Annotated in this window: 54 protein-coding genes and 1 pseudogene (2 of these 55 cut by a window edge); 25 read left to right on the top strand and 30 right to left on the bottom strand. The window is 66.6% G+C overall.

What is annotated here, in order from left to right:
* The 4 genes from C1932_RS18385 to C1932_RS18370 form a co-directional block, all read left to right on the top strand.
* Window positions 1-557: the 3' portion of a LysR family transcriptional regulator gene (locus C1932_RS18385; protein ID WP_108763126.1), read on the top strand. It extends 355 nt beyond the left edge of the window; the window shows 557 of its 912 coding nt (coding positions 356-912); its start codon lies off the left edge, out of view; it ends in the stop codon at window positions 555-557.
* On the top strand, window positions 557-1420 hold the full coding sequence (locus tag C1932_RS18380) for a methylenetetrahydrofolate reductase (protein ID WP_108763125.1): 864 nt from the start codon (window positions 557-559) through the stop codon (window positions 1418-1420). Before C1932_RS18385 ends, C1932_RS18380 begins: the two co-directional genes overlap by 1 nt.
* Before the next feature lie 102 nt (window positions 1421-1522).
* Window positions 1523-2044 carry a DUF6622 family protein gene (locus tag C1932_RS18375; protein WP_108763124.1) on the top strand — a complete coding sequence of 174 codons (522 nt, stop codon included), beginning with the start codon at window positions 1523-1525 and terminating at the stop codon, window positions 2042-2044.
* Between the two features lie 43 nt (window positions 2045-2087).
* Window positions 2088-2807, top strand: coding sequence for a GNAT family N-acetyltransferase (locus tag C1932_RS18370; protein WP_159094565.1), 720 nt, complete (start codon window positions 2088-2090; stop codon window positions 2805-2807).
* Between the two features lie 25 nt (window positions 2808-2832).
* On the opposite strand, the gene C1932_RS18365 is transcribed toward C1932_RS18370, so the two are convergent.
* Both C1932_RS18365 and C1932_RS18360 read right to left on the bottom strand, forming a co-directional pair.
* On the bottom strand, window positions 2833-3858 hold the full coding sequence (locus C1932_RS18365) for an LLM class oxidoreductase (RefSeq protein WP_199911982.1): 1026 nt from the start codon (window positions 3856-3858) through the stop codon (window positions 2833-2835).
* 10 nt (window positions 3859-3868) lie between these two features.
* Window positions 3869-4504 (bottom strand): glutathione S-transferase N-terminal domain-containing protein, encoded by a 636-nt coding sequence (locus C1932_RS18360; RefSeq protein WP_108763122.1) that lies wholly within the window; start codon window positions 4502-4504, stop codon window positions 3869-3871.
* Between the two features lie 70 nt (window positions 4505-4574).
* Between C1932_RS18360 and C1932_RS18355 the strand changes: the two genes are divergently transcribed.
* On the top strand, window positions 4575-5654 hold the full coding sequence (locus tag C1932_RS18355) for a LysR substrate-binding domain-containing protein (protein ID WP_234412208.1): 1080 nt from the start codon (window positions 4575-4577) through the stop codon (window positions 5652-5654).
* A gap of 38 nt (window positions 5655-5692) precedes the next feature.
* Here the strand turns inward: C1932_RS18355 and C1932_RS18350 are convergent, their stop codons facing one another.
* A complete protein-coding gene (locus tag C1932_RS18350; protein ID WP_108763121.1) occupies window positions 5693-6355 on the bottom strand; it encodes a TetR/AcrR family transcriptional regulator in 663 nt (220 codons plus the stop codon).
* Between the two features lie 154 nt (window positions 6356-6509).
* Between C1932_RS18350 and C1932_RS18345 the strand changes: the two genes are divergently transcribed.
* A complete protein-coding gene (locus C1932_RS18345; RefSeq protein ID WP_234412206.1) occupies window positions 6510-8774 on the top strand; it encodes a TonB-dependent receptor in 2265 nt (754 codons plus the stop codon).
* Between the two features lie 17 nt (window positions 8775-8791).
* A complete protein-coding gene (locus C1932_RS18340) occupies window positions 8792-9688 on the top strand; it encodes a tyrosine-protein phosphatase (protein WP_108763119.1) in 897 nt (298 codons plus the stop codon).
* A 215-nt stretch (window positions 9689-9903) separates the two neighbouring features.
* Here the strand turns inward: C1932_RS18340 and C1932_RS19885 are convergent, their stop codons facing one another.
* Both C1932_RS19885 and C1932_RS18335 read right to left on the bottom strand, forming a co-directional pair.
* Window positions 9904-10716, bottom strand: a complete 813-nt coding sequence (locus C1932_RS19885) for a hypothetical protein (RefSeq protein WP_159094564.1) — start codon at window positions 10714-10716, stop codon at window positions 9904-9906.
* Between the two features lie 169 nt (window positions 10717-10885).
* On the bottom strand, window positions 10886-12427 hold the full coding sequence (locus tag C1932_RS18335) for a YifB family Mg chelatase-like AAA ATPase (RefSeq protein ID WP_108763118.1): 1542 nt from the start codon (window positions 12425-12427) through the stop codon (window positions 10886-10888).
* Between the two features lie 372 nt (window positions 12428-12799).
* Here C1932_RS18335 and C1932_RS18330 point away from each other — a divergent pair, with 372 nt between their 5' ends.
* Window positions 12800-13336, top strand: a complete 537-nt coding sequence (locus C1932_RS18330; RefSeq protein ID WP_108763117.1) for a hypothetical protein — start codon at window positions 12800-12802, stop codon at window positions 13334-13336.
* Between the two features lie 230 nt (window positions 13337-13566).
* On the opposite strand, the gene C1932_RS18325 is transcribed toward C1932_RS18330, so the two are convergent.
* The 4 genes from C1932_RS18325 to C1932_RS18310 all read right to left on the bottom strand — a co-directional run bounded on the left by C1932_RS18325 (window position 13567) and on the right by C1932_RS18310 (window position 15896).
* On the bottom strand, window positions 13567-13872 hold the full coding sequence (locus C1932_RS18325) for a hypothetical protein (RefSeq protein WP_108763116.1): 306 nt from the start codon (window positions 13870-13872) through the stop codon (window positions 13567-13569).
* Between the two features lie 426 nt (window positions 13873-14298).
* Window positions 14299-14793 carry a cold-shock protein gene (locus C1932_RS18320; protein WP_108763115.1) on the bottom strand — a complete coding sequence of 165 codons (495 nt, stop codon included), beginning with the start codon at window positions 14791-14793 and terminating at the stop codon, window positions 14299-14301.
* A 4-nt stretch (window positions 14794-14797) separates the two neighbouring features.
* Window positions 14798-15154, bottom strand: coding sequence for a hypothetical protein (locus C1932_RS18315; protein WP_108763114.1), 357 nt, complete (start codon window positions 15152-15154; stop codon window positions 14798-14800).
* A 490-nt stretch (window positions 15155-15644) separates the two neighbouring features.
* The gene (locus C1932_RS18310) at window positions 15645-15896 is read right to left on the bottom strand and encodes an accessory factor UbiK family protein (protein WP_108754433.1); all 252 of its coding nucleotides are present in this window, start codon (window positions 15894-15896) and stop codon (window positions 15645-15647) included.
* Window positions 15897-16032: 136 nt separating this feature from the next.
* On the opposite strand from C1932_RS18310, the gene C1932_RS18305 reads away from it, so the two are divergent.
* Complete coding sequence (locus tag C1932_RS18305) at window positions 16033-16371, top strand: P-II family nitrogen regulator (protein WP_108751139.1); 339 nt, start codon at window positions 16033-16035, stop codon at window positions 16369-16371.
* A gap of 128 nt (window positions 16372-16499) precedes the next feature.
* Here C1932_RS18305 and C1932_RS18300 read toward each other — a convergent pair whose 3' ends face one another.
* From C1932_RS18300 to C1932_RS20135, 5 genes and pseudogenes are all read right to left on the bottom strand, one after another.
* The gene (locus C1932_RS18300) at window positions 16500-17309 is read right to left on the bottom strand and encodes a trypsin-like serine protease (RefSeq protein WP_108763113.1); all 810 of its coding nucleotides are present in this window, start codon (window positions 17307-17309) and stop codon (window positions 16500-16502) included.
* Window positions 17310-17403: 94 nt separating this feature from the next.
* On the bottom strand, window positions 17404-17982 hold the full coding sequence (locus tag C1932_RS18295) for a hypothetical protein (protein ID WP_234412204.1): 579 nt from the start codon (window positions 17980-17982) through the stop codon (window positions 17404-17406).
* A gap of 440 nt (window positions 17983-18422) precedes the next feature.
* Window positions 18423-19082: an RIO1 family regulatory kinase/ATPase gene (locus C1932_RS18290; protein WP_108757406.1), complete on the bottom strand. Its 660-nt coding sequence runs from the start codon at window positions 19080-19082 to the stop codon at window positions 18423-18425.
* A 206-nt stretch (window positions 19083-19288) separates the two neighbouring features.
* Window positions 19289-19570 carry an alpha/beta hydrolase gene (locus tag C1932_RS20090; RefSeq protein WP_234412407.1) on the bottom strand — a complete coding sequence of 94 codons (282 nt, stop codon included), beginning with the start codon at window positions 19568-19570 and terminating at the stop codon, window positions 19289-19291.
* A 136-nt stretch (window positions 19571-19706) separates the two neighbouring features.
* A pseudogene (locus tag C1932_RS20135) lies at window positions 19707-20018 on the bottom strand (alpha/beta fold hydrolase); the annotation flags it as partial.
* Window positions 20019-20242: 224 nt separating this feature from the next.
* Here C1932_RS20135 and C1932_RS18280 point away from each other — a divergent pair.
* The gene (locus C1932_RS18280) at window positions 20243-21148 is read left to right on the top strand and encodes an aspartyl/asparaginyl beta-hydroxylase domain-containing protein (RefSeq protein ID WP_199911456.1); all 906 of its coding nucleotides are present in this window, start codon (window positions 20243-20245) and stop codon (window positions 21146-21148) included.
* A 147-nt stretch (window positions 21149-21295) separates the two neighbouring features.
* Here C1932_RS18280 and speE read toward each other — a convergent pair whose 3' ends face one another.
* Entirely contained in the window at window positions 21296-22150 is an 855-nt protein-coding gene (speE, locus tag C1932_RS18275) for a polyamine aminopropyltransferase (RefSeq protein ID WP_108751135.1), read from the bottom strand.
* A 179-nt stretch (window positions 22151-22329) separates the two neighbouring features.
* On the opposite strand from speE, the gene speA reads away from it, so the two are divergent.
* Window positions 22330-24219, top strand: coding sequence for an arginine decarboxylase (speA, locus tag C1932_RS18270; RefSeq protein ID WP_108763112.1), 1890 nt, complete (start codon window positions 22330-22332; stop codon window positions 24217-24219).
* 57 nt (window positions 24220-24276) lie between these two features.
* Window positions 24277-24597: a DUF6122 family protein gene (locus tag C1932_RS18265; RefSeq protein WP_065174355.1), complete on the top strand. Its 321-nt coding sequence runs from the start codon at window positions 24277-24279 to the stop codon at window positions 24595-24597.
* Window positions 24598-24724: 127 nt separating this feature from the next.
* Here C1932_RS18265 and C1932_RS18260 read toward each other — a convergent pair whose 3' ends face one another.
* The 3 genes from C1932_RS18260 to C1932_RS18250 are packed head-to-tail and all read right to left on the bottom strand — an operon-like array spanning window position 24725 to window position 26996.
* Entirely contained in the window at window positions 24725-26044 is a 1320-nt protein-coding gene (locus C1932_RS18260) for a sensor histidine kinase (protein WP_108763111.1), read from the bottom strand.
* The gene (locus C1932_RS18255) at window positions 26041-26700 is read right to left on the bottom strand and encodes a response regulator transcription factor (protein WP_108763110.1); all 660 of its coding nucleotides are present in this window, start codon (window positions 26698-26700) and stop codon (window positions 26041-26043) included. The genes C1932_RS18260 and C1932_RS18255 overlap by 4 nt, the downstream gene beginning before the upstream one ends.
* Complete coding sequence (locus tag C1932_RS18250; protein ID WP_234412201.1) at window positions 26700-26996, bottom strand: PepSY domain-containing protein; 297 nt, start codon at window positions 26994-26996, stop codon at window positions 26700-26702. The genes C1932_RS18255 and C1932_RS18250 overlap by 1 nt, the downstream gene beginning before the upstream one ends.
* A gap of 144 nt (window positions 26997-27140) precedes the next feature.
* Here C1932_RS18250 and C1932_RS18245 point away from each other — a divergent pair, with 144 nt between their 5' ends.
* On the top strand, window positions 27141-27575 hold the full coding sequence (locus C1932_RS18245) for a PepSY domain-containing protein (RefSeq protein WP_108763108.1): 435 nt from the start codon (window positions 27141-27143) through the stop codon (window positions 27573-27575).
* A gap of 73 nt (window positions 27576-27648) precedes the next feature.
* Here C1932_RS18245 and C1932_RS18240 read toward each other — a convergent pair whose 3' ends face one another.
* The 3 genes from C1932_RS18240 to C1932_RS18230 all read right to left on the bottom strand — a co-directional run bounded on the left by C1932_RS18240 (window position 27649) and on the right by C1932_RS18230 (window position 30057).
* Window positions 27649-28137: a hypothetical protein gene (locus C1932_RS18240; protein ID WP_108763107.1), complete on the bottom strand. Its 489-nt coding sequence runs from the start codon at window positions 28135-28137 to the stop codon at window positions 27649-27651.
* Window positions 28138-28338: 201 nt separating this feature from the next.
* A complete protein-coding gene (locus C1932_RS18235; RefSeq protein WP_108763106.1) occupies window positions 28339-29550 on the bottom strand; it encodes an FAD-dependent oxidoreductase in 1212 nt (403 codons plus the stop codon).
* Window positions 29551-29562: 12 nt separating this feature from the next.
* Entirely contained in the window at window positions 29563-30057 is a 495-nt protein-coding gene (locus C1932_RS18230) for a lipocalin family protein (RefSeq protein WP_108757809.1), read from the bottom strand.
* Between the two features lie 183 nt (window positions 30058-30240).
* On the opposite strand from C1932_RS18230, the gene C1932_RS18225 reads away from it, so the two are divergent.
* Entirely contained in the window at window positions 30241-30489 is a 249-nt protein-coding gene (locus C1932_RS18225) for a hypothetical protein (RefSeq protein ID WP_108751125.1), read from the top strand.
* A 237-nt stretch (window positions 30490-30726) separates the two neighbouring features.
* The gene (locus tag C1932_RS18220; RefSeq protein ID WP_199911981.1) at window positions 30727-33159 is read left to right on the top strand and encodes a DUF3772 domain-containing protein; all 2433 of its coding nucleotides are present in this window, start codon (window positions 30727-30729) and stop codon (window positions 33157-33159) included.
* A 379-nt stretch (window positions 33160-33538) separates the two neighbouring features.
* On the opposite strand, the gene C1932_RS18215 is transcribed toward C1932_RS18220, so the two are convergent.
* Both C1932_RS18215 and C1932_RS18210 read right to left on the bottom strand, forming a co-directional pair.
* The gene (locus C1932_RS18215) at window positions 33539-35644 is read right to left on the bottom strand and encodes a phosphoglycerol transferase I (protein ID WP_108763104.1); all 2106 of its coding nucleotides are present in this window, start codon (window positions 35642-35644) and stop codon (window positions 33539-33541) included.
* A gap of 231 nt (window positions 35645-35875) precedes the next feature.
* Window positions 35876-37519, bottom strand: a complete 1644-nt coding sequence (locus tag C1932_RS18210) for an AarF/UbiB family protein (RefSeq protein WP_234412399.1) — start codon at window positions 37517-37519, stop codon at window positions 35876-35878.
* 213 nt (window positions 37520-37732) lie between these two features.
* Here C1932_RS18210 and C1932_RS18205 point away from each other — a divergent pair, with 213 nt between their 5' ends.
* On the top strand, window positions 37733-38659 hold the full coding sequence (locus tag C1932_RS18205; protein ID WP_108763103.1) for a DUF808 domain-containing protein: 927 nt from the start codon (window positions 37733-37735) through the stop codon (window positions 38657-38659).
* A gap of 73 nt (window positions 38660-38732) precedes the next feature.
* On the opposite strand, the gene C1932_RS18200 is transcribed toward C1932_RS18205, so the two are convergent.
* Entirely contained in the window at window positions 38733-40271 is a 1539-nt protein-coding gene (locus tag C1932_RS18200; RefSeq protein ID WP_108751120.1) for a GGDEF domain-containing protein, read from the bottom strand.
* A 106-nt stretch (window positions 40272-40377) separates the two neighbouring features.
* Between C1932_RS18200 and C1932_RS18195 the strand changes: the two genes are divergently transcribed.
* Complete coding sequence (locus C1932_RS18195) at window positions 40378-41013, top strand: NAD(P)H-binding protein (protein WP_108763102.1); 636 nt, start codon at window positions 40378-40380, stop codon at window positions 41011-41013.
* Between the two features lie 311 nt (window positions 41014-41324).
* On the opposite strand, the gene C1932_RS18190 is transcribed toward C1932_RS18195, so the two are convergent.
* From C1932_RS18190 to pdhA, 4 genes are read right to left on the bottom strand one after another with little or no spacing between them, the layout of a single operon-like run.
* Window positions 41325-42713, bottom strand: a complete 1389-nt coding sequence (locus tag C1932_RS18190) for a dihydrolipoamide acetyltransferase family protein (protein ID WP_108763101.1) — start codon at window positions 42711-42713, stop codon at window positions 41325-41327.
* A complete protein-coding gene (locus C1932_RS18185; RefSeq protein ID WP_108751116.1) occupies window positions 42710-43063 on the bottom strand; it encodes an SH3 domain-containing protein in 354 nt (117 codons plus the stop codon). The genes C1932_RS18190 and C1932_RS18185 overlap by 4 nt, the downstream gene beginning before the upstream one ends.
* 1 nt (window position 43064) lies before the next feature.
* Window positions 43065-44132: an alpha-ketoacid dehydrogenase subunit beta gene (locus C1932_RS18180; RefSeq protein ID WP_108751115.1), complete on the bottom strand. Its 1068-nt coding sequence runs from the start codon at window positions 44130-44132 to the stop codon at window positions 43065-43067.
* The gene (pdhA, locus tag C1932_RS18175; RefSeq protein WP_108763100.1) at window positions 44125-45207 is read right to left on the bottom strand and encodes a pyruvate dehydrogenase (acetyl-transferring) E1 component subunit alpha; all 1083 of its coding nucleotides are present in this window, start codon (window positions 45205-45207) and stop codon (window positions 44125-44127) included. Before pdhA ends, C1932_RS18180 begins: the two co-directional genes overlap by 8 nt.
* Window positions 45208-45542: 335 nt before the next feature.
* Here pdhA and C1932_RS18170 point away from each other — a divergent pair, with 335 nt between their 5' ends.
* The 4 genes from C1932_RS18170 (at window position 45543) to C1932_RS18155 (ending at window position 50013) form a co-directional block, all read left to right on the top strand.
* Window positions 45543-46418 carry a tryptophan 2,3-dioxygenase family protein gene (locus tag C1932_RS18170; RefSeq protein ID WP_108754411.1) on the top strand — a complete coding sequence of 292 codons (876 nt, stop codon included), beginning with the start codon at window positions 45543-45545 and terminating at the stop codon, window positions 46416-46418.
* 180 nt (window positions 46419-46598) lie between these two features.
* Entirely contained in the window at window positions 46599-48098 is a 1500-nt protein-coding gene (locus C1932_RS18165) for an oligopeptide:H+ symporter (RefSeq protein WP_108757389.1), read from the top strand.
* A 17-nt stretch (window positions 48099-48115) separates the two neighbouring features.
* Window positions 48116-48727, top strand: coding sequence for a thioredoxin family protein (locus C1932_RS18160; RefSeq protein ID WP_108763099.1), 612 nt, complete (start codon window positions 48116-48118; stop codon window positions 48725-48727).
* Between the two features lie 146 nt (window positions 48728-48873).
* Complete coding sequence (locus tag C1932_RS18155; RefSeq protein WP_108763098.1) at window positions 48874-50013, top strand: hypothetical protein; 1140 nt, start codon at window positions 48874-48876, stop codon at window positions 50011-50013.
* Window positions 50014-50143: 130 nt separating this feature from the next.
* Here the strand turns inward: C1932_RS18155 and C1932_RS18150 are convergent, their stop codons facing one another.
* Window positions 50144-50638, bottom strand: coding sequence for a MarR family transcriptional regulator (locus C1932_RS18150; RefSeq protein WP_108754407.1), 495 nt, complete (start codon window positions 50636-50638; stop codon window positions 50144-50146).
* Between the two features lie 129 nt (window positions 50639-50767).
* On the opposite strand from C1932_RS18150, the gene hppD reads away from it, so the two are divergent.
* Together hppD and hmgA are read left to right on the top strand one after the other, a co-directional pair.
* A complete protein-coding gene (gene hppD / locus C1932_RS18145) occupies window positions 50768-51880 on the top strand; it encodes a 4-hydroxyphenylpyruvate dioxygenase (protein WP_199911980.1) in 1113 nt (370 codons plus the stop codon).
* A gap of 84 nt (window positions 51881-51964) precedes the next feature.
* On the top strand, window positions 51965-53269 hold the full coding sequence (hmgA, locus tag C1932_RS18140) for a homogentisate 1,2-dioxygenase (protein WP_108763097.1): 1305 nt from the start codon (window positions 51965-51967) through the stop codon (window positions 53267-53269).
* 108 nt (window positions 53270-53377) lie between these two features.
* Here the strand turns inward: hmgA and C1932_RS18135 are convergent, their stop codons facing one another.
* Window positions 53378-53896 carry a hypothetical protein gene (locus C1932_RS18135; RefSeq protein ID WP_108763096.1) on the bottom strand — a complete coding sequence of 173 codons (519 nt, stop codon included), beginning with the start codon at window positions 53894-53896 and terminating at the stop codon, window positions 53378-53380.
* Between the two features lie 122 nt (window positions 53897-54018).
* On the opposite strand from C1932_RS18135, the gene C1932_RS18130 reads away from it, so the two are divergent.
* The gene (locus C1932_RS18130; protein ID WP_108763095.1) at window positions 54019-54660 is read left to right on the top strand and encodes a hypothetical protein; all 642 of its coding nucleotides are present in this window, start codon (window positions 54019-54021) and stop codon (window positions 54658-54660) included.
* Between the two features lie 72 nt (window positions 54661-54732).
* A protein-coding gene (locus C1932_RS18125) for a sodium:calcium antiporter (protein WP_108763094.1) crosses the window boundary here: on the top strand, window positions 54733-55633 show its 5' portion. 56 nt of this gene lie beyond the right edge of the window; the window shows 901 of its 957 coding nt (coding positions 1-901); the start codon lies at window positions 54733-54735; its stop codon lies beyond the right edge, outside the window.

Raw genomic sequence — 55633 nt, 5'->3', positions numbered from 1 at the left:
CCGACGTGGACGTAGACGTGAAGCAGAAGTTCCAGTTCGGCGGCATCGGCGCCCTGTTCGGCTACGAGATCGATCTGCTGGTCACCCCCGACCCGCTGCTGAAGCCGGGCCTGACTTTCGTACCGGTGTTCGATTACGAGCAGGTGCTGGTGGTGGCCAGCAACCATCCGTTGGCCAAGGTGGACCATGTAAAGCCGCGCCAGCTGACCCAGGAAGTGCTGATCAGCTACCCGGTGCCATTCGAGCGGCTGGATATCTACAACCAGTTCCTGCTGCCGGCGGGGGTGACCCCGCGCCGCCACAAGGCGATTGAAACCACCGACATCATGATGCAGATGGTGGCCAGCGGCCGTGGCGTGGCGGCCATGCCGCGCTGGCTGGTGGAAGAGTACGCCGCGCGCATGGACGTGGTGCCGGTGCGCCTGGGCGCGAAGGGCATTCCCAAGCAGATCTACCTGGGTGCGCGCGAATCGGATACCGCCATCGACTATCTGCGGGCCTTCGTGGATCTGGCGCGCAGCAGTTCGGCGGTCGCGCGCGCGCACGGGGTTGGCTGATGTCCATGGAAAGCGGGGCGAGGGCGCGCGCCTTCCTGGATGCGTGTTCGTGGGAAGTGAGCGCCAAGGCCGTGCAGGCCCTGCGCGCCGAGGCCGCACGCATCGCGCCGGGCAGCACCATCTCCATTCCCTATCTGGCCAGCGAAGACGACGAGGCGCGGCTGGCGGCGGCACGGGCCATTCGCGAGCTGGGCTTCCAGCCGATGCCGCACCTGTCGGCACGCCGCATTGGCACGCAGACCGCGCTGCAACGTTTCATCCAGCGGGCAGTGGGCGAGGCCGGCGTGGAGCGCTGCCTGGTGATTGCCGGCGATCTGGCGGAGCCCGCCGGTCCGTTCGCCGACAGCACGGCGATCATCGAAACCGGTCTGCTGGAACGCGCCGGCATCAAGGTGGTGGCCGTGGGCGGGCACCCGGAAACCCACCCGGTCATGACCGCCGCGCAGCGCTGGCAGGTGCTGGAAAACAAGTGCCAGCGCATTGAAGCGCGCGGCATGGCGCCGTGGATCATCACCCAGTTCGCCTTCGATGCCGAAATAGTGCTGGACTGGTTGAAGGCCCTGCGCGCACGCGGCATTGCGCACCCGGTGCTGGTGGGCATTCCCGGGCCGGCCAGCGTGACGCGGCTGGTGCGCTATGCGGCCATGTGCGGGGTCGGCGCGAGCACGGCCATGCTGGCCCGCTACGGCATTTCCCTGGGCCGCCTGCTGGGCTCGGCAGGGCCGGACCGGTTTGTGGACAAACTGCTGGCCGGACTGGGCGATGAGCTTGGCCCGGTCAGCCCGCATCTGTTTCCCTTCGGCGGTATCGCGCCGTCGCTGGACTGGGTGCAGCAGTACCGGCGCAACGCCCGGTCAGGGTAAGCGGCTGACACCTGTCACTTGTGGCGGTTTCGTGCAGGACCATAATCGAGGCGTCAGATAACCGCAGCACGCCCTCAACCTGCCGACAAGGAATTCCCCGCAATGATCATGCAGATCCTCTCGCACACCCCGCTCTGGGTCTGGGCCCTGCTGGCCTTCCTGGTGTACCGCGGCATCGCCGCCATGAAGCCGGGTGAAAGTTCGCTGGTGCGGCTGGCGATCGTGCCGGCCCTGTTCCTTGTCTGGGGCGCATGGTCGATCAGCCATCGCTACGGTGGCTCGCTGCAGGCCTGGGGTGAATGGCTGGTCGGCATCGCTGCCGGCGCGGCCCTTGGCTGGCTGCTGCTGCGCCGCGCGACGCTGGCGCTGAACCCGGCTACCGGCAAGCTGCGCCGCAGCCCGGACTACAGCCTGCTGCCGCTGCTGCTGGTCACCTTCCTGGTGAAGTACGGGTTTGAAGTGGCCTTCGCGGTGTCGCCCGCGCTGGCGGGCCATGCCGGGTTCACTGCGGCTTACCTGCTGACCTCGGGTGGGTTTGCCGGCATTTTCCTGGGCAAGTTCTGCCGGTACGTGGTGGCGGTGCGGCGCGGTGCGGATGGTGGCGCGCTGGGTGTGGCCGGTTGATTCGAATACCGGACAACCCTTGCACAAGGATGTGAGACGCACGATGTCCAAACCGACCTGCAACGTGACCCAGTACTGGAATGGCCTGTTCGACGCGGGAATTCCCGTTCCGACGGGGGATGCATTCCGGCTGGCCATCAACCCGCAGCTTGCCGAGCAGCGGCGGGCCATGATCCTGGTGACCACCGACGGCGCTACGCGCGCTGCCGTATCCGAGCGCGTTGCCTCTGCGCTGCGGTTTGCACCCGGTGGGCCGGCGGTATCGTTGCAAGGGCTGCGCAAGGCGCTGCAGAGCGCTGGCATCGAGATGCATGCGCCGGATGTCATCTACCACGTTGGCGAACAGGGAATGCCGGGTGTGCGCAACAGCAGCCTGATCGAGGTGCGCCAGCTCGTACCTGACGATGCCGCGCTTTTTGAAGGATTCATGGCACAGACCCCGGTGGCTGACCAGGATGATGCGTCCGTCGAGCTGGGGCACTGGGCGACCTTCGGGGCGTTCATGGAAGCAGAGCTTCTGGCGGTCTCCAGTCTTTACCCCTGGGGTGGGGAGGAGATCGCTGACATGGGGGTGCTGACCATGCCCCGTGCACGCGGCAAGGGGCTGGCAGCCGCCCTGGTGCAGACCATGATCGAGTACGCCGGCACGCGTGGTTACGATGCGCAGTACCGCTGCCAGCATGACAACGTCGCCTCCAACCGGCTTGCGCAGTCGCTTGGCCTGAAAGCTTACGGGCAGTGGGAAGTGGCGTGCACGCCATAAGAGTCCACGCCCGCCACTGCACCTCTTACCAATCCATGGGTCCGGCAGGAACCTCGCCGAAAGCGGGGAACAGCGGAAGCACCTCCTCGGCAATCTCCTGAAGCACCTCCGCAGCCGGCCGACGCGAATGCTGGATCCCCAGTGCGGCGTGGTTGACGCCTGCGGCGCGCCACGCTTCCAGCAATGCGATCAGGCCCTTGCGACCGGTGCGCAGCACGTGTCCGCCCTGCAGGGGCACACGGGGGTGGTCGGCATCATCCACCAGATCCAGCCATTCATTGGTGATGTGCGGCCGGAAGCCTCCATCGGGAATCAAGGCACGCCACGCCCGGATCTTCGCCGCCAGCCGCGCGGGCCCCTGCGCATCATGCGTGGCGTCGGGGTAGGTCAGCCATCCATCTGCGTGTTCGGCAATCCATGGCAGGGGCTGTCGGGCACCGCCGGTCACGATCACCGGAATGCGCGCCGCAGGCGCCGGCAGCAGTTTCAGGCCGTGTTCTGCCCACGCGTGCTGCGCCTTGCCGCCGTTGGCGGGTTGCCACCATTGGCGCATGGCAGGCAGGGTCTCAGCGAAGCGTTCGCCCCGCGTGCTGTGCTCGATGCCGTAAGCGGGAAACTCCACCGCGCGGTCGCCCGATGCGGCGCCCAACACCAGGCGTCCGCCCGACAGTACGTCCAGGGAAGCCGCCGCCTTGGCCAGATCCACCGGGTTGCGCAGCGGCAGCACCACACTGCCGGTGGCCAGCGCCACGCGTTGCGTACGTGCGGCCAACCAGGCCAGGTAGGTGAACGGATCGAAGACCTGGCCGGCATCGCCGAACAGGGGGTCGAACAGCGGCACATCCCGCACCCATACCGCAGCGAAGCCGTAATGATCGATGGCTTCAACCAGGCGGCTCTGACCCTGCAGGGCCCGCATGTTGCCTTGGTAGAACCGCAGCGGCAGGAACACGCCCAGCGTCAGCGCGTCGGCGCGAAACATGCGCTGGTAGCCGGCATGGCCGGCGAAGGCCGGCGCCGATGCGCCCGTGAAAGAAGACGTCGAGATCATCGCGGGTTCCTCAAGGGCCGGTGGCCGGTTCGGGAATGCGTACGCCGCGCTGCACCGCCGGGCGAGCGCCCACCTGCTGGTACCACCGCCAGAGACTGGGATAACGGCGGAAATCCATGTCGATGATGTCTGCGATATGCAGCCACGCGAAGTGGGCGATATCGGCAATCGAATACTCCGTTCCAGCCAGATACTGGTGCTTGGCAAGGCGTGCATCCAGCACCGCGAACGCGTCGTCGGAAAGGCGCTGGTAGCGCTGCACGGCAGGCAGGTAGCGCTCATCCGCGAAGTGTTCGAAGTGCACGCGTTGGCCCAGGATGGGCCCCACGCTGGCGGCATGGAACATCAGCCAGGTGAGGGCATCCCAGCGTGCGGACGCATCGCGCGGAAGCAGGGCCTGTGCATGTTCGGCCAGGTACAGCAGGATCGCCGCCGATTCGAACACGACGCGGCCCTGTGCGCGATCCACCAGCACCGGGATGCGGCCATGCGGGTTGAGCGCGAGGAAATCGGCACTGCGGTGCTGGCCCTGGTCGATGCGGACGTGGTGCAGTTGATAGGGCAAGCCCAGCTCTTCAAGCGCGATGGTGGCCTTGAAGCCATTGGGCGAGCTGTCGGTATATAGATGAAGCGAGGGATCGTGCACGTGGATTCCCGGTATTGGCGGCAGGCGAAGAACAGCGGCGAAGCACAGCGATGTGCGACGCAATAGGGCGGTGCTGCAGCAACCGGATGCGCAGTCTATGAGGCGTGCGCGTGCGGTGGAAACGAGTTGTGTTGCCGCGGAAGTTGAGCTGAACTCAAGTCTTGCGGTGCGGCACCACAAGGCGGGCTGTGCCCGCTATGCTGCCGACGCACGGCCGGTGTTTGGCTTGATGAAGGAGAATTCTGTGGGCGCAGTACTGCCCTTGTTGGCCCTGCGGGCATTCGTGGAAACGGGCAGGCATGGCAGCCTGACAGCGGCGGCGCAGGCGATGGGCGTGACCCCCGGCGCGGTCAGTCTGCAGTTGAAGCAGCTGCAGGACCGGCTGGGGGTGAGCTTGTTCGATCGCACGCGCCACGGCGTGGTGTTGAGCGCTGCCGGCGCGCGCGTTCACCCCCAGTTGCTGCAGGCGTTCGACCAGATCAGCAGCAGCCTGCAGGTGCTGGAAAGCAGCCGTGCACGCGCGACCGTGCGCATCAGCGCCGCGCCCAGCTTCGCCGTACAGTGGCTGGCGCCGCGCCTTGCCGATTTCAGTGCCGCCCATCCCGCCATCGATGTGCTGCTGGACGCCAGTCCACAACTGAAGGACCTGCGCGGGGAAAACGTGGATGTGGCAATCCGCCATGGCCTGGGTGTCTATCCCGGGCTGCGCAGCGAGCATCTGTTGGCGCCGGTTCTGCTGCCTGTGGCCAGTCCCGCGTTGCTGGCAGCTACGCCGCCCATCGGTTCGCCAGAAGACTGCCTGCGCCTGCCGCTGCTGCAGGACAGCGAGCGCAGTGACTGGCGGCTCTGGTTCCAGGCCTTGGGCCTGCCTGCCGACGAGCGACTGGAACGCGGGCCTGCGTTTGATGACGATCTGCTGCTGGTGCGTGCGGCAGTGGCAGGGCAGGGCATCGCCCTGGTGCGGGATATCCATGCCGCTGATGAGCTGGCTGCCGGGCGCCTTCAGGTTGCGCTGCAGGCGCCGTGGCCCCAGCGCTTTGCGTACTACGCGGTGCTGCGTGAGGATGTACCTGCAGAACGGATGGAGGTCATCGCCACGTTCATGCAGTGGCTGCGGGATCAGCTTGGCGTGGTTCGAACTGACGCATGACGGAGCGTGCGGCGTAATCCCGTAGCCGCTCGCCCACATCAACCACGCGCATCGGCACCATCCCCCATCACCCGCGCAACGGCACGGCTCAACAGTGCATGCAGGGCGGCCGGCTGCAGATCCGGATCGCGCACGGCGCGCATCGCCAGGCCTTCCACCAGCAGACGCAACAGCAGCGTGCGCTGCTCGATCGCTTCTTCCTCAACCGCCACGCCGCGGGCGCGATCATGCTCGCGCAGCCAGGCATGGATGGCTGCGGTGGTCTGCTTGTCGTGCCGGCGCAGCACCTCGGCCACTACCGGGTCGCGGTGCGCTTCGGCGTTGATTTCCGCATACAGCGCAACGCTGGCGATGGCATTGGCGTGGGTGTCCAGCACCTTGCCGCGCGCCCAGTGCTGGTAGCAGGCCAGCAGGCCGTCGGCCAGGTCGGCCGAGGCGGGCATGTGCCGGATCGACACCTGGTCGTGGGCCAGTTGTCGCTCGATCAGGGCCAGGATCAGCGCACGCTTGTTGTCGAAATAGCGGTACATCAGCCCTTGGCTGATCTCCGCCGCGGCAGCGATTTCGCTGATCGAACCGGCGTGGAAACCGCGGGTGATGAAGCAGCGTTGCGCCGCATCCAGGATCTTCCGGCGCTGGGCGTCGGCATGGGCGGTGGCGGTGTCGTCAGCGCTGGCAAGCGGGGTGTCGGTCGGCGTCATTGCGTGATCTGAAGGCGTCCAATGGCTCGATCTTACGTTATCGAATGTGTGAATGAACGGTCATTCACCTGTCATTTCACGCACCCAGACTGCGGCCGCCTCCTCCCTTCCGCGACCGACATCGATGCGCTACCCCACGTTGCCCCGTCAGCTGTTGACCCTCGCTATTGCCGCCACACTCGCCGGCGTGGCCCAGGCCGAAGACCTTCCCACCACCGAAGCCAACGCGGCGGCCAGCGCCGGCGGCAACCACGATGTGGTGGCCCTGGACCAGGTGGTGGTGACCGCACAGAAGCGCGCTACCAACCTGCAGGAAACGCCCATCTCGGTTTCCGTGGTGGACGCCGAGGCGCTGAAGGATCGCAGCGCGATCTCGCTGGGCAGCCTGTCCGATGGCTCCATTCCCTCGCTGCGGGTCACCCCGTTTGCCACGCGCAGTTCGGCGCTGAACATCGGCATTCGTGGCATCGGCGCCTCGGGTGATGCGAACCAGCCGGCGCGCGATGCCGGCGTGGGTATCTACGTGGATGGCGTGTTCATGGGCCGCGCGCAGGGCCTGGGCAGCATGCTGTACGACGTGGAGCGCATCGAAGTACTGAAGGGCCCCCAGGGCACGCTGTTTGGCCGCAATACCGAAGGCGGTGCGGTCAGTATCGTGACCAAGGCGCCCACCGGCGAGTTCGGCGGCAGCGTCAGTGCGGGCGTGTCCAACTTCAGCGGCTATAACAGCGCGCTGCACTTGGACCTGCCCAAGGTGGGCGACGTCAGCTTCAAGATCGATGCGGTGCAGGCCCGCCGTGGTGGCACCACCGATAACCCGATGCGCGGTGAGCGCGATTTCAACAGCTACGACAAGCGCGGTGCGCGCCTGAGCGCGCTGTGGCAGCCCAGCGATGATTTCTCCGCGCTGTATGCCTTCGACCGTTCCTACGACGCCACCACGCCGTACCACACCCAGGTGCTGGTGCCGGGCGCGTACCTCAGCCCGCTGCAGATTGCCGGTGCCAGCCAGGACCGGCGTGACAGCGCGATCCTGGGCGGACCACAGGAAGACAACGTGGGCCGTACCAGCGGCCATCTGCTCAACCTGTCGTGGACGCTGAGCGATGCGCTGGAACTGAAGTCGATCAGTTCATACCGCGAACTGACCCAGGGCCAGTTCGACATGGGTCTGGTTGATGCGATTTCCGCATACGGCGGTGCCGGCACGGCCTTCGGTCGCTACAGCCTGGCGCAGGTCTACCAGCACCAGTACAGCCAGGAATTCCAGCTGATCGGCAACACCTCGCAGGTGCAGTTCCTGGGCGGCGCGTTCTATTACCACGAGACCGCCGGTGACAACGCGCAGACCCCGAACATGCTGGTCTGGGGCCCGGGTGGCAACAGCTACGCAGTGAACCCGGCCACCAATCCGCTGGACCTCTCCAAGGTGCGCATCGACCGCGCCAGCAAAGCGTGGACCGACAGCCTGGGTGTGTTCGGCCAGGCCACCTGGACGCCCGCTGCGCTGGAGCGCCTGCACCTGACCGCCGGTGGCCGCTACACGCGCGACGACAAGAAGGGCAGCCTCTACATCGTCAATGGCGCCGCCACCCAGCTGGCATTCGATGATTCCTGGAGTCGCTTCGACCCGATGGTCAACATCGCCTATGACATCGGCGAGCAGGCCATGGTCTATGCCAAGTACAGCACCGGCTTCAAGGCAGGCGGCGCGAACTCGCGGTCCACCACCTACACCGCCTTCGCGCCGGAAGAAGTGACTGCCTACGAACTGGGTTTCAAATCGCAGTTCTGGGATAACCGCGCACGCCTGAACCTGGCGCTGTTCGATTCGAAGATCGCCCACAAGCAGATGGATTTCTCGCTGCCGTTCGACCCCAACAGCGGCGAAACCCGCACCACCATGGTGACCACCAACGCGCTGAGCGATGGCAAGTCACGCGGCGCCGAGCTGGAATTCAGCGTAATGCCGATCGAGAACCTGACCGTCGGCTTGAACTACGCCTACACGAAGATCGATGCGCAGACGGCGGTCGACCCGTTCGGCGCCGGCGTGGCAGTGACCGTGCAGCCGCTGCTGGCGCCGGAGAATGCCGGCAGCCTGTCGCTGGATTATCTGGTGCCGTTCGCCAACTTCGCCGCACTGAAGTTCCATCTGGACGGCAACTGGTCCGACGGTTTCTACACCAGCGAATACGACCAGATGCTGACCGACAGTTCGTTCGTGGTGAACGCGCGCGTGGCACTGGTCGATGTGCCGCTGAACGACACCGGCATGACCATGTCGTTCTCGCTGTGGGCGCGCAACCTGCTGGATGAAGAGCACCTGTTCTACAAGCTCAACAGCCCCGCGCTGGGCCAGACCGGCATCTTCAACGATCCGCGCACCTTCGGCCTGGACGTGGCCGTCAACTTCTGAATTCACTGGAGACCGACATGAACCGCAGCACCGAACTGACCCTTGCCCTGATGCTGGCCCTGCCGCTGGCCGCGCCTGCCTTCGCCGCCGATGCCTCGCGCCCCGTGACCGCCAGCGCCGCGGCAGCCACCGCCAATGTGGCGCCCACCGCCGACGACGCGCAGCGCGTCATTCCGCTGCAGGGCGCATGGAACGTACGCAGCTTTGCCGGTCTGCAGGGCCGCAACGGCCCGATTCCGGCCACGGCCTTCGTGCGCACCGCCGATCTGGGCCGCCTGACGGCCGCTGACCGCGACGCACTGGCCGCCGCCGGGGTGACGCTGGACATCGACCTGCGTACCGCCGACGAGCAGAGCCAGTCGCCGGACCTGCTGGCCGATGACGCGCGCTTCGCCTACCAGCGCATTTCGCTGATGGGCACCGAGAAGATGGATCTGCAGAAGATGATGGCCACCTTCCCCGATTCGCTGGGCGAAGCCTATGTGCAGTGGCTGGGCCACAGCCAGCCGCAGTTCAAGCAGGTGTTCCAGCGCATTGCCGCCCAGCAGGACGGCACCGTGCTGTTCCACTGCACGGCGGGCAAGGATCGTACCGGCATCATCGCCGGCCTGCTGCTGGACCTGGCCGGTGTGCCGAAGGCGCAGATCGTGCACAACTACGCCATTTCCGCGCACTACCTGGAAGGGCAGCCGAAGGACAGCGCGATGAACGCGCAGATCAAGGCGATGTTGGAGCAGCACCCGGAGATCGCACGCAAGATGGCTGGCATGTCCGGCACCGCGCCGCAGAACATGGAACAGTTCCTGGCCGCGCTGCACAGCCAGTACGGCGGCGCCGAGGGCTACCTGAAGTCCATTGGCGTGAGCGCGCAGGAAATCCAGCAGTTGAAGGTGCGCTTGGGGCAGGCGGGCTGAATGAGGTGCGCGCGGTTGGCCTGAGCCGGTGCCGGTCACACTGGCAATGGGCGCCAGATCGTCGCTGATGTGGCGCCCAGTTCCGATGCTGCGGTGGACTTCACGGATGGCCCGTCCCGCGAGGAGGGGGCCTTCCGATCCATGGGCAATGCGCTCCCGGTAGTAGAAGTAGACCTGTGCCGTCCCGCGCGCTGTACCAAAGCAAGCGCAGTCCGTTAGGCGCAATACCTCGTGTCGGTGGCATCGTTGAACCAATGGCCCGCAGTCAGAACGCCCTTGACGCCTGAGATGCCGTCCTTCACTGCAAAGCCTGCCGTGCAGAACTGTCCGGCTCCGCCAGATAGCTGCCTCCCACCACCAACGTTTGGCAGCGCCTGCTTTGCCTGCTCAGCCGGAAGGGCAGGTCTTGCATTCGCTGGCGGAGTGCCTAGATCGGTGGGACGGGGCGAGAGCCGGAACTCTACCGGGAATCCAATTGCCTTTTCGATGGCTCTACGCTCCGCATCGAAAGATCGCGTTGACGCTTCAGGAGCGGCAACATCCAGCACGATCGTGCCAGTGGTTTCATCAACCCATGCACCGCTGAGCTCAGGAATGGCCTTACGAAGTTTGGGGCCGGCGGCTTGCAGGCTGGCCTCCAGCGCGGCTGCGGTAAATGCTGCGCCTGTGACAAACGTGACCGGCACAACGCCAGCATCCGTTTGAATGTTCCGGTCCGCGACCTGGCGATTGCCAGTGAGTCGAACAACAATACGCTGGGTGGGCGAACGCGCCCAGAAAAGCCCGGCGAGTCGATCTGCAAACTCGGTCCTCAACTCACTGATCCGAGACGCGGCCAGTTCCTCCCTCGCCAATGCCAGGCGAGCCTCTTCAAGCCCGATCCCTGCTTCGCGTGCATAGGTCTTCACTAGTGCTGAATCGATCGCATTCTCCGATTCAAGATATTCAGATCTGCGCTCCTGACTGGATGCTGCCGCAGTTGCCAATGAAAGTGAAACGCATAGCAGTAGGCACGAACCGAATCTCATTACTCATCCTTGTAGCCTTGGACTTTCCGTTCAATCGACGGCCGGTCAGTCGCCGAAATTCCAATGGCGTGCGCCTTTCAGCGCAGCACGACTCCGCACGTGTCGATGCCATCATGATCATGTAGTTCAAACTGATGAAGGTCGAGTGCCGCCAAGGTGATGGAAGTCACTATTTTGGGGATTCTGATTCGTGCCGTGATCCCGGGTAAGTCGACGTGCAGCCTCGATCCAACTGCCGATACCCAATCGCTTCCGCAAGATGGGCCGTTCCAATCTCCACGCGCCCGTCCAGATCCGCAATCGTCCTGGCGACGCGCAGAATGCGGTGCATCGCCCGCGCTGATAGCTGCAGCCGTTCGATGGCTTGTTCCAGCAGATCCTGGTCAGCTTCGCTGAGCCGCGTGCAGGTGCGCAGCGTGACGGGCGGTAGATGGGCATTCAGCCCGCCGCGTTCCCGCTGCTTGGCGTGTGCTGATTCAACCCGTGCGCGTACCGTGGCGCTGGGTTCGCCCAGTGGCGTGCTCTCGCGCAGCTCCACCGCATCCAGTCGTGACACGCTGATGTGCAGGTCGATGCGATCCAGCAGCGGGCCCGACACGCGCGCGCGGTAGCGGGTGATGCGCTCATCGCTGCACAGACAGCGATTGCTGCGGTCCCCGGCCCAGCCACACGGGCACGGGTTCATCGCGGCCACCAGCTGGAATCGCGCGGGGTACTGCACGCTGCGCGCCGCACGGGCGATGCGGATATGACCCGATTCCAGCGGTTCGCGCAGGGTTTCCAGTGCGCTGCGGTTCCACTCGGGCAGTTCGTCCAGGAACAGCACGCCGTGATGGGCCAGGGAAATCTCGCCGGGGCAGGGGGGATTGCCGCCACCCACCAGTGCGGCGGCGCTGGCGCTGTGGTGCGGGGAACGAAACGGCCGCTGCCGCCAACGCCGGGGGTCCAGGCCTTCGCCACTGACCGAAGCAATGGCAGCCAACTGCAGCGCCTCGGCCTCGTCGGTATTGGGTAACAGGCTGGGCAGGCGCGAGGCCAGCAGGGTCTTGCCGCAGCCGGGGCTGCCGATCAGCAGCAGATGGTGGCCACCGGCCGCCGCCACTTCCAACGCGCGCCGCGCATGCGCCTGCCCACGCACATCGGCCAGATCGGGCAGCGGCAGCGGCGTGGTGTCCACGCGCTGCACCGGTGGCAGCAGGCGCGGGTTGCTCAGGCCCGCACAGCATTCCAGCAGGGTGCGGGCCACGCGCACATCGGCGTGCTCGGCCAGCGCCGCCTCGGCGGCGTTGCCGGGCGGCACCACCAGGATGCGCCCCGCGTCGGCGGCGGCAATCGCGGCAGGCAGCGCGCCGCTGACCGGACGCAGCTCACCGGTCAGGCCAAGCTCGCCAAGGAATTCGTACTGCAGCAGCGATTGCGGATCGACCTGACCGCTGGCGGCCAGGATGCCCAGCGCGATGGCCAGATCGTAGCGGCCGCCTTCCTTGGGCAGATCGGCCGGGGCCAGGTTCAAGGTGATGCGCCGCTGCGGAAAGTCGAACCGCGCGCAGAGCAGGGCCGCACGCACGCGCTCGCGCGACTCGCGCACGCTGGCTTCGGCCAGACCGACAATCTGGGTGACCGGCAAGCCGCCGGATAGATGCACTTCTACCCGCACCAGTGGCGCATCGACCCCGGCGCGGGCGCGGCTGTGGACCAGTGCCAGGCTCATGTGTGGTTTCCTGCGGAGGAGCGCTTGATGGTGGGGGAAGCGCTGGGTGGGAAACCATCGGGGATTGCGGGTGCAGGGGATAGGGGGATTCTGGGTGTCGACGGTACGGGTACCGATCGCTCTGTCTCATTGCACCATGCCAGTGGGGTGGCTAGTCCCCTTTTCCTACAGAGCCTTGAGACAGATCGCATGCCTCGCCCAAACCGAACGGAGGCCTACACACCTGTGCCGATGTGATAGTGAAGTCGGGAGCCGCTGGTCTGACTGCAGCGGAAACTTGCAACTACTACAAGCATCTGCCACGAGGGACTATTCTTTGCCGAATTCTGGAAAGGTGAGTGCCCTGGCATGAAATCCATAGCACTTTGGAGAATGAAGCGCCAAGCGAAGAGCAGTGGTCTGCGCGTCGTTGGCAACTTCTTGATCGCATTTCATACGCCGGATGTCATCTCAGGCTTCGCGCTGGATCCTGCTCCATCCTCCACCTACATATGGACCTTTGTAGTTCCGACCTATGATGATTTGTCCTTCCTGCACATGTCTTTAGGTCAGCGAATCGCAAGCGCGGAAGTGGACAAAGATTTCTTCTGCGGGATGCATAAGGCGCACGCCAATAAGCTTGAGCCGGTGAGGACGGCGGCAGATCTATTGGTCTATGTCGACGGCCTTGACTTCACCAGCGACTACTCGGAGTGGATAAAATACATATCCGCCATCCGGCTTGGCGATTTCGCTGCGGCAGATGCCACGCTGAAGAGACTTTTGAATTCGCCAATCTCCGATCTGGTTCAGCGTAAATTGGATGCAGTTCTTTGTTCTTTGAGGGATGGTGGCGAGTCCGGCGCACAGCATCTCCTGGGAAGTTGGTCTCGTCAGACGGCGCGCTTGATGGGCTTTGGCGACCGTTAGGATCAAATGGCAATGAATGGATTCGTTGCGATTGGTTTGCTGGGGTGTCTCCGAGGCGGCAAATGCTGCGGGCAAGGCGCCGGCTTCCTTTGCCTGAGCCGGGCTGCGCTCCTGGAATGATAGCCGTGGGGCTTTCATGGGAAGGCAAGTCATGTAGACGGCTCCGGGGAAGCACCTTCTCTTGGACAGTCTTTGCGTGGACGGCGGGATCCAGTTGACCGTCAGTAGTCTCATAAACGGAACTTCCCTCGTGCCCGGAAGTATTCTGAAAGCTCTCTGTCTGCCACCCACACAGTCTTTGATGCAGCAAGAAACATCAATGATTCTCGCGCCGCGGCCTGTTCAACAGCCAGAGGATCGCCGCTGGCTTCGGCCACTTTGGTTTCCTTGCCTGCGTCCAGAGCAAACCTCTCGAGCGCATCCTCCAGCGCCCAGATTGCCTGCTCGATTACGGGTATGCCCGTAGACGGCTTTTCGGCTACGTGGTTCAACGCAGACTGCAATTTTTGAATATGCTCCGGGTAGTCCTTGAGCATCTCGCGCAGTCGCTGGGGAACGGGAGGTGGTGTGGCGTGCCGCATGGCAGCTCCCTTGTGTCTTCAGGCGTTTACGTTCAGCGAAACGAACTGCTTGGGCTGAGTATATGCACGAGTGCTGAACTCCAGCCGCGACGCTGGTCACGTCGTGTGACAAGCTCACTCCGGCAGTGACGCCTACGGAGTCGGCCCCGCTACCGCGTGGGTAGGTTGTGGGTGAGGCCTGTCCCCTACGGGCTTGGTGCCGAGCTGCTTCCGGAATATTGGCTGATTGCGACAGCATGGCGGGCGATGCGATTGTTCCCATCACTGCCGCCAAGCCTCTGCGCCGCTGGTTCGCAAGATGCTCAAGATGGCGCGCTTTGTGTTGGCCGAGACGGCTGGCCGGCATGATGCGATTGGTCTCCGGCATTGACGGGCACGCGCCTAACCAGCCTCCAAATGCCTCCCAACCAGACAACGCTCACTCTCAGCCATCGCCTCACCCGGCTCCATCCGCTTCTCGATCCATGACGGCCCCGCCCGCTCCGTCAGCAACCAGCTGTCGTTCTGATAGATCGTCATCCAACGCACGAAACTGGCGCGTAGGTTCTCGATATCCGGCGCGCGCATCTGCGCATCACCCGGCATTCGGATCACCACGCGCGCGGCCGTGTTCTCCACGTCCAACACCTGCACGCCTCTGCACAGGATCTCGAATGACACCGGGCCAGCGCCGCCATCACGCGCACGCAACTCAAACCCCTGTCGCCTCTTCACCTTAACGAAGGCGAGCGCATTGCTGTGCAATTGGCGGTAATCCACCGGCTGCAGCTTCTGGTACGACCACACCTGTTCGCTGGCCGGCGCGGGCCAGGCGACCCACACGGTGCCGAACAGCGCGATGCAGGCGGCAACAGCGGTAAACGCGTTCCTCTTCATGCGCTTACTCCTGTGGCCGCAGGCGTTCGTGGATGAATGCCGTCAGCGCGACATCTGCCATTACCAGGCCCTCCATCACGCGGTCGCCCACGTACTGATCGGGCTCGCCGTTCTGCCGTGTGCGCTCGGCGGCCAGCAGCAGTTCTTGCACGATGCGCTGGCCGGTCAGGGCGCAGTCGGCGTCGGCCAGGGCGATCTGCCGGCTGCGCAACGGGTGGCGTTCGGGCCAGGGCTGGCCGTCGGCGGCAGCACCGGCGCCGATGCTGTGCAGCACGGCAATCAGGCTGTTGGGATCACGCGCTGGGGTGGGCGAGGGCGCTTCCTGGATAGGGCGCGGTGGCGGGGAGTGTGGCGTGGTCATGGCTGGCTCCGTGCATGCAGGCAGAAGCCGCCACCGATAAAGGTGGCGGACGATGCGTGGCTCGAAAACCGGTTGCTGTTGAGGCCGGCGGGTACAAGACCCCCACGCACCGCCCGCCATAGCCGGCAGACGGATTGCCAGCCGGCACCACGCGCGGTGGTGCCGGCTGACAAGCGTAAACAACAACAGCAAACCGGGTTTTCGACGCCCGACCACCCGTTTTCGGTGGCCCTACCAGAGTTGCCAGATGTTGTTGGAGATGCCAAGGGGATGGGGTCAAAGACGCCAAGGCCCTGGTCGCTTTCGGCATTGTGGCACAGCGTGGAATGGCGGCGAGAGCCTTGCAGGGCAGCGCTTCTGCAAGGATTGGACGTTATGTGCCGGGTTTTCCACTATGGGGTCGCTGGCTGTGGCAAATGCGACATCGACCGCGCTGCTGCCGGCGGTAACCATGGCCCAAAGTAACGGCGGCATTGCACCGCCGCCTCGTTTACTCCGCGCTGCCGCGCCCTTCCAGTTCGCGCACCGTGGCTTCCAGCGCATCCAGCTTCTCGCGGGTCTTCAACAGCACCGCACGCTGCACTTCAAACTCCTCGCGGGTCACCAGGTCCAGCTTGGCCAGGCCGGCCTGCAGCGCGCTCTTGAAGGTGGCCTGCAGTTCCTCGCGCGATTCGCGCAGGCCCGGCGGCACCAGGTCGCTCAGGCGGCGGGCAAGGTCATCCAGCTGGTTCAGGTCGATCATGGGGGTACTCCGGGGTGCGGGCGGGCCGTGCAGGCCACAAGGATACTGCCGGGCCGGTCGCCCGCACAGGCGTGGGCGGTTTCGCACCGGGCGCGTTCAGGCGCTATCCTCCACGCCGGAATACAGGAGATTGGCGATGAAGATGGTCATGGCGGTAATCAAGCCGTTCAAGCTCGACGACGTGCGCGAAGCGCTGGCCGAGCGCGGGGTGACCGGCATTACGGTAACCGAGGTGAAGGGCTTTGGTCGGCAGAAGGGCCATACCGAGCTGTACCGCGGCGCCGAATACGTGGTGGATTTCCTGCCGAAGGTGAAGCTGGAAGTGGCCGTGACCGACGACCAGGTGGAGGCCGTGGTGGAATCCATCGTGAAGGCCGCAGGCACCGGCAAGATCGGCGACGGCAAGGTGTTTGTGTACGACCTGGGCAGCGTGGTGCGTATTCGTACGGGTGAACTGGACGCTGACGCGCTGTAAGTGGGCTGTGGCCTGTGGGCGGCGGAATGTCGAAACGCGACGGGGTAGAGTCGACTGTCAGTCGACTGCTCTTCCCGTCCGTGACCGAAATGCCCGCGCTGCGCGCGATAGTCGACTAACAGTCGACTCTACGGGGCGGTGCGCATCACGCGGTCGATCCAGTCGGCATAGCGCGAAATGCGCACGTTGTGCACCACCTGCCCGTAGTAGCCGGCTTCAAGCGCATGCTCGGGCACTGCGGTGATCCACGAACCCAGGCCGATCAGCTGCCAGCCCTGAGCGTCGCGGATCATCAAGGGGCCGCCGCTGTCACCGCTGCCAAGCACGCCTTCCAGCGGCAGGCCGTCGCCGGGGCCGTCGAATCGATACCAGAGATAACGATCATTGCCGCCGGTCACCGCGTTTTCCGCGCGGCGCAGTACGCCGCGGTGCGATCCACCCGGCGCCAGCCCGGTCATGCCGGTGCCCGTGGCGCCCTTGCCGACCAGGGTAGCGATCTTTCCCGCTTCGGCCTGACCACGATAGAGGCGAACCGGCGCAACGTCGCTGACCGGTGCGGCCAGCTGGATCAGGGCGATGTCATCGGAGGCGGCGAGGAAGGCGTGGATGGGGCCTGGGTTGCCTGACGCCAGCGCCGCCTGGCCAAGCGCGTCGGGCATGCGCCGGTACCCGGGATGCACGAACACGCGCTCGACACGGTACGGGTGACCGTTGATCTGCACTTCGGCGTCCATGCCTTCCATGGGCGCGGCGTGTGCGGCGGTCACTACCCAGCGCGGCGCGATCAGGACGCCGTGGCCCTCGCCGGGCAGGTCGGCCAGGGCCGGGAATTCGGAGGCCGGTACGCGGTAGGCGCTGTCATCCACATCGCTGCGGATGACGATGGCGCCGGCGGTGAAGGGCAGGGTAGCCAGGGCGAGTAGGAGCCAGCGGCGCATGGTTCGGTGCAGTCCTGTGCGTGGAAGGCGATGACCCTAGCCGGGATTGGCTGGCGCGAACACCCGTGTGCGACGAACTGCCCTCCCGGTGCGATCAACCCGGCGGAATGAGGGGTGACGACTGCCACTCCGGCAGACGGAGTGCGCGGCGGGTGCGCGTCACGATGGCGGCGATCTCTGCCTCGAAGCCGCCACCAGGTTGCAACAGCGGCACGAGTTCGGCACCGCATTGCTTCAGCGCATCGACCCAGGGCGCTTGATCGGTTTCTGCGGCGGCCAGTGCGAAGTGCCTGCGACCCTCGTCGTAAGCGCCCGCCAGCCCGGCGGTGATGCCGGCATGCATGTGTTCGCGGATGCGTGGATTGGGGTGACGGCGCATCAGTGCACGCACATGCCCCGGGGTGGGGAAGCGGTCACGCAGGGCCAGTACCTCGGCGGCGGCCTGCTCGGCCAGTGCCTGTGCGACCGCGGTAAATTCGGCGGTATCGGTGAAGGGCTGGAACGGGGCGACGCGGTAGCCGGCATCGAAGGACAGGAAATCCTTCTCTTCCCAGAGCCAGCACGCGCCGACATTGAGATAGCTGCCCCTGCTCCATGCCGAGGGCTGGAACTCGATCACCCCGACCCACCAGCCGTGGTCGTCAAGCCAGGTGCGCGAACGGCCTTTCTGCATGCAGCCCAATGGGCGCAGGATGGATCGGGCGGCTGCAGTCAGCAGGCGGGTGTGTTCCGGTGTCGGCATACCCAGCGTCCTTGCGAGTGGCGTGCCGAGGAGTATCGCAGACGCGACGCGACGGGATGCCGGAATGCGACGGGGTAGAGTCGACTGTTAGTCGACTACCGCGCGCAGCGCGGGCATTTCGGTCACGGACGGGAAGAGCAGTCGACTAACAGTCGACTCTACCCCGTCAGGCGTTCCATCCCGTCAGGCGTTCCATCCCGTCAGGCGTTCCATCCCGTCAGGCGTTCCATCCCGTCAGGCGTTCCAACCCGTCAGGCGTTCCATCCCGTCAGGCGTTCCAACCCGTCAGGCGTTCCAACCCGTCAGGCATTCCATCCCGTCAAACATTCAACGCCGCCAGGCCATGCACCCACGCGGCCGCGAAACAGCGCTTAACGCTGCTTTGCCCACTTGTAGAACCGCTTCCAGCTCTGGCGCACGGCGGACACCCAGCCCGGGTCGGCCACCAGGGCAGCCTGCGCGGCGCTCGGGGCCTGGCCGGTCACGCGCTGGCGCATCTTCAGCAGGTTCTTCATGTCGCTGCGGCTCAGCTGGCGGCTGAGCGGGTTGCGGCGCAGCCAGCGCGGTACGCGCCAGGCCGAGGTGAAGTCCAGCAGCACCGGTACGCCGGCGCTCACCACCACATTGGTGCCGTGCAGGTCGTTGTGGGTGATGCCGGCGGCGTGCAGGCGGCTGAGGGCGTGCTGCAGCTGTTCGAACACGTCGTTGCCCACCGCCTGGGCCGTGCTCAGGGTCTGGCCGGGAATGAATTCCATGCCCAGCGCCAAGCCGCCCAAGGTGCCCAGCAGGGCCGGGGCGTGCTTCCAGCCGCCCAGGCGCTGCAGCATGCGTGCTTCGCGGCGCACCATCAGGCGCGCGATCAGCGAAACCGGCGTGCCGCGGTAGCGGGAATAGTCCTTCACCACGGCCGGGCGGCCGTCCATGCAGGTGCGGTAGACGTCCGGGGCCAGGAAACGATCGCCGCGCTTAAGCAGCAGCGGGGCCACGGCGTCATCGCCGCAGGACGGGGAGGGGGAGGCAGAGAGAGTCATGTGCGGGGTCTCGGACGACCCGGTGGGCGGCGCTGAGCGTCAAGCGAACCGGTACGACTGGGGGGATTAGCTAAACTTTCGTTAAGTACAATTTTAGTACCGCCGAGTTCGCTATTCCACGGTTTGTCGTAGAAATGTCGGGGTCGTGGCTGGAACAGTTCGTCGCGCAGGCTCGGACAATTCCGTCTCAGTTATCCAATATGTCTTTACCTATCAATACGTTGTAGGAACGGCAGCAGTGCATCGCGTAGCTGGTCCAGCCCCGGCTGTTCCACCGGGAAGTGGCCGCTGCCGTCCAGCAGCACGCGCTGCTTGGGCGCGGCCAGGCGCTGGTAGAAGCGGTCGCTGACGGCCACCGGGGTCCAGTCGTCGCAGGCCGGGTGCAGCATCAGTACGGGGCAGCGCTGGAACTGTTCGGGTTCCAGTGCCGGGGCGGTGCCGAACAGCGAGGCCAGCAGGCCGACCGGCACCCGGTTGCCGCCGCCCAACGGATCGGCGCCAGACCAGGGCCGTCAGGGCGGGATCGCGCGACATGCGCTGCATGTGGGTGAACCAGCGCACCGGCACCCGCAGCCCACGGGTCAGCTGGCTGAGCGGCCGCAGGGTCGGCAGCAGGGCGCGCTTCCAGGCCGCGTAGTCCACCTGTGCCCAGTGCGCCGGGCTCAAGCCGTAGCCGGGCAGATCCGGCGCCAACACTTCATGGCCGGCGTCGGCCAGTGCGGCGGCCAGCGGCGCGAACATGCGGCCATAGCCGCCGGCGCCATGTACCAGCACCACCGTCAGCGGCGCCTGGCGCGGGCCGTGACGGTCCAGGCGCAGCGTGCCACCGGCCCAGCGGAAGGCTTCACTGCGCGCTGTGGCAGTCGGCTGGCCGGGAAAGAAATCCGCGTAGCGGGCACTCAGGGCGGGGTAATCGGCGGTCGCACGGGCAGGCATGCGGGAAGTGTAGGCCAGCCGTTCAGCCACGTGATGCTGAACCGGACGCACGGGCAACTTGACCACGGCCCACCGGCTGCCGACCATAAGCTGTTAATCCGCGACATCGGCGGCCGCTCCCACCCGGCACGTCACCGTCCCCTGCCGCGTCCCCAACCTGGTGCAGGCCGCGCGGCCGCATCGTTCGTTTCCCTGTCCGGCACCCGCTGGAGGAAAGTGTTTTGATCATCAAGATTGTCCTGGCAGCGCTGTTCGTGGCCTGCGTGCTGTACATCCATTTCCGCGGCAAGGTCCGCGCGCGCTGGTCGCGCCAGTTGCTGGACCATTCCAGCTTCATGGCCCCGATCAACGTGATCATGTACCTGTTCTCGAAGGTGCCGACCACGCCGTTCCTGGACCCGGGCAAGGAGCTGCCACAGCTGGAACCGCTGCGCCAGAACTGGCAGGTGATCCGCGATGAGGCGCTGGCGCTGCGCGATGCGCAGAAGATCGCCGCCTCCAGCAGCTACAACGATGCTGGCTTCAATTCGTTCTTCCGCCGCGGCTGGAAGCGCTTCTACCTGAAGTGGTACGGCCCGTCGCACCCGTCGGCCAAGGCCATGTGCCCGAAGACCGTGGCGCTGATCGAATCGATTCCCGATGTGCGTGCGGCGATGTTCGCGCAGCTGCCGCCGGGCAGCGAACTGCGCCCGCACCGCGACCCGTTCGCCGGTTCGCTGCGCCTGCACCTGGGCCTGAGCACGCCCAACGACGATGGCTGCTACATCGTGGTGGACGGGGTGAAGAAGAGCTGGCGCGATGGCGAGTGGATGATGTTCGACGAGACCTATATCCACCATGCGCACAACGAGACCGACCAGGACCGCGTGATTCTGTTCTGCGATATCGCCCGCCCGCTGCGCTTCGGCCTGCCGGGCCTGTTCAACCGCGCGGTGGCGGCCACGTTGCTGGCCGGCGGTGCATCGCCGAACCTGCCCGGTGACCCGACCGGTGGCGTGAACAAGGCCTTCGGTGGCCTGTACAAGGTGCGCCTGAAGGCCAAGGCCCTGCGCGAACGCAGCGTGGTGGCCTACCAGGTGATCAAGTGGGGCCTGGTGGTAGCGGTGATTGCCGGTATCTGGGCGATCTGACCGAACGGCCGCCGGAAACCATACGCGCCGGATCGTAGAGTCGAGCTTGCTCGACTGCTCTACGGCTGGGTGCAAAAGCAGTCGAGCAAGCTCGACTCTACAGAAACAAGAAGCCCGCGCTGTCGCCAGCGCGGGTTTTTGTTTGGATCAACCCTTCAGTGCCGCCTGCACGAACGGCGGGGTCACCAGCACGCCGGTGTGCAGCGCGGCGGTGTAGTACAGGGTGTTGAAGGTCTTGGCGGCCGAATCGGCCTGGCGGAAGTCGAAACCGCTCTCGCCCTTGCGGGCCATGGTCACGCTCCACCAGCCGGTGGGGTAGCACGGCTGCGGGAACGGCAGGGTCTTGAACGAGCCGAAGCCGGCCTTGCCCATTTCCGTGCGCATTTCGTTGATCAGCTCCAGCTGCATCAGCGGCGACTCGGACTGCTGCACCAGGATGCCGTCGTCCTTCAGGGCCTTGAAGCAGCTTTCGTAGAAGGCTTTGTTGAACAGACCTTCGCCCGGGCCCACCGGGTCGGTGGAATCGACGATCACCACGTCCACGCTGCCGGCCGGGCAGTTGGCCATGTAGGCCACGCCGTCGTCGAACAGCAGTTCGGCACGGGCGTCATCGTTGGAATCGCACAGTTCCGGGAAGTGCTTGCGCGCCATCACGGTGACCTGCTCGTCGATATCGCACTGGGTCACGCTCTCCACGCCGCTGTGCTTAAGCACTTCGCGCAGGGTGCCGCAGTCGCCGCCACCGATGATGACCACGCGCTTGGGCGCGGCGTGGGTGAACAGCACCGGGTGGCTGATCATCTCGTGGTAGAAGAAATTGTCCTTGCTGGTCAGCATGATGGCCCCGTCGATGGTCATCAGGTTGCCCCAGTCGGTGGTCTGGAAGATTTCGATCTTCTGGAACGGCGACTGCACTTCGTCCAGCTTGCCGGTGATGCGGTAGCCGATGGCCGAGCCAGTGCGTTCGAAGTGTTCGATGTACCAGTTGCTGCTGTCAGTCATGGAGATACGGTCCTGTTCGGAGGGGATGGAGCCGGGCTGACGGCGGGGTGCCTCGCTTCCGGACGGATCGGCCCGTTCAGGTTCAGACCTGCCACGGGCGCGGGCGCGCATGATAACGAACCTGTGGGCATATAGGCGTTATCATGCCCCCCCTTTTATTGCCAACAAGGCCGACTGCAATGACCGATTGGTCCCTCGACCAAGCCCGCAAGACCTACTCGATCCCGCATTGGGCGGATGGTTACTTCGATGTGGATCAGGCCGGGCACATGGTGGTGAGACCGACCGGGGCGGACGGCCCGGTGGTATCGCTGCCCAAGGTGGTGGACGCCGCGCGTGAAGGCGGCGCCAAGCTGCCGCTGCTGGTGCGCTTCCCGGACATCCTGGGCCAGCGCCTGGGCAAGCTGCAGGCGGCCTTCGCCCAGGCCCAGCAGGACTGGGACTACACCGGCGGCTACACCGCCGTGTACCCGATCAAGGTGAACCAGCACCGCGGCGTGGCCGGCACCCTGGCCAGCCACCACGGTGAAGGCTTCGGCCTGGAAGCGGGCAGCAAGCCCGAACTGATGGCCGTGCTGGCGCTGTCGCGCCCGGGTGGCCTGATCGTCTGCAACGGCTACAAGGACCGCGAGTACATCCGCCTGGCCCTGATCGGCCGCAAGCTGGGCCTGCAGACCTTCATCGTGATCGAGAAGCCGTCCGAGCTGAAGCTGGTGCTGGAGGAATCCAAGGCACTGGACGTGAAGCCGGGCCTGGGCGTGCGCATGCGCCTGGCCTCGCTGGGCGCCGGCAAGTGGCAGAACAGCGGTGGCGACAAGGCCAAGTTCGGCCTGTCCCCGCGCCAGCTGCTGGACCTGTGGAAGTCGCTGCGCGATACCGAATACGCCGACTGCCTGAGCCTGCTGCATTTCCATATGGGCTCGCAGATTTCCAACGTGCGCGACATCGCCAACGGCATGCGCGAGGCCACCCGCTACTTCGTCGAGCTGTCGCAGCTGGGCGCGAAGATCACCCACGTGGACGTGGGTGGCGGTCTGGGCGTGGATTACGAAGGCACCCGTTCGCGCAGCTTCTGCTCGATCAACTACGGCCTGCATTCCTACGCCAGCAACATCGTGCAGCCGCTGGCCAATGCCTGCGAAGAACACGGCCTGACCCCGCCGCGCATCGTGACCGAATGCGGCCGCGCGATGACCGCGCACCACGCGGTGCTGATCGCCAACGTTTCTGAAGTGGAGCAGGCGCAGGAAGGCCGCGTGCCCGACGCACACGACGACGAGCCGGCCTCGATCCGCCACCTGCGCGAGATCCACGAGGAACTGGACGTGCGCCCGGCGGTGGAACTGTTCCAGGAAGCGCAGCATTTCCATGCCGAAGGCCTGGCCAGCTACGCGCTGGGCCAGATCGACCTGCCGCAGCGTGCGCGCATCGACGATCTGTTCTACGCCATCGCCCACGGCGTGCGCGCGCGCCTGAGCTACGACGAAAAGAGCCACCGCCCGGCGCTGGATGAACTGAACGAGCGCCTGGTGGACAAGTACTTCGTCAACTTCAGCGTGTTCGAATCGATTCCCGATGCCTGGGCGATCGACCAGGTGTTCCCGATCGTGCCGATTGAGCGCCTGAACGAGACCCCGGACCGCCGCGGCATCATCGCTGACATGACCTGCGATTCGGACGGCATGGTGAAGACCTATGTCGAGAACGAAAGCCTGGACACCTCGCTGCCGCTGCACGCGATCAAGCACGGTGAAAGCTACCGCATCGGTTTCTTCATGGTGGGTGCCTACCAGGAAATCCTGGGCGACATCCACAACCTGTTCGGCGATACCGACGCGGTGGAAGTGGTGGCCGATGCCGATGGCTACGCGATCACCCAGCAGCGCCGCGGTGATACCACCGACGTGATGCTGGACTACGTGGGCTACAAGCTGGACGACCTGCGTGCGGCCTACGCCCAGCGCGTGGCGGCGGCCGATCTGTCGCCGGAGCGTGCGCAGGAACTGTCCGAAGCGCTGGAAGCGGGCCTGACCGGCTACACCTACCTGTCCGACGAACCGCTGGTCTGATGTTCACGGGAACGCCGGGCCTGGCCCGGCGCTACCGGTCTTGGTGAGCCTCGCCCGATGAGCGCCCGTGCGATCTTCCATCTGTTCCTGCATGCCGCCGTGCCAGCCCTGCTGGCATGGCTGTTCTGGCGCAAGCGCTTCGCCTCAGCGTGGCTGCTGATGCTGCTGGGCTGGATCATTGATCTGGACCATCTGCTGGCCGACCCGATCTACGCGCCGAACCGCTGCAGCATCGGTTTCCACCCGCTGCACACCGCACCGGCGATTGCGGTGTATGCCGGCCTGTGCGTGCCGAAGAAAACCCGGCTCGTGGGTATCGGGCTGGTGATCCACATCGTGCTGGACGCCATCGACTGCTGGTGGATGCACCACCGCTGACGGCCAACGCGGTTCCATGCGTTGGCAGGGCCGTTGCGCTGCTTTGGTAGATGCCGACCTTGGTCGGCATGGTGTGTCGACCAAGGTCGACACCTACCGGTCGTGGCGGGGCGAGCGCAGCGACGTGTCACCCCACCGGCAACCACAACGTGGCCCGCAGCCCCGGCTGTGCGTTCTGCAACGCCAATCGCCCGCCATAACTGGCGGCAATATCGCCCACGATGGCCAGCCCCAGGCCGCTGCTGCCGGCGCGCTCATCCAGGCGCACGCCGCGCTCGGTCACCCGCGCCAGCGCCGCGGCGGCCAAGCCGGGGCCGTCGTCGCGTACGTCGATGCGCAGCTGCCCGTCTTCGGCCACCGCGGTAACGCGCACCTGCTGCGTGGCCCACTTGCCCGCGTTGTCCAGCAGGTTGCCCAGCATTTCCTCCAGGTCTTCGCCCGCACCTGCGAAGCGCAGTGCCGGTGCCATCACCTCGGCAACGAAGGTCACGCCACGTTCGCCGTGTACGCGCGCCATCAGGCCGCACAGCGCCTGTGCCACCGGTTCCACCTCGGTGCGTTGGCGGTGGTCGGCACTGATGCCCGCAGCCAGATAGCGGTCCACGCTGGCCTGCATGCGTGCGCCCTGTTCGCGCAGGGTACGGCGCCAGTCGTGGCCGTCGCCGTCCGCTTCCGCTGCCAGCACGCTCAGCGGCGTCTTCAGTGCGTGCGCCAGATCCTGCGCGCTGGTGCGTGCGCGCGCCACCATGCGCTGCTGGTGGTCCAGCAGGGTGTTCAGTTCTTCGCCCAGCGGCGCGATCTCCGCACCCAGGCCGGTGCTATCGATCTGCTGCGCCTCGCCGCGGCGCACGCGTTCCAGTTGCGCGCCCAGCCGCTGCAGCGGGCGCAGGCCGAAATGCACCTGGCTGGCCAGCACCGCCAGCCACGCAGCCACCAGGATGGCCAGTGCGATGGCGGTGCGCTGGCGGAAGGTCGCCACGTCGGCGTCCAGCGCACTGCGATCGGTGGCCACCACGGCCAGGTACGGGCCACTGGCGCGCGGCAGGCGCACCTGCTGCACGCGTGCGCGCAGCGACTGCTGCAACGGCCCGGGCAGGTCGCGTGTTGCCGGGCCGTTGCCGGTAACCGGCAGCGTTTCGTCCCACAGCGAGCGCGACTGCAGCAGCACCGTGCCGGCTTCATCGGCCACCTGCCAGTAGGCGCCGGAAAACACCCGCTGGAAGCGCGCATCGTTGGGTTCCTGGCGCAGGTGCAGTTGGCCATCGGCGCCGATTTCTGCCTGCGCCAGCAGGGTCAGCATGTCCTGCTGCAGTTCCTGGTCCAGCCGATCGCGCGCGCTGCGCTGGTACAGCTCGCCCAGCAGCGCGCTGGCCAGCACCGACACCAGCAGCAGGCCCACGCCGCCGGCCAGCAGCAGGCGGCGCCGCAGCGAGGGCTGCCCGCTCACGGCGGGGCCAGCCGCCAGCCCTGGCCGCGCACGGTCTGGATCAGATCCACCCCCAGCTTGCGCCGCACCCGGCCCAGCAGCACGTCCAGCGCGTTGGAATCGGGGTCCAGCCCGCCATCGAACACGTGTTCGCCCAGGCGGTCGCGGCCGATCACCTGGCCGCTGTGGTGGATGAAGCAGCTCAGCAGGCGGAATTCCTGCGGGCTCAGCGCCAGCGCCTCACCGTCCAGCTCGAAGCGCCCGGCATTCACGTCCAGCTGCAGCGGGCCGCATTGCAGGCGCGGGCTGGCGTGGCCGTGACTGCGGCGGATCAGCGCCCGCAGGCGCAGGATCAGTTCGTCGGCCTGGAAGGGTTTGGTCAGGTAGTCGTCGGCACCGGCGTCAAAACCGGCCAGTTTGTCGTGCCAGCGCCCGCGCGCGGTCAGCACCAGCACCGGGAACGTGCGGCCGTTGCTGCGCCAGCGTTCGATCACGCTCAGACCGTCCAGGCCGGGCAGGCCCAGATCGACGATGGCGGCCTGGATGTCGTCCACCTGCCCGATCTCTTCGGCCTGGCGGCCATCGGCCACCACCTGCACCACGTAGCCGGCCTGTTCCAGCAGCGGCTGCAGGCGCAGTGCCAGGGCCTCATCGTCCTCGGCCAGCAGGATGCGCATCAGTCGTCCAGCTCCGTCTTCAGCAGCTTGCCGGTGCGCGCATCATAGTCCAGCTCTACCACCACGCCGTCGGCGCGCAGGATCTCGACCTCGTACACGCCATCGTCCAGTTCCACTTCCAGCAGTTGCCCGGCATGGCGCTTCAGTGCGTCGCGCACCACGCTCTCCAGCGGCACATAGCGGCCCTGCTGCACCGCGCGGCGCGCCACCTGCTGTTCCGGGTCCTGGCTGGGCCCGGCGGCAACGGGGGCGCTGGCCAGGGCCAACAGCAGGGACAGGGCAGGGAAAACGTTCAAGGCCAAATGCGACATGCGGAGGGAGATGGCGCGAGTGTGCCAGCGTTGGCTAACCATCGACTAACAGGCGCGGCTAAGGGCCTGTTAGGCAGCGTGGGCAAGCTGGTGTTGCCGGGATGGTCCGGCCCCAACAGGAGAACCCCCATGCTGAAGTCCCTCGCCCTGGCCACCGTGGCCGCACTCGCCCTGGCCCCCGCCGCCCAGGCGGCCCCGCTGGGCATCGCCCAGGTGGAACAGACCCTGCGCAAGGCCGGCTACACCCAGATTCACGAGATCGAGCGCGATGATGGCCTGTGGGAGGCCGACGTCAGCCGCGCCGATGGCCGTTTCAGCGAGGTCTACGTGGACCCCAAGACCGGTGAAATCTTCGATGAGCACAACGGCCGCGCGCTGCTGGGCACCGAACAGGTGCTGGCCAAGGCGCAGGCGCAGGGTCTGCGCGAAATCCATTCGCTGGAACGTGATGGCGCGACCTGGTCGCTGGAAGCGCGCAATGCCCGCAACCAGAAGGTGGAAGTGCGCTTGAGCGGTTACGACGGCCGCATCCTGCACAGCGAGCGCGACGGCTGGCTGGATTGACCGAACGCTGGTAGCTGCCGACCTTGGTCGGCAGAGCGTGTCGACCAAGGTCGACACCTACCGGGTCATTGGCTTACCAGCCGTACGGCGGCGGGTAATCCCAATACCCCGGGCCACCACCGTAGTAACCGCCGCCATAGGGCCCGAAGTACCCCGGGCCCTTGCCTTCGCTCACATGGATGTTGACGTTGACCCCGCGGGTCTTGCCTTCATCGGTGGTGTAGTTCTTGCTCAGGTTCAGGGTGGCCGCGTTGTAGTGGCTGTTGCCGGTGTTCTTCGAATAGCCGATGCCGGTGGTGAAGCTGCCGGAGACCTTCAGCTTGTCGTCCTGCACGTCGGCGATCTTTGCATCGTCATGCACGCGCGGGCCGCTCTTGTCACCGTAGTAGGTGCCGGGCGGGTCCTGCGGCAGGGACGGGTCGTTCAGGTAGCGCATCGGCGCCTGCGGCACCGACAGGTCCAGGCCCGAGGCCTGCGGCGCGGTGGCACCGGCGGCGGACTGGGCAAGCGCGGCGCCCGGTAGGGCGGCCAGGCACAGCAGCAGGGACAGGGGGCGGATCATCACGACGCTCCAACGCAAGGGGCCGCGCAACACGCGGCGGTACAGGCCGACGCTAGCAGGCGTTGCTTGAATGATGCCTGTAGCCGGCCCGTAGAGTCGAGCTTGCTCGACTGCCGCTCTGCCGCCCTTGTAGAGTCGAGCCATGCTCGACTGCTGTTGGCAGAAGCAGTCGAGCAAGCTCGACTCTACGAAAGGCGGGCGTCACGCCCGCCGTTCAAACCCGAACAGGCCCTGCAGCGGGTGCCGCCGCCGCTCCAGCCCGGAGCGCAGCATCCCGGCGCCGATCATCGAATACGTAATGCCGTTACCACCGTAGGCCATGGCGAAGTGCACCCGTGGCCCCCACTGCGCGTGCGGGCCGAAGAACGGCAGGCCGTCGGCGGTCTCGGCGAACGTGCCCGCCCACGAGAACGCCGGGGTCGGCTGCAACTGCGGGAACCAGTGCAGCAACTGCTTCATCAGCTGCCTGGCCTTGCCCTGCACGCGACGGTCGCGGCGCGCAGGCACGTCGATGGCATCGTCCAGCCCGCCCACCAGCAGGCGCCCTTCGCCGGTGGCACGCAGGTACAGGTACGGCCGCGCGCTTTCCCACACCATGGTCTGCTGCAGGGGACCCAGCACCTGCGCATCGATGGGGTCGGTGATGAAGGCGTAGCTGCTGCGGTTGCGGGCCACACGTGGCTTCAGCCAATGCTGGGTGGCGTAGCCCATGGCCAGCACCACATGGCGCGCCTTGATGACCGCGCCGGCGGCGGTGCGTGCGATCACGCCGCGTGGGCCGGGCTGCAGGGCCTCCAGCACGGTGCGGTCGTACACACCGCAGCCGCGCCGCTGCAGGCGCTGCAGCAGCCCATAGGTCAGCGCGTAGGGGTCCACGCGCGCGGCCTGCCGGGTCAGCAGGGCGCCGCCGGCATCCACGCCGAAGTGTTCGCGCAGGCGCTGTGGGGTCTGCCAGCGGGCATCCAGGCCGGCGCGGCGGCGTGCGTCGCCCTCGGCCATCAGGCGCGGTACGTCGCGGCTGCGGCTGGCCAGGTACAGGCTGTCCATGCGCTGGAAATCCACGCCACGCAGGCCGCGGGCGGCGTCGCGCAGGGCAGGCAGCGCTTCGGCACAGGCCCGGTAGGCCAGGGTGGCCGCGTCCGGACCGTACTGCTCGGCCAGTTCCAGCAGATGGGTATCGATCTCGTACTGCAGCAGCGCGGTGCTGGCCGAGGTGCTGCCCCAGCCGATGTCGCGCTGCTCGATCACGGCCACATCGTGGCCATGCCCGCACAGTTCATCGGCGATCAGCGCACCGGTTACGCCGCCGCCCACCACCAGCACATCGCATTGCAGGTCCTGCTGCAGCGGCGGGAACGCATGCAGCAGGCCGTTGCGCACCGCCCACCACGGGTAGCCACTTTTCAGGTCCATGGAGGCCGGGGCTCAGGCAGTGGGGTGGCCGGTGTGCGGGGTGTGGATCAGTTCGGACAGATCGAAGCCCTGCTGCTGCGCGGTGGCCAGATAATGGTCGCGCACGGTGGCATCGAGCTGCGGCTGCCGGGACAGCAGCCACAGGTAGTTGCGGTCAGGGCTGCCGACCAGGGCCACGCTGTAGTCCGGGGCGACCTGGATGACCCAGTAGTCGCCCTTGGCGAACGGCAGCCAGCGCAGGCCCTTGGGCAGGAAGCTGACTTCCAGGCGCGCGCTGTCGTTGTCCACGGCGCTGGCTTCACCGGTGGCTTCCTCCACTTCGCCGTCCATGCGGCAGCGGTTGGTCACGCCCACGTTGCCGTTGTCCAGCAGCCGGTAGTGCGCCGAGACATCGGTGCAGCCCTCTGGTTCGTGGCGCATGGGCAGGCGGGCGATCTCGTACCAGGTGCCCAGGTAGCGGGGCAGCTTGAGGTCGGTGACGGTCTTCAGCGGCGGCAGGTCGGTCATGGTTGTGCGCGGTTGCGGGCGGTTCCCCACCTTGCCCACGCGGCTGCCATGGCCGGGTGAAGCCGGGGCGAGGGTGGTGTCCAGAACATTGCGTCGCCGTGGCGGTGCAGGTGCGGTGCCGGTTGCGGCGGTATGCTGCGGCCAGCGCCGGGTTTTTCCGATTCCAAGGCAGTGGAGGTGCCGATGTACCAGGTGATTCTGTTGAAGAGTGAAACCGCGTTCGCGCGCGAGCAGTGGCCGCAGGTCGATGACCTGGTGGACTACCAGGGCGTGAGCTACAGCCTGCGCGCGGGCCCACGACAGCCGCTGCCCACCGACCACCCGTGGCACCCGATCGCGGTGTACGCGCCGGATGAGATTACCGAGGAAGAATTCCAGGACTGGTATGCCGCGCAGCAGCCGCAGGTGGAAGAACTGCGGTTGAAGTACTGAACGCGCGGGCGCCCGGCGCGGGCGGCCGACGCCGAGGGGCGGTAGAGTCGAGCTTGCTCGACTGCTTTCCGCGCGGTGCCGAACATCCCGCCAGTCGAGCAAGCTCGACTCTACGACAGAGGGGGCGGCAGGCTACTGTAGAGTCGAGCTTGCTCGACTGCTTCTCTCGACTCTACGCGGGCGTTACCCCCTGTGCCGTATAGTCGCGCGCAGGCGCGGTGGTCCGCGCGAACCGGTGTGGCTGGCTTGCTTTCCTTCTTCCGAACGATCCTGAAACGTGGCCCGTCGCTGGCGCTGCTGTTGTGTGGTGCGCTGCTGCTGGCTGCGCCGGTGCTGGCCCAGGATGACGACCCCACGCCGAAGCAGCAGCTGGCCAGCATCGAGGCCAGCCTGAAGGATGTGGAGCGCAAGCGCGACGCCGCCGACGCCATCGAAACGCTGGCGATGCTGTCCGAAACCGCTTCGCAGGCGCGCCGCGATGCCGAGGCGCTGGACAAAAGCCTGCAGCCGCAATTGGATCAATTGAACGAGCAGCTGAGCCAGCTTGGCCCGGCGCCCGACGGCACCACCGAACTGCCCGAACTGGCGGCACAGCGCCGCAACCTGACCCGCCAGCGCGATGCGCTTGCCGCGTCCATCGCCCAGGCCAAGGCCAGCGCCGTGCGCGCCGGCCAGTTAGCCACCGATATCGACAAGCAGCGCACCGCCCAGCGCACCGAAGAGCTGGGCCAGAAGGTGGATTCGCCGTTGTCGCCCTCGCTGTGGCGCAAGGTGGCCGACCAGTTGCCGGTGGATGTTTCGCGGGTGACCCCGTTGGCCGCACAGGGCCGCGATGCCCTGGCCGCTGCCCTGCGCAAGGAAGGTTGGAGCACGCCGCTGCTGGGCCTGCTGGCCGCGCTGGTGATGATGTTCCCGCTGCGCCTGTGGCTGCGTTCGCTCGGTCGCCGTTTCGCCGCTTCCGAACGCGCCCCGGACGGGCGCCTGCGCCGTTCCGGCCTGGCCATGTGGTTGCTGCTGGTGGGCACCCTGTTGCCGGGCTACGCGGTGGTGGTGTTCATCGCTTCGTTGAACGCCATCGGCGCCATCGCCCCGCGCCTGCAGACCGTGGCCGAAGGCGTGCAGCAGGCCACCTTCGCCGCCGCCTTCATTGCCGCGCTCAGTGCCTGCCTGCTGGTGCCGACGCGCCCGTCGTGGCGCCTGTTGAACCTGGATGACACCGCGGCGTTGAAACTGCGCAAGTACGCCTGGGGCGCCGCAGCGCTGGCCTGGCTGAGCACGGTGCTGGTGGCCATCGACCGCGCCACGCGCACCAGTGATGTCACCACCGTGGCGCTGGATGGTGTGATCGCGCTGACCTACCTGGGCCTGATCATGGCCATGCTGGTGACGCTGGCGCGGCTGCACCGCCGGCAAACCGCCGAAGCCGAAGCCAAGCTGGAAGCGCAGGCCGACGGCCAGACCGTGGCGACCCCAGTGCGGCGTGGCAGCTGGCTGGTGCTGGCCCGCGTGGCCGGCAACGCAGCCGTGGTGGCGGCGATCATCGCCACCCTGCTGGGCTACGTGAACTTCGCCAAGTTCGTGAACCAGCAACTGATCGGCGGCACCATCGTGGTGATGGCCGCCATGCTGCTGTTCAAGTTCGTCGACGACTTCTGCACCTGGCTGCTGAACGCCGACAGCAAGGTGGGCCAGACCATCCTGCTCAGCACCGGCTTGAGCGTGTCGCGGCTGGAGCAGGCCGGTGTGCTGCTGTCGGCGATGCTGCGCACCCTGGTGGTGCTGATCGCGCTGCTGGCGCTGGCGGCGCCGTTCGGCAATATCGGCACGATCGTCGAGCGCATCGGCTCGCTGGCCAACGGCATCGTGATCAACAAGGACCTGACGCTGCAGCCCGGCCGCATCGTCACCGGTGTGTTGGTGCTGCTGGTGGGCATCGGCCTGACCCAGCTGATGCAGCGCTGGCTGACCGACACCTACCTGCCCAAGACCGAGCTGGACCTGGGCGCGCGCAATTCGATCAGCACGATTGCCGGCTACGTGGGCATCATCCTGGTGGGCCTGTGGGCACTGACCGCGATGGGCCTGAACCTGAAGAACCTGGCGCTGCTGGTCAGCGCGCTGTCGGTGGGTATCGGTTTCGGCCTGCAGGCGATCATCCAGAACTTCGTTTCCGGTCTGATCCTGCTGGCCGAGCGGCCGGTGAAGATTGGCGACTGGGTGAAGCTGGGTGACCAGGAAGGCGATATCCGCCGCATCAACGTGCGTTCGACCGAGATCCAGGTGGGTGACAAGTCCACGCTGATCGTGCCGAATTCGGAGTTGATCACCAAGACGATCCGCAACATGACGATGGGCAACAACCAGGGCCGGATCCAGATCCAGTTCGCGGTGCCCACCAGTACCGATGTGGCGGGGCTGCGGCAGGCGCTGCTGGATGCCTATGGTGCGCACACGTCGGTGCTGCAGCAGCCGGCGCCGTCGGTGTATATCGACAGCATTGCCGGTGGCCAGATCACGTTCAACAGCTTCGCCTACGTGGCCAGCCCGCGGCAGGTGTACGGCACGCGCAGCGATCTGTATTTCAGTCTGCTGCAGATCCTGGCCGAGCGGGATATTCCGCTGTCCACCCCGACCGACATCCACCTGGTACGCGACACCCCGGCGGAGTAAGGGAGTTTTTGTCTGCAGGGCTTGTAGCCCTGCACCTGCTGTAGAGTCGAGCCATGCTCGACTGAAGCAACGTCAAAGGCGGGTGGGCTGAGGGTTGGCGGGGTGGGGCCGGTTGAGGGGGACGCCGCAACCGGACCCACCCCGCCTTCGACAGTTGGCCGCGATCTGTGGGGAGTGCGCTGGGGGTCAGATCCGTTCTCCGTAGGAAAACGGATCTGACCCCAGAAGCAATTCGATATCTGACAGATGTGTCGACCAAGGTCGACACCTACCCACAGCCGCGGGGCACCGCCCCACCATCCCTCGTAATGCACGCTTCTGCCGTTGCCGTTGCCGTTGCATTTAGCAGGTGCAGGGCGCAGCCCTGCCGCACCCCCCCTCACCCCCGCGGTCTGCCGCGCGAGGGCACCAGGGCGAAGGTATCCACGGCCAGCTTCTCGGCATGGTTCAACCACGCGCGGATCTCCAGATCGTCCACTTCGTGGTCCAGACCGAACGAGACGTTGATCTTGCCGTCGGCATCGGGCTGCACCCACTGCTGCGCCAGCACCACCTTGCGCTGCGACGACACCGCTTCGATCCAGAAGCCACGGTCCGGGCGCGTGCTGGCCACCAGCTGCAGCATGTACTGGCCGGCGCGGGTGCGGCGGCCCTTCTGGGTGATCATGTGCGCCTGGCGCACGCTGGGGCGCGGCCCCTGGAAGGCTTCCAGCGGCGCGTCGACGGCAATGCCACCGCGCAGATCGTCGTCGCGGTACAGCTTGATGCCGTTGTCGCGGTTCACCAGCAGCGCGCACCAGTCGCCGTCGGCCGAACCGTCCTCGAACGCCGTGCAGCGGTCCACGTAGGCCAGCGTGTTGTCCGGGTCAGCATCGTCGAACTGGCGCGAGGTGTTTTCCAGATACACCGATTTCAGCGCCCAGTCCTTGTCGTACTCCAGCAGCACCGGCGGCTGCACCTGCTGCAGACCCACCACCACCTGGTCATCGCCATCGATCTTCAGTTCGCGGGTTGGCTCGCCCAGCCACAGCGAACGGGCGAAGGCCAGGTACTGCGGGTAGTCGCGGCCGCCATCGCGGCGGGTGGCCACGCTGGCGCTGGGCGCGCGCTCGATGTCGATCAGCGAACGGCCAAAGCCCATGGTCTTCAGGTTCGGGTCCAGCAGGCTGAGCAGGGTGGCGCCCGAATCCAACGTGGTGCCGGTATCGGTGGCCAGCTGGCGCGGGGCAATGCCATCGCCCAGAAACAGCAGCAGGTTCTCGCGCTTCTGCCGGGTCAGGATGTGGCTCAGGTCGTTGGGCATGGCCAGGTGATCGGAGGCGATCACGATCAGCGTGTCCTTGCCGTACGGGCTGGCCTGGATGCGCTGCACCAGCTGCGAGATCAACCGGTCGCTGCACTTGAGCGCATTGAGCATGTTGATGTTGCCGTACTGGCTCTGGTAACGCTGGCCCTTGCAGGCCACCGGCAGGTGCCCGGCTGGGTGGTGGGTGTCCATGGTCAGCGTGGTCAGCATGAACGGCTCGCCCTTGCGCGAGAGCTGTTCGAAACGCTGGTAGGCGGTATCCAGCAGCACGTCGTCATGCACGCCCCACGGCGAGTAATGCACGCGGCCGATCTTCTTCTGCTGCTTGAACCAGTCCAGATCGTGTACTTCGTCGAAGCCGTGGCTGGCCAGGAACTGGCCCTTGCCGGCGAAGCGGCCGTTGGCACCGCCCAGATAGTGGTTGGTGTAGCCCTGCTGCTTCAGGTAATCGCCCAGGCACACGGCCTTGGGCAGGAAGCTGCCCATGCGATCCATGCTGTTCTCATCACCGGGCGAGGTGGTCAGTGGCACGCCGCACATCGACGACACCAGGCCGGCAATGGTCCAGCCGCTGCCTTCGGCCGATGCAAGGCCGCGCACATCCAGCGACTGGCTGGCAAGGCGATTGATGTTGGGCATCAGCCCCGGGAACACGTTCTCATCCAGATAGGTGCGTTCCAGGCTCTCGCCGTAGATCCACACCACGTTGCGCGGGCGCTGCAGCGGCTGCGTGGGCACCTGGTATTCGGGGGCGATGCGCGCGAAATCGACCGGGCGCAGCTGCTGGTACAGACGCTGGCCATCGCGTGCCAGTGGGCTGATGAAGATCGTTGCCATCCACACCACGGCGAAGCCTGCGAACCAGGCTGCGCCACGACCGGGGCGGCGCCAACGCTTCACCCGGGTGGCGAACAGCGGCAGCAGCGACACCAATGCCAGCACCACGAAGCCAGCGATATAGCCCTTGAAGTCGGCTACGCCGGCGCCTTCCATGTCGGCACCCAGGTGGTACAGGGTGGCCGCATTCAGGCCATCGCCGGAGAGCTTGTCGATCAGCCACCAGGCACTGAGCGACAGCAGCAGCAGCGAGAACAAGGCAGCCTTCCACCACACCCACTTATCGGACGCGAGGAACAACCAGGCCAGCAGCAACAGCGACAGCAGCAGAATCCAGAGCATAGGCAGCTTCGGCAGTGACGGGGTGGTGGTGATGGACGTCGTACCGACGCGTGTCCATCCAACCGACGCTGCCGCAAGCACACACACATGACAGGTCGATGACCCGATCATGCCTGCGCGAACCTGACTGAAATGTTTGTTCGTTACATGATGTGAAATCGCGCCGCATTGGTAAAACCAGCGTGAAAACAGCTACGCGATTTCATTAAGACGGCGCACGCATTGCCCGCTTCAGCGATGCCCGCGTTCTTCGCGTGCGCGCGCACGGCGATCGAACAGCAGTGCACTGGTGACGATGCCCAGGCCCAGCACCACGCCGATCAGCATCAACAGCAGGGCGATGGCGGGGTAGCCGAACACGTGCCAGCCGGTCTCCAGCTTCATCATCAGCGACGCGGCCATGATCAGTGCCGCACTGATGATGCCCGCGGCCACGCGGTTGGCGATCTTCTGCAGGTTTTCCATCAGACGCGATTCTTCCAGCCCGGTCACCTTCATCTGCAGGCGGTTCTCGGCCAGAAGCGCCATGATGTCTGACAGCTTGCGCGGCCCGTCGCGCAGCAGTTGCTGCAGCTCCATCGCTTCGCTGGCCAGATTGGCAGCCGAAAGCGACTTCTTCAGGCGCGCACGCATCACGTGCTGAAGCTGGCGTTCGACGATGCGCCGGGTATCCAGGTCCGGTGCCAGCAGGCGGCACACCGTTTCCAGGTTCAGCAGGGCCTTGCCCAGCAGGCTCAGTTCCGGCGGCGTGCGCAGGCCGCATGAGGTGGCGATGCGCACCATGTCCAGCACCACGCGGCCTTCGGAAAAATTGCCGTTCGCTGCGTAGCGTGCGATCAACTGGCCGGTTTCGCGCAGGTAGCGCTCCTCGTCGAAGGCTTCCAGCCGCGTGCTGATGCTGATCAGATCGTCGGCCACTTCTTCGCCGCGGCCATCGACGGCGGCGAACAGGATTTTCAGCAGGCGCTCGCGCAGCCGCGGTGGCATGTGCGCCACCATGCCCAGGTCGAAGATGGCCAAGCGCCCATCCGGGGTGACGCGCAGATTGCCCGGGTGCGGATCGGCGTGGATTTCGCCATGCACGAAGATCTGGTCCAGGTAGCCGCGGATCAGCGCGGCGGCCAGCGGGTCCATCGCCTGTTCGGTGCGGCGCACACCGGGAATCGCGTCCACACGCACGCCAGTGGCCAGTTCCATGGTCAGCACGCGCTGGCTGCTGAAATCCCACAGCGGCTGCGGCACCCACAGGCGCCGGAACGGCTTCAGGTGACGACCGAAGCGCGCCAGGTTCTCGGCCTCGGCGTGGTAATCCAGTTCCTGCATCAGGGTCTTGGCGAACTCGTTCAGCCAGTCGCGCAGGCGCACGCGGCGGCCCACCTGGGTCAGGTGATCGGCGGCCAGGGCGAAGCTGCGCAGTGCTTCCAGGTCCGAGCGCAGTTGCGCGGCCACTTCCGGCTTCTGCACCTTCACGGCCACCTGGCGTCCATCGCGCAGCACGGCGCGATGCACCTGCGCAATGGACGCGCAGCCCAGCGGCTCCGGGTCGAACGAGGCGAACAGTTTGTTCACCGGCGCGCCCAGTTCCTGTTCCACGATGGCGTGGATGCGCTGCACTGGAATGGCGGCCACCTTTTCCTGCATGCGCTCCAGCGCGGTGGCGAACTCCACCGGCACCATGTCCGGGCGGGTGGACAGCATCTGCCCCAGCTTCACGAACGTGGGGCCCAGCGCTTCCAGGTCGCTGACGAACTGTTCGGGATTGCCGTCGGGCGGCACGTCGGTATGGCTGCCCGCCGCGTCCAGGTTCATGCCGGAAAACACGCCGGAATGGCGATAGCGCATCAGCAGGCGCAGGATCTGGCTGCGCCGGTTCATGCCTGTGACCAGCGGTGGATTGCCCGGGGCGGTGGACGGATTGCTCAAACGACACTCCTTGAAAGCGACGGCACCCTGTTGGTAGTGCCGGGCCACGCCCGGCGGAAGGGCAACACCCCCAGTGTCCCCGCAGTGCGGTAGGCGCGCGGTGAACCCGCTACCGCCGTTGCCCCTGATCGGTCAGAATCCGTCCATTCCCTCTCTGGAAGTGCCATGGCCGGTGCCAGTCTGTTTGCCCTGCTCGACGATATTGCCACCTTGCTGGACGACGTCTCGATCCTCACCAAGGTTGCCGCAAAGAAGACCGCCGGCGTGCTGGGCGACGATCTGGCGCTGAACGCGCAGCAGGTCACCGGCGTGAACGCCAACCGTGAGCTGCCGGTGGTGTGGGCCGTGGCCAAGGGCTCGCTGGTGAACAAGGTGATCCTGGTGCCGGCGGCGCTGGCGATCAGCGCGCTGGAAGCCTGGCTGCACAGCCGTGGCTGGAACGTGCCGCTGATCGTGCCGCTGATGATGATCGGCGGTGCCTTCCTGTGCTTTGAAGGCGTGGAAAAGCTGGCGCACCGCTTCCTGCATTCCGCCGACGAGGACGCCGAGCACCAGGCCGAACGCCGCAAGGCGCTGGCTGATGAACAGGTGGACATGGTGGCGTGGGAAAAGGACAAGGTGAAGGGCGCGGTCCGCACCGACTTCATCCTGTCGGCCGAGATCATCGTGCTGACCCTGGGCGTGGTGGCGGTGGCCTCGTTCACCCAGCAGGTGCTGACCCTGACCGTGGTGGCGCTGGCGATGACGGTGTTCGTCTATGGCCTGGTGGCTGGCATCGTGAAGCTGGACGACGTGGGCCTGTACCTGTCGCGCAAGGGCGGGGCGGTGGCCGCGTTCGGGCGGGGCCTGGTGCGCTCGGCGCCGTGGCTGATGAAGTTCCTGTCGGTGGCCGGCACCATCGCCATGTTCCTGGTGGGCGGCGGCATCCTGGTGCACAACATCCCGGCGCTGCACCACGCGGTGCAGGCGATGGGTGGGGAAGGGCAGTGGGGCTGGCTGATCAGCGCGGCGGCGAACATGGTGGTGGGTATCGTGGCCGGCGCCATTGTGCTGGCCGCGGTAACCGGCTTGCAGAAGCTGCGCGGGCGCTGACTATGGCCGCCGGTCATGGCACGGCGCTACCACCACCCGCACGGTAGCGCCGGGCCATGCCCGGCGGATCGCATCATCCCGCCTGTACGCGATTCTTGCCGTGGCGCTTGGCCTCGTACAGCGCATCATCGGCCCGCCGCAGCAGGCTCTGCGCATCGTCGCCGGGCTGCCACTGCGCCAAGCCAGCGCTGAAATGCACCGGCACGCGCTGGTCGCGCACGGTCAGCACACGGTGCGCCAGTGAACGCTGCAGACGCTGGACCGTGGCCATGCTGTCCGCGCCCTGCGCATCGGGCAGCACCAGCACGAATTCATCGCCGCCCAGGCGGGCCACGCCATCGGTGGCCCGCAGCAGCAGCCGGCACACCGATACAAGGTGCTGCAGCAGTGCATCGCCACCGGCGTGCCCGTGGGCCTCGTTGGTCTGGTGGAAGTCGTCCAGATCGATCACCGCCAGCCCCAGCGGCGTGTTGTTGCGCGCGGCACGGGCCAGCTCGCGCTGCAGCAGTTCGTCCAGGCCGCGGCGGTTCAGGGCCTGGGTCAGCGGATCGATGCGGGCCAGGTCTCCGGCCTCGCGCAGTTCCTGTTCCAGTTCGGTGATGCGCTGTTCGGCGCGTTCCACCTCGGCGCGCGCGCTGGCCAGATGGTCGCGTGCCTGCGCCGCCTGCTGCTGCACCTTGCCGGTGTCATGCATCACTTCCTGCAGCAGCTGGTTCAGATCGGCGATGCTGCGTGCTTCGCGCAGCTGCAGCGCATAGCTGCCGATACGGTCGTGGTATTCGCCGGTGCTGGTGGCCATGCCATCCATGCGTTCGATGAACTCGCCCATCAGCCCGCGCATGGCGGCCTTGGATTCATCGATGCCCTGGCGCAGCAGCCCCTGCTTGTAGATCACTTCGCGCAGTTCGGCGCGGGTGCGTTCCACCGCTTCGGTGTCCAGCGGGCCGGTCAGGAGCTGCTGCACGGCGGTGATCTGGCCCTGCAGCCAGCTGCGGTCGTCCAGCAGCTCGCTCACGTTTTCCAGCAAAAGGGCGAACAGTTCCAGCAGCAGGGCCTGCTGTTCCTGCCAGCTTTCTGCGCGCACGCCCACCTGGTGGCCGAGTTCACGCACGCCCTGTTCAATGGGTTCCAGCGCCACGCCGGGCTGCCACTGGCGCAGGCGGGTTGCCAGCGCCTGGGCCTGCTCGCGCAGGTCGGGGTCGTGCTGCAGCAGGGCCACCACCGCACCGCCCAGCAGCAGCCGCAACTGTTCGGACAGGCGCAGGCTTTCGGGCTGGCCATCGGGGGAGTGCTGTTCGATGGTGCGGATGTACTTGTCGATCAGCTGGCGCATGGCCCGGCCGTAGCGCGGCCAATCGGCGCTGGCCTGGGCCGACTGCAGGCGGTCGCCCATGTCGCCCAGCTCGCCGGGCAGGGTGGCCATGCCGTTGGCGAAGGCGGCCAGCAGCGGCTCGGGCGCATCGGCGCCGGCGAACAGCTGCTGCAGGGCCACGCCGCCGCCGCCCTGCAGTACCACCCGGTCGGCCCGGCCATCGTCCACCACCGCGCGGACGCGCGCCGGCGGCCCAAGGGCGGTGCCGGGGGCAGGGCGGTGGTCTGGCTGGTCCGTCATGGAGCGAATCCCGGGGGTGGCAGGGGCTGGTTCCAGCATATCGGCGCGGCCGCGCACGGCTTGAACGGATAGCATGGGGCCACAGAATGCAGCAGTGGGGGTGGGTATGCGTGTGATGTTGCTGGGGGCGACCGGGCTGGTGGGCGGGCTGGCGCTGCCGATGCTGCTGGACGACCCGCGCTGCCGCGCCGTGGTGGCACCCACGCGGCGGCCGTTGGACCTGCGTGATGCCAAGCTGCACGCGCCGGTGCTGTCCTTCGACGCAGTGCCCGAGGCGCCGGACTGGGCGCAGGTGGACGCGGTCATCTGCGCCCTGGGCAGCACCATGGCCCAGGCCGGCAGCCGCCAGGCGTTCTACCGGATCGACCACGACTACCCGCTGGCCTTCGCCCATGCGGCCCGCACCCAGGGCGCACGCGCCTTCGTGCTGAATTCCGCGGCCGGGGCCAACCCGCGTTCGGCAGTGTTCTACAGCCGGGTGAAAGGCGAGCTGGAGCGCGACCTGCGGGCGCTGGAGTTCGCCTCGCTCACCCTGGTGCGGCCAGGCTTGATTGGCGGCCATCGCCAGCAGGTGCGCCGTGGCGAAGCGTTCGCACTGAAGGTGCTGGGCGCGCTGGACCCGGTGCTACCCCGGGCCTGGCGGATCAACCCGGCCGAGCGTATTGCCCGGGCGCTGGTGGATGCCGCGCTGGCCCCGGCGCCGGGCGAGCACGTCGTGCCGTCGCAGGATCTGGTGGGCTGAGCGGTAGAGTCGAGCTTGCTCGACTGCCTTGGCTCTTCGCTCTCCGCTTTTCGTAGAGTCGAGCTTGCTCGACTGCCTTGGCTCTTCGCTCTCCGCTTTTCGTAGAGTCGAGCTTGCTCGACTGCTCTTCGCGAACAGCAGTCGAGCAAGCTCGACTCTACCAAGGCAAATGCCAAGGCAAATGCCAAGGCAAATGCCAAGGCAAATGCCAAGGCAAATGCCAAGGCAGTTCATCGCCACGTTTCGCCCACAAAAAAACGCCGTGCAGTGCCCGGCGTTTTTCAGTCAACACCCACCCATCAATGGGTCGATCAGCTGGCCAGCGCGAGGTCGTCCATCATCGCGCGCAGGAAGCGGGCTGCTTCGCCGCCGGTGGCCGCGCGGTGGTCGAAGGTGACCGACAGCGGGATGACCTTGTGCGCTTCCACGCCGCCCATCACCGGGGTCATCTGGTGGCGGGCACGGCCGGCACCGACGATGGCTACGCACGGCGGCACGACCACCGGGGTGGCGTAGCGGCCGGCGAACATGCCGAAGTTGGACAGCGAGATGGTGTAGCCACTCAGTTCCGAGGCGGCGATGGAACGCGATTCCACCTGCTCGCGCAGACGGTTCACGCCTTCGCGGATGCCGCGCGCGTCGAGCATGTCGGCATTGCGCAGGGCCGGCACGAACAGGCCGTCGTCGGTGTCCACGGCAATCCCGATGTCCACCTGCGCGTGCAGGGTGCGGGTCAGTGCGTCACCGTCGAACCAGGCATTCATGGCCGGCACCTTCTGCGCGGCCACCACGATCGAACGCACCAGGCGCGCGGTCACGTCGTTGCCCGGCAGCCAGGCGTGGATGTCAGCGTCGTCGTTCAGCGTGGTCGGCACGACCTTGCTGTGCGCGTCGGCCATCACCCGCGCCATGTTGCGGCGCACGCCCTTCAGCGGTTCCGGCTGGCCCTTGGCGACCACGCCCGGCGGCTGGGTGCGCATGGGCTTGCCGGCAGCCGACAGCGGGGTGCGGGCTTCGCTCTGCACCGGTGCCGACACCTGCGCCGGGGCCGGCGCTGCATAAGCAGCGGCAGAAGCCGGTGCCGGGGCGGCGCCCAGCTTGGCGGTGCCGTTGGCGGCGGCCTGCTTGACGTCGGCCATGGTCACCGCGCCATCGGCGCCGGTGGCACGCACGCGCGACAGGTCCACGCCCAGCTTGCGCGCGGTGGCACGCACGGCCGGCACGGCCTTGACGCCACCGACGGCCAGCGCCTGTTCGGTATGTACGGCGTTGGAGCTCTGCATGGCGCCGACCACGGTGCCGGCGTCATCGCGCTCGGCCTTGGCTTCTTCGGCCACGGCCGCGGCCGGGGCTGCAGTCGGAATGGGCGGCGGGGTCGGTGCGGCGGCAGCCGGTGCCGGGGCATGGCCGTGGCTGTGGCCGGTGTCCTGGCCATCGGCGCGCTGCGGCAGGTTCGGGTCGATCTCGAAGCTGGCCAGCACCGAACCGGTGGGAATGATGTCGCCGGCCGCGCCGGACAGCTTCAGCACCTTGCCGGACACCGGCGAGGGCACTTCCACCACGGCCTTGGCCGTTTCCATCGACACCAGCGGTTCGTCCAGCTTGATGACATCACCTTCCTTCACGAACCATTCCACGATGGTTGCGTCCGGCAGGCCTTCGCCCAGGTCGGGCAGGTTGAAGTTCTTGGTCTGGCTCATGTGCAGTTCTCTTCCAGCAGTTCCAGTTCGCGGGCAGGCAGCCAGCCCGTCGCGCCGTTGGCGCGCTCGGACCACCACCACCCACCATGTTCGTGATGCAGCTTCACCATCTCGCCGCTTTCCACATCCAGCTCGCGGGCGTCGTAGTCGCGCAGAGCTTCGGCGCGACCTTCGTCCAGCGGCTGCAGCCAGGCGACGGGCGCCCAGCCGGCGCGCCCATCGTTGCTGCGTACCCAGGCAAACGCCGGCCATTCTTCGTCACGTACACCCACTTCGACGATCTGGCCGGTGCGGAACCGGAGCGGATTGGAATATTGGCTGCGGTAAGCCCCCAGCAGGCGGGCCCGCATGTCAGCCCGCCGCCACCGCGCGCTTGGCCGCGGTCACGATCCGATCCACGCTGGGCAGGTACTTCATTTCCAGGCGGAACAGCGGAATGTGGGTGTCGTAGCCAGTAACGCGCTCGACCGGGGCCAGCAGGTCATACAGCGATTCTTCGGCCAGGCGGGCGGCAATCTCGGCACCGAAACCAGCGGTCTTCGGCGCTTCCTGCACGACCACGCAGCGGCCGGTCTTGGCCACCGATTCGGCAATGGTGGCAAAGTCCAGCGGGCGCAGGGTGGCCACGTCGATCACCTCGGCGCTGATGCCTTCGCCGGCCAGCTTGTCGGCCGCTTCCAGCGCTTCCTTCACCTGTGCGCCCCAGGCAACCAGGGTCACGTCGGTGCCGTCGCGCAGCACGAAGCAGACATCCAGCGGCAGCGCTTCGCCGTCGTTGACGACCACTTCCTTGTACTGGCGGTAGATGCGCTTGGGTTCCATGTAGATCACCGGATCGGGATCGCGCATGGCGGCCAGCAGCAGGCCATAGGCACGCTGCGGGCTGGACGGCAGCACCACGCGCAGGCCCGGCACGTTGGTGAAGATCGATTCGTTGGCTTCGCTGTGGTGTTCCGGCGCGCGGATGCCACCGCCCCACGGCACGCGCAGCACCATCGGGCAGTGCAGGCGGCCACGGGTACGAGTACGCAGGCGCGCGGCGTGGCAGATGATGTGGTCCACCATCGGGTAGACGAAGCCGTCGAACTGGGCTTCGGCCACCGGCTTCATGCCCTGTGCGGCCAGGCCGACGGTCAGGCCGGCAATGGTGGTTTCATCCAGCGGGGTGTCGAGGATGCGCTGCGAACCGAAGCGCTGCTGCAGGCCGGCGGTGGCGCGGAACACGCCGCCGTTCACGCCCACGTCCTCGCCCAGCACCAGCACCGACGGGTCGTGTTCCAGCTCCCAGGCAAGGGCCTGGGTGATGGCTTCGATCAGGGTGATGGGGGTAGCGGTCATTGCGATGTCTCCACCGGCGACAGCGGCGCTGTCGGCGGCATTGGCCTGGGAAGCGGAAGCGCCGTGCTTGATCTCATCCATGGCGCTGCTCCAGGGCAATGGCAGCCGCGCGCTGGGCCAGCAGGTCCGCCGGCGGGTCGGCATACAGGTAGTCGAACATGGCCTCGACCGGCTGCACCGGGGTGTTGAGGTACTGGTTCACTTCCTCGTCCACCTTGGCCGCGCACTGCTCGACCCAGGTCTTTTCTTCTGCTTCGCTCCACACGCCCTGGGCGACCAGGTACTTGCGCAGGCGCAGCATCGGCTCGCGGGTCCAGGCGTCCTTCACTTCGGCGTCGTCGCGGTAGCGGCGGGCGTCGTCGGCGGTGGTGTGGTCGGACAGGCGGTAGGTCATCAGTTCCAGCACCGTGCCGCCTTCGCCGGCCAGGCCGCGTTCGCGCGCCTGTTCCATCGCGGCCAGCACCGCAATCAGGTCGTTGCCGTCCACCTGCAGGCAGTGCAGGCCACCGGCCAGACCCTTCTGGGCCAGGGTTTCAGCGCCGGTCTGGGCCGAACGCGGCACCGAGATGGCCCAGCCGTTGTTGACGATGCACAGGATCAGCGGCAGCTTGTAGGCACCGGCCGAATTGAGCGCGGCGTAGAAGTCGGTCTTGGAGCTGCCGCCATCGCCGCACACCGCCACCGCGATCTGCGCTTCGTTGTTCAACTTGAACTTCAGCGCAGCGCCGGCGGCATGCAGGCACTGGGTGGAAATCGGCACGCAGAACGGGAAGTCCTTGACCGCGTTGCCGGTGTAGTCGTTGCCGCGCTCGTCGCCGCCCCAGTACATCAGCACGTCGTACGGGCGCACGCCACGCATGAACATGGCGCCGTACTCGCGGTAGCTGGGGGCGAACACGTCACCCTGCTTCATCGCGGCGCCAATACCCACGTGCGCGGCCTCGTGGCCCAGGCAGGCGGCATAGGTGCCCAGCTTGCCGGTGCGCTGCAGCGCGATGGATTTGCTGTCGAACGTGCGCACGTACAGCATCTGCTTGAACAGCGGCACCAGGACAGCCGGATCCTTCAGGGATTCGGGCAGGTCGTTGCGGACGAGCTTGCCGTCCGCGTCCAGGTACTGCAGGTATTCGATCTTGAACTCGGCGGCTACCGTCATTGCGTACTGCACCTTCGACAGAGAAGTTACAAATGATATGAATCGCCATGTTAAGGAAGGCGTACGAAATAGCCTTCCTGCGGCGCAACACGGCAATTCCCCGTTGTACCCCTGCCGACGGGTGGGGGGCCAATAACAACAACGTATTCAGTCGTTGCTGCAAAGCATCAGAATACGCCTTTGGCTGACTGCTGGCGCAACGGCGCAAACGGTTCCACGCGCAGCCGGGGGATCGCGGCTGGCTCCTCGGGCCACCGCACGCCCCGGTACGGTGGGCGCCGCTGCCAGCGCGGCGGCAACGCGCTACCCTTGCCGCCCCTGATCTGGTCCCGCCCATGTCCGTCGACAACAACCAACGCGATCTCGAAGCTGGCATCCACACCGATCTGCAGGGGCGCCTGACCTATGGCGGCTACCTGCGGCTGGACCAGCTGCTGAGCGCGCAGCAGCCGCTGTCCAACCCGCCGCACCACGACGAGATGCTGTTCATCATCCAGCACCAGACCTCGGAGCTGTGGCTGAAGCTGCTGGGCCACGAGCTGCGTGCGGCGATCGGCTTCCTGCAGCGCGATGAGGTCTGGCAGTGCCGCAAGGTGCTGGCCCGCAGCAAGCAGGTGCTGCGCCAGCTGACCGAACAGTGGTCGGTGCTGGAAACCTTGACCCCGTCCGAGTACATGGGCTTCCGCGACGTGCTGGGCCCGTCCTCGGGCTTCCAGTCGCTGCAGTACCGCTACATCGAGTTCCTGCTGGGCAACAAGAACGCGCAGATGCTGCAGGTGTTCGAGCACGACCCGGCCGGCCAGGCGCAGCTGCGCACCGTGCTGGAAGCGCCCAGCCTGTACGAGGAATTCCTGAAGTACCTGGCCCGCTTCGGCCATGCCGTGCCGGCGCTGTACGACAGCCACGACTGGACCCAGCCGCACGTGGCCGACGACGCCCTGCAGCCGGTGTTCGAACGCATCTACCAGGACACTGACCGCTACTGGCGCGAGTATTCGTTGTGCGAAGACCTGGTTGACCTGGAAACCGCGTTCCAGCTCTGGCGCTTCCGCCACATGCGCACCGTGATGCGGGTGATCGGCTTCAAGCGCGGCACCGGTGGCTCGTCCGGCGTGGGCTTCCTGCGGCAGGCGCTGGAGCTGACCTTCTTCCCCGAACTGTTCCAGGTGCGCAGCACCCTGCAGGCCGGGCCCCCGGCAGATCAGGCCTGATCCCCATTCAGCTTGACCTGCCGCGACCGGCTGGATCGTTTCAGATGCAAGTTCAGCGAGCAGGTCGTGACCTGCCTCAAACGGCGTGTATTTGACGTGAACGCCACAAGTCGGTGATCCTCGCGCGTTGCTCCAGCGCACAGCGGATGTGCCGTCCATCCACCGAACCAGGAAACCCGCATGAGCCTAGACGCCACTGCGAACACCCCAGAACCGGCGCTGCCGGACTTCAAGACCACGCTGGGCCACCCGCGCCCGCTGTGGATGCTGTTCATGACCGAATTCTGGGAACGCTTTGCGTTCTACGGCATCCGCTGGGCCTTGGTGCTGTACATCGTCTCGCAGTTCTACAGCGGCAATGCCGCCGGTGAAGGCGATGCCAGCCGCATCTATGGCGCCTACCTGGCGCTGGTCTACGCCGCGGCCATCTTCGGTGGCTACGTGGCCGACCGGGTGCTGGGCTACCAGCGCTCGATCCTGACCGGCGCGGTCATCATGGCCGCCGGCCTGTTCATGATCTCGCTGCCGCAGGAGCACATCTTCAAGCTCGGCCTGGCCACGATCATTGTCGGCAACGGGCTGTTCAAGCCGAACATCTCCACCATGGTGGGCAAGCTGTACGGCCTGAAGGACGAACGCCGCGATTCCGGCTTCACCATCTTCTACATGGGCATCAACATCGGCGCGATGATCGCCCCGGTGCTGACCGAATGGCTGGCGCGCAAGGTGTTCGGCACCTCGGAAATGCCGTCGTACAAGGTCGTGTTCATCGCCTCGGGCGTGGGCATGCTGATCTCGCTGGTGTGGTTCTACATCGGTCGTGCCGGCCTGAAGGGCATTGGCGCACCGCCGGCCGGTGCCGAAGGCTTCGGTCGCATCGTGATGGTGCTGGCCGGTGCCGTGGTCGCCATTCCGGTGGCCTACTTCCTGCTGGCCACCGGTGCTACCGCGCTGGCCTGGATCCTGGGCGCCATGTTCACCGCCCTGGCCATCCTGCTGCTGGTGGAAGGCATCCGCGAGGGCAAGGTGCAGCGCGACCGCGTGATCGCCATGCTGATCATCTTCGCCTTCAACGTGATGTTCTGGATGTTCTTCGAACAGGCCGGCAGCTCGTTCACCTTCCTGGCCGAAAACATCGTCAACCGCCAGTTCGGTGACTGGACCTTCCCGACCGCGTGGTTCCAGTCGGTGAACTCGGTGGCCATCATCACCCTGGCCCCGATCATTGCCTGGATCTGGGTGGCCATGGGCCGCGCCAATCCGTCCATCCCGCGCAAGTTCGGCCTGGGCCTGCTGTTCAACGGCGCCGCCTTCGCCCTGCTGATGTTCGCCCTGTCGCAGATGGTCGTGGACGGCAAGATCCCGTTCTGGACCCTGTTCATGGTCTACGTCATCCAGTCGGTGGGTGAGCTGTGCCTGTCGCCCATCGGCCTGTCGATGGTGACCAAGCTGGCCCCGGTGCGCCTGGTCGGCTTCGGCATGGGCGGCTGGTTCCTGTCCACCGGCATCGGCAACAACCTGTCGGGCATCTTCGCCGGTGCGGTCAGCGGTGAAGGCGGCATGACGATCGAATCGGCACTGAAGGGGTATACCTTCGGGTTCTGGGCGTTGATCGGTTCGGGCGTGGTCCTGTTCCTGATCGCGCCGCTGATCAACAAGCTGATGCACGGCGTCAAGTAATCGCGAGGGCAGTGGGCATGCGTACAACGTTCGGCAGGGCCGTGGTGGCCGTGATGTGTGCAGCGCTGATCAGCGCCTGTTCCCAGCAACCGCCGCCGGCACCGGCCGAACCCACCCAGCCCCTGGATACCCGCCCCACCGAGCCACCGGCCGCTGACCCCAGCGTGCCGGTGGCCTCGGGCAACACCCCGGCGGCGGCCGATATCGCCGCCATTGCCGGCCTCAACGCCAGCTTCGACCCGGCCCGCGACCCGCAGGCCGATCTGGAAACGGCCAAGGTGGAAGCGCAGCGCGGCAACAAGCGCATCATCCTGGACGTGGGCGGCGAGTGGTGTTCGTGGTGCCACCTCATGGACAAGTTCATCGAAGGCGATGCCGAAGTGCGCCGCCTGCGCGATGCGAACTTCGTCTGGATGAAGGTGAACTACAGCGAAGACAACGAGAACACCGCCTTCCTGTCGCAGTACCCGCAGGTGAAGGGCTACCCGCACCTGTTCGTGCTGGACGCCGACGGCACCCTGCTGCAGTCGCAGTTCACCGGCGAACTGGAAAAGCCCAAGGGCGAAGGCAAGGGCTACCAGCGTGCCCGCTTCATGGCCTTCCTGGAAAAGTGGGCGCCCCCGCGCTGACCCCGCCCCCCCTGTAGAGTCGAGCCATGCTCGACGGCGCTGCTTGCTCGACTGCCGTGCACGACGGTTACAGAAATCCCCTCCATGGCCGCTAACGGCAAGGACCTCAGTCGAATCGACTGCCGCCCCCACCCGCAGGAGCGCCCATGCACAGCGACCACGCCGACCGATCGCCCGACCCCGCCAGCACACCGGCCGACGGCGCGGCCCCCGAAGGCGTAGGCCTGCCCGCGCAGGAAACCCTGCTGGACGATGCCGGTACCGGCGAAGACACGCTGGAACTTGCGCCGCCGCGCTACCGGCTGCCGCAGATCGCGCTGCCCGACAACGTGGTGCTGAAGGGCGCCGTGCAGAAACTGGTCGAGCAGAAGGCCCGCCTGGACCGGCTGGCCGCCGAAGGCCAGTTGACCGGCCTGCTGCCCGCCGAATGGCAGGGCAGTGGCCTGCGTACCATCGATCTGTCCAGCTTCATCCAGGGCGTGCTGCCGTTTCTGCAGACCGGCGAACGCGGTGAGACCGCACCGGCCCGGCTGCCGGTGCGCCACGTGCTGGGCGATGACAGCCGCTGGGGCGTGCAGGACGTGGCCGAACCGAAATCGCTGGCCTGGTACCTGGCCAGCGATGAGCGCGCCAGCGCCGGCAGCAAGGATGTGGCCGAAGCCTGGCTGGTCGGCGCGCTGGGCCTGGCCTGGATGCAGGAAGGGCGCAGCCGCCCCGGCTTCCTGCGTGCCATGGACCAGGACAGCCTGGCCGCACGGGTGACCATGCTGGGCTATCCGCCGCCGGGCGAACTGGCGCTGTACAGCGTGACCGCCCATGGCCAGCCGCAGATCTGGTGTGTGTACGGCCGGCGCAAGCTGCGGCCGCTGCTGGCCCCGTGGCTGAGCGTGCCGCTGTTGACCGCCTACGGCGTGACGGCGCCGGCGGCGTGGCCGGCCAGTTTCCCGCCGGTGGACGCAGTGGCCGACGCCATTGCCGCGGCTCGCCCGGGCAAGCTGGTGCCGGAAGTGGACCTGGCCAAGGTGGTGGCGAAGATTGCCGAGGACACCGCCGGCGACGCCTGGCAGCCGGTCAGCCTGCTGCAGCTCAACACCTGGTCGCCGCGCTGGACCTTCTTCCTGGGCACCTTCGTCGGCCTGCCTTCGCTGTTGCTGGTCACCGCTGCGCTGGCCCTGCCGGGCGCGGTGGAAGCGGCCACCGTGGCCGCCTCGCTGGGGTTCGCTGGCGGCGCCATTGCCGCCCTGGCCGTGCCGTGGATCCATGCCCGGCGCAAGCACCTGAGCTGACCCCGCTCGGGGTCGGATCCCTTTCCGCAGGAAAGGGCTCTGACCCCACCAAACCAACCGAAGCCTTGGGGTCGGATCCCTTTCCGCAGGAAAGGGCTCTGACCCCGGAACAACGCCAGGCTAGGTGGGGTTAAACCCCTTCGCCCATCCGCTCCAGGCCATCGCCGGCCAGCCGCAGGATCAGCTTTTCCAGCAGCTGCTCCTCTTCCTCGCTCAGCACCGACATCAGCTTGCGGGTGATCTCGATCACCAGCGGCGCAATGGTTTCGTACACCTCGAAGCCGGCCGCCGACAGCGCCAGCACCGAGCGGCGGCGGTCATCGCCATGGGTTTCGCGCTTGATGAAGCCGCGCTCCAGCAGCCGCGCCACGGCCCGGCTGACGGCCACCTTGTCCATGGCCGTGCGGTCGGACACCTCACTGGCCGACGAGCCCGGGTACAGCGCCAAAATGGTGATCACCCGCCACTCGGGAATGGCCAGGCCATAGCGGTCGCCGTACAGCTTGGCGATGTTGCCGCTGACCCGGTTGGACAGCACGCTCAGCCGGTAAGGCAGGAACTGTTCCAGGTCGAGCAGGACGTGCGAGGCGCGCACGCGGGTAGAGGCGGGATCGGCTGGGTTCATGCTGCGGTGCACCTTGCTGGTGGTTTCAGTTGTAACTATAAAGGTTGGGTCCGTACCCTGCATTCTCGCCGGGTCCAACCCCGCCCGCACCTGGTTTGTGCCGATGCGGCACCGATTCGGAGCCACGCCATGAATACCGCCGTCCCGACCGCCTCGCACCCGAACCCCGGCATGCAGGTCACCACCTTCGAAAACCCGATGGGCATCGATGGTTTCGAGTTCGTCGAATTCGCCGCCCCGGCCGGCCGTGGCCAGGAACTGCACGATTACTTCCGCAGGATGGGCTTCAGCGCGGTGCTCAAGCACAAGCAGCGCCCGATTACCGTCTATCGCCAGGGCGACGTCAACTTCCTGGTCAACGAAGACCCCGACTCGTTCGCCGCCGACTTCGCCGAAAAGCACGGCCCCTGTGCCTGCGGCTTCGCCATCCGCTTCCAGAAGCCGGGCGCTGAGGTCTACCAGACCGCGCTGGGCAACGGCGCCGAAGCGGTGGCCTTCAAGCCGGACAGCAAGGCCGTCAACGCACCAGTCATCAAGGGCATCGGCGATTGCATGCTGTACCTGGTGGACCGCTACGGCGCTGCCGGCAGCATCTTCGATGGCGACTACGAGGCCGTGCCCGGTGCCGACCTGCACCCGTTCGGCTTCGGCCTGACCTTCATCGACCACCTGACCCACAACCTGTACTTCGGCAACATGCAGCAGTGGTCGGATTACTACGAGCGCCTGTTCAACTTCCGCGAGATCCGCTACTTCGACATCAAGGGCCTGAAGACCGGCCTGGTGTCCAAGGCGATGACCGCACCGGACGGCATCGTGCGCATTCCGCTGAACGAATCGTCCGACCCGAAGAGCCAGATCAACGAATACCTGGACGCCTACAAGGGTGAGGGCATCCAGCACATCGCCTGTTTCACCGACAACATCTATGAAACCGTCGAAGCCATGCGCGCGCAGGGCGTGGATTTCCTGGATACGCCGGAAACCTATTTCGATGTGATCGACCAGCGCGTGCCCAACCACGGTGAAGACGTGGCGCGCCTGGCCAGGAACAAGATCCTGATCGACGCCGACCCGGAAACCCACCAGCGCAAGCTGCTGCAGATCTTCACCCAGAACTGCATCGGCCCGATCTTCTTCGAGATCATCCAGCGCAAGGGCAACGAAGGCTTCGGCGAAGGCAACTTCACCGCGCTGTTCGAAAGCATCGAGCGCGACCAGATCCGCCGCGGCGTGCTGTAAGGTCACCGCACGCACCACCCTCGGTAGCGCCGGGCCATGCCCGGCGGCTTTCCGTTCCGGCATCGCTGTTCTCTGGAGCTCCCCATGTCCACCGCCCTCACCGCCCGCGGCTACCAGTCCGGCTTCGGCAACGAATTCGCCACCGAGGCCGTGCCCGGCGCACTGCCGGTCGGGCAGAACTCGCCGCAGAAGGTGGCCCATGGCCTCTACGCCGAACAGCTGTCGGGTACCGCGTTCACCGCGCCGCGCGGCAGCAACCGCCGCAGCTGGCTGTACCGCATCCGCCCGGCGGTGACCCACGGCGAGTTCACCCCGTTCGCGCAATCGCGGCTGCAATGCGATTACAACGCGCAGCCGGCGTCGCCGAACCAGCTGCGCTGGAGCCCGCTGCCGCTGCCGGAACTGCCGACCGATTTCGTCGAAGGCCTGTACACGATGGGCGGCAACGGTTCGCCCGATGCACACGCCGGCGTCGGCATCCACCTGTATGCCGCCAACCGAGACATGGTCGGCCGCTACTTCTACAGCGCCGACGGCGAACTGCTGATCGTGCCGCAGCTGGGCGCGCTGCGCCTGCTGACCGAGCTGGGCGTGATCGAGATCGAGCCGCAGCAGATCGCGGTGATTCCGCGCGGCGTGCGCTTCCGCGTCGAGCTGCCCGACGGCCCCAGCCGCGGCTATGTGTGCGAAAACCATGGCGCATTGCTGAAGCTGCCCGACCTGGGCCCGATCGGTGCCAATGGCCTGGCCAACCCGCGCGACTTCGAAACCCCGCATGCCGCCTTCGAAGACATCGACGGCGACTTCGAGCTGATCGCCAAGTTCGACGGCCGCCTGTGGCGCGCGCCCATCGACCATTCACCGTTGGACGTGGTGGCCTGGCACGGCAACTACGCGCCGTACCGCTACGACCTGCGCCGCTTCAACGCCATCGGCTCGATCAGCTACGACCACCCGGACCCGTCCATCTTCCTGGTGCTGCATTCGCCCAGCGACACGCCCGGCACCAGCAACATGGATTTCGCCATTTTCCCGCCGCGCTGGCTGGTGGCGCAGAACACGTTCCGCCCGCCGTGGTTCCACCGCAACATCGCCAGCGAGTTCATGGGCCTGGTGCACGGCGCCTACGACGCCAAGGCAGAAGGTTTCGTGCCCGGCGGTGCGTCGCTGCACAACTGCATGAGCGGGCATGGCCCCGATGCGCCGACCTTCGACAAGGCGTCCAGCGCCGACCTGTCCAAGGCCGATGTCATCAAGGACACCATGGCCTTCATGTTCGAGACCCGCGCGGTGATTCGTCCCAGCGCACAGGCGCTGGCTGCAGCGCATCGCCAAGGCGATTACCAGCAGTGCTGGAACGGCTTGCGCAACAATTTCCGTTCGGCGTAGGGGCCGGCAGGACAGGCGGGTAGAGTCGACCGTTGGTCGACCAACGCGCGCAGCGCGGGATTTGCAGGCAAGAGCAGTCGACCAACGGTCGACTCTACCCGGTCGCTGCTACGCCGTGGCCGCGAAGGCGTCGCAATGCTCCAACGGCAACGCCTCCAACAACCGCTGCCGCACCCGCTGGCAATAGCCTTCGGAGGTCATGCCGGGCAGCACGCCCAGCGCGGCGCGCAGCACCGCCAGCACCTGGTCTTCCGCGCGCGCCTGCTGCAGGTCGCGGAACAACGCCGCGGCCTGTGCATTGCGCTGCATTTCCAGAATGCCCAGCAGGTAAATGCGTGCGGCCGCCAACGAGCGGCGGCGCTCGACCCCGGCCGGGACCGGCGCAGGGTCCCGCGCGACCGGTACCGCTGGAGGCGCAGCGACTGTCGCTTCCGGCCCGGTCTGCAGATAGCCCCCCTGGATCAGCTGGATCACCATCGCCGGTGCCTCTTGGCCGATCAGGCCGGTCAGATCGGCAATGCTGCGCTGGCCATCGCACAGGATCAGCAGCCGGCGCTGGCGCATGTCCAGCGGCGCGCGATAGGCCTGCAGCGCGGTTCGGGCGAGGTCGGTCTTGCGCGGTTGCATGGAAGGACAGCCAAGTCGGTGCACGCCGAGCCTGAACGCGCGGCATGAAACCGCGATGACAATGCAGCGCCTGCACGCACGCTGCGCTAGCGTGCCTGCACACCGTGCCCAGGAAACCGCCCATGAAACACCTGCCCCTGGCTGGCCTGCTGCTGTTGTCGCTGGCCGCCTGCAACCGCACCCCGGAACCGAGCGCACCGGCCGAGCCTGCCGCCACTGCCCCGGCCAAGGATGCCTCGGTGCCCGCCGATGCCGACCTGGCCACGGCCTCGCCGGTGGACCCGCGCAGTGACAGCCCGGCGCGGCTGGACGGCTTTGGCGGCGTGATGCTGGGTGCCGGCATTGCCGAGGTGCGCAGCGGCTATGGTAGCCCCCTGCAGGGGCTGGGCACCGATGCCGCCGGCAAGCCGCTGCCGGCCGATGACAGCAATGACGGCTGCTACTTCCTGCGCCCGCAGGATGCCGAAGACCCGCGTCTGATGATCGAAGGCCGCAAGCTGGTGCGCTATGACGTGCGCAGCAGCGCCATCGTCGCCCCCGGCGGTGGCCGGGTGGGCATGACCCTGGGCGAGCTGCAGACCCTGTACCCGGATCGCGGCGACGTGGTTCCTGACAAGTACGACGACAAGGCCCAGCACCTGCGGGTTCGCCCGGCACAGGAGGGCGGGGCGGTGGTCGACTTCGCGCTGGGCGCCGACGGCAAGGTGGGCGGCTGGCGGGTGGGCAAGACCCCGCAGGTGGATTACGCCGAGGGCTGCGGCTGAACCTTGATCTGCGGCGCCCCGGCAGCGGGGCGCCGCGCGTAGAATCGCGCCACGACCGCTGGGGAGTGCTCGATGATCGTCATAGCCATTGCCTGGTTGCTGCTCGGCCTGCTGTTGCTGGCCCTGGGCGGGGACTCCATCGTCAAGGCCGTAGCCGGCCTGGCCCAGCGCTTCGGCGCCAGTGCCTTCACCGCCGGCCTGTTGCTGCTGGGCGTGGCCACCTCGCTGCCGGAGCTGGCGGTCAACGCGCGCGCGCTGCTGGTCGGCCAGCCCGAACTGGCGCTGGGCAACGCGATGGGCAGCAGCATCGCCAACCTGGGCCTGACCCTGGCCGTGGCCGCCATTGCCGCGCCGTTGCTGCTGCGCGCGCGCCTGCAGACCGTGCTGTGGTGGTCATTGCTGGCGGCGGCGCTGCTGCTGATGGTGTTCGGCCTGGATGGCCGCCTGCTGCGCTGGGAGGCCGCCGTGCTGGTGGTCGGCTTCGTCATCGTGCAGGTCGTGCTGCTGCGCCGCGGGCGCCTGGAAGGCCCTGAGGTGCAGGCGGTCATCGCCGAATCCGCGCTCAGCCGCACCAGCCTGCCGTTGAACGTGCTGCGGGTGCTGATCGCCGCGCTGACACTGTACTGGGGCGCGCGCCTGGTGGTCGGTGCGGCGGCGGACTTCGGCACCGCGCTGGGCTGGTCGCCTTTGCTGGTGGGCCTGCTGCCGGTGGCGATCGGCACGGCACTGCCGGAGGTGGCCGCGGCCATCGCCGCCGCGCGTCGTGGCCACGGCGACATGGTGCTGGGCCACGTGCTGGGGTCCAGCGTGGTGAACCTGCTGCTGGTGATCGGCGCGATGGGGCTGCTGCAGCCGCTGGCACTGCCGGCCTCGTTCGTGCGCCTGGAACTGCCGGCGCTGCTGGCCTTCGCGCTGGTGCTGTACCCGATGCTGCGCGGCGATCTGAAGATCAGCCGCGTGGAAGGTGCGATCC

The organism is Stenotrophomonas sp. YAU14D1_LEIMI4_1, from assembly GCF_003086815.1.
Lineage (GTDB): Bacteria > Pseudomonadota > Gammaproteobacteria > Xanthomonadales > Xanthomonadaceae > Stenotrophomonas.
Note: the sequence above shows the minus strand (reverse complement) of the source record. Positions and strands in the feature narration are given on the sequence as shown.

Coding starts and splice junctions, on each gene's coding strand:
- C1932_RS18300 (WP_108763113.1), bottom strand. CDS start 17,309: ATGCGCCGCTGGCTCCTACTCGCCCTGGCTACCCTGCCCTTCACCGCC.
- C1932_RS18305 (WP_108751139.1), top strand. CDS start 16,033: ATGAAGATGGTCATGGCGGTAATCAAGCCGTTCAAGCTCGACGACGTG.
- speA (WP_108763112.1), top strand. CDS start 22,330: ATGACCGATTGGTCCCTCGACCAAGCCCGCAAGACCTACTCGATCCCG.
- C1932_RS18185 (WP_108751116.1), bottom strand. CDS start 43,063: ATGCGGGCCCGCCTGCTGGGGGCTTACCGCAGCCAATATTCCAATCCG.
- speE (WP_108751135.1), bottom strand. CDS start 22,150: ATGACTGACAGCAGCAACTGGTACATCGAACACTTCGAACGCACTGGC.
- C1932_RS18335 (WP_108763118.1), bottom strand. CDS start 12,427: ATGAGCCTGGCACTGGTCCACAGCCGCGCCCGCGCCGGGGTCGATGCG.
- C1932_RS18295 (WP_234412204.1), bottom strand. CDS start 17,982: ATGCAGAAAGGCCGTTCGCGCACCTGGCTTGACGACCACGGCTGGTGG.
- C1932_RS18195 (WP_108763102.1), top strand. CDS start 40,378: ATGCGTGTGATGTTGCTGGGGGCGACCGGGCTGGTGGGCGGGCTGGCG.
- C1932_RS18375 (WP_108763124.1), top strand. CDS start 1,523: ATGATCATGCAGATCCTCTCGCACACCCCGCTCTGGGTCTGGGCCCTG.
- pdhA (WP_108763100.1), bottom strand. CDS start 45,207: ATGACGGTAGCCGCCGAGTTCAAGATCGAATACCTGCAGTACCTGGAC.
- C1932_RS19885 (WP_159094564.1), bottom strand. CDS start 10,716: ATGAGATTCGGTTCGTGCCTACTGCTATGCGTTTCACTTTCATTGGCA.
- C1932_RS18315 (WP_108763114.1), bottom strand. CDS start 15,154: ATGACCACGCCACACTCCCCGCCACCGCGCCCTATCCAGGAAGCGCCC.
- C1932_RS18235 (WP_108763106.1), bottom strand. CDS start 29,550: ATGGACCTGAAAAGTGGCTACCCGTGGTGGGCGGTGCGCAACGGCCTG.
- C1932_RS18240 (WP_108763107.1), bottom strand. CDS start 28,137: ATGATCCGCCCCCTGTCCCTGCTGCTGTGCCTGGCCGCCCTACCGGGC.
- C1932_RS18340 (WP_108763119.1), top strand. CDS start 8,792: ATGAACCGCAGCACCGAACTGACCCTTGCCCTGATGCTGGCCCTGCCG.
- C1932_RS18330 (WP_108763117.1), top strand. CDS start 12,800: ATGAAGCGCCAAGCGAAGAGCAGTGGTCTGCGCGTCGTTGGCAACTTC.
- C1932_RS18365 (WP_199911982.1), bottom strand. CDS start 3,858: ATGATCTCGACGTCTTCTTTCACGGGCGCATCGGCGCCGGCCTTCGCC.
- C1932_RS18350 (WP_108763121.1), bottom strand. CDS start 6,355: ATGACGCCGACCGACACCCCGCTTGCCAGCGCTGACGACACCGCCACC.
- C1932_RS18200 (WP_108751120.1), bottom strand. CDS start 40,271: ATGACGGACCAGCCAGACCACCGCCCTGCCCCCGGCACCGCCCTTGGG.
- C1932_RS18370 (WP_159094565.1), top strand. CDS start 2,088: ATGTCCAAACCGACCTGCAACGTGACCCAGTACTGGAATGGCCTGTTC.
- C1932_RS18225 (WP_108751125.1), top strand. CDS start 30,241: ATGTACCAGGTGATTCTGTTGAAGAGTGAAACCGCGTTCGCGCGCGAG.
- hmgA (WP_108763097.1), top strand. CDS start 51,965: ATGTCCACCGCCCTCACCGCCCGCGGCTACCAGTCCGGCTTCGGCAAC.
- C1932_RS18130 (WP_108763095.1), top strand. CDS start 54,019: ATGAAACACCTGCCCCTGGCTGGCCTGCTGCTGTTGTCGCTGGCCGCC.
- C1932_RS18320 (WP_108763115.1), bottom strand. CDS start 14,793: ATGAAGAGGAACGCGTTTACCGCTGTTGCCGCCTGCATCGCGCTGTTC.
- C1932_RS18170 (WP_108754411.1), top strand. CDS start 45,543: ATGTCCGTCGACAACAACCAACGCGATCTCGAAGCTGGCATCCACACC.
- C1932_RS18135 (WP_108763096.1), bottom strand. CDS start 53,896: ATGCAACCGCGCAAGACCGACCTCGCCCGAACCGCGCTGCAGGCCTAT.
- C1932_RS18245 (WP_108763108.1), top strand. CDS start 27,141: ATGCTGAAGTCCCTCGCCCTGGCCACCGTGGCCGCACTCGCCCTGGCC.
- hppD (WP_199911980.1), top strand. CDS start 50,768: ATGAATACCGCCGTCCCGACCGCCTCGCACCCGAACCCCGGCATGCAG.
- C1932_RS18255 (WP_108763110.1), bottom strand. CDS start 26,700: ATGCGCATCCTGCTGGCCGAGGACGATGAGGCCCTGGCACTGCGCCTG.
- C1932_RS18325 (WP_108763116.1), bottom strand. CDS start 13,872: ATGCTCAAGGACTACCCGGAGCATATTCAAAAATTGCAGTCTGCGTTG.
- C1932_RS18310 (WP_108754433.1), bottom strand. CDS start 15,896: ATGATCGACCTGAACCAGCTGGATGACCTTGCCCGCCGCCTGAGCGAC.
- C1932_RS18160 (WP_108763099.1), top strand. CDS start 48,116: ATGCGTACAACGTTCGGCAGGGCCGTGGTGGCCGTGATGTGTGCAGCG.
- C1932_RS18215 (WP_108763104.1), bottom strand. CDS start 35,644: ATGCTCTGGATTCTGCTGCTGTCGCTGTTGCTGCTGGCCTGGTTGTTC.
- C1932_RS18205 (WP_108763103.1), top strand. CDS start 37,733: ATGGCCGGTGCCAGTCTGTTTGCCCTGCTCGACGATATTGCCACCTTG.
- C1932_RS18155 (WP_108763098.1), top strand. CDS start 48,874: ATGCACAGCGACCACGCCGACCGATCGCCCGACCCCGCCAGCACACCG.
- C1932_RS18150 (WP_108754407.1), bottom strand. CDS start 50,638: ATGAACCCAGCCGATCCCGCCTCTACCCGCGTGCGCGCCTCGCACGTC.
- C1932_RS18265 (WP_065174355.1), top strand. CDS start 24,277: ATGAGCGCCCGTGCGATCTTCCATCTGTTCCTGCATGCCGCCGTGCCA.
- C1932_RS18165 (WP_108757389.1), top strand. CDS start 46,599: ATGAGCCTAGACGCCACTGCGAACACCCCAGAACCGGCGCTGCCGGAC.
- C1932_RS18230 (WP_108757809.1), bottom strand. CDS start 30,057: ATGACCGACCTGCCGCCGCTGAAGACCGTCACCGACCTCAAGCTGCCC.
- C1932_RS18190 (WP_108763101.1), bottom strand. CDS start 42,713: ATGAGCCAGACCAAGAACTTCAACCTGCCCGACCTGGGCGAAGGCCTG.
- C1932_RS18210 (WP_234412399.1), bottom strand. CDS start 37,519: ATGAACCGGCGCAGCCAGATCCTGCGCCTGCTGATGCGCTATCGCCAT.
- C1932_RS18290 (WP_108757406.1), bottom strand. CDS start 19,082: ATGACTCTCTCTGCCTCCCCCTCCCCGTCCTGCGGCGATGACGCCGTG.
- C1932_RS18180 (WP_108751115.1), bottom strand. CDS start 44,132: ATGGATGAGATCAAGCACGGCGCTTCCGCTTCCCAGGCCAATGCCGCC.
- C1932_RS18380 (WP_108763125.1), top strand. CDS start 557: ATGTCCATGGAAAGCGGGGCGAGGGCGCGCGCCTTCCTGGATGCGTGT.